Source organism: Leifsonia sp. RCC_180 (assembly GCF_058138205.1).
In genome coordinates this window covers 503,419-558,383 of the sequence record NZ_CP200340.1, presented here as the reverse complement: position 1 = coordinate 558,383, position 54,965 = coordinate 503,419, and the positions used below count along the sequence as shown (strand labels likewise).

Sequence of the window (54,965 nt, the reverse complement as noted above, 5' to 3'; positions counted from 1 at the left end):
CGTGACCGAGCCCTTGGCTTCTCTCCTGACCGCGCTCGATCTGACCGACACCGGCGCCCGCACCAGTGAAGACATTTTCACCGGTCCGTCCCAGTGGATGCCGCTGGGCCGCGTCTTCGGCGGACAGGTGCTCGCACAGTCCATCGTGGCCGCGACACGCACGGTCGAGGCGGACCGCAACATCCACTCGATGCACGGCTATTTCCTGCGGCCGGGCGACGTGAACTTCCCGATCACGTTCTCGGTGGACCGCATCCACGACGGCCGTTCCTTCTCGACGCGGCGCACGCAGGCGTACCAGAACGGGCTGCCGATCCTGTCGATGATCGCCTCCTTCCAGACCGAGGACACGGGATTCGAGCACCAGGACGCGATGCCGGAGGGACTTCCGGACCCCGAGAGCCTGCCCTCGACCGCGTCCTCGCTGGAGGATGTGCGGCATCCCGTCGCCCAGTATTGGGCCAGTCAGCGGCCATTCGACATGCGTCATGTCACCTCCCCGATCTACGTCTCGGTCGAGGGCGAGCACGCGGCGCAGCAGGCCGTGTGGTTCCGGACGATCGGCGACATGCCGGACGACCCCGGCCTCCACCGGGCAGCGCTCGCCTACGCCAGCGACTACACGATCATGGAGTCGGTGATGCGCCGACACGGCATCGCCTGGGCGACCCCAGGGCTGAAGGCCGCGAGCCTCGACCACGCGATGTGGTGGCACCGCCCGGCACGGGTGGACGAATGGCTGCTCTACGTGCAGGAATCACCCACCGCGGGCGGCGGGCGCGGCCTCTCGCACGGGCGCATCTTCAGCCGCGACGGCCGGCTGGTGGCGAGCGTCGCACAGGAGGCGACCATCCGCCTGCCGCAGGCGGAGGACTGAGCCCGCCCGCCGCGCGGCGGACGCTACTCGAAGGTGCTGCGCAGCAGGACGGTGCCGTCACCTGCGGACCGGATGTCCACTGAGGCGATATCGGACAGCGGGATGCTCGTCGTCGCGACCGGCGTCGCCGTGGTGCCCTCGTCCGCGGTCCAGGTCGAGATCTCGTGCTGCTTTCCCGCACGGTCGGTGATGACCATGGCGTACGTCCAGGTGTGGCCGCCGTCCGCGGCGCCGACGCGGGCGTAGCGGCACTTCGAGTCGATGCGGGTGCCCCACGGCTCCTCGGTCAGCCGCAGGTCGGCGGTGAGAGCGCTCGGCTCGACCTGGTGCATCACGACGCTGGCCACGGGCGTGCTGTCGGGATGCAGTGCCGCAGGGAGCAGGAAAGCGCCGATACCGACCACCACGGCGGCCGCTGCGGCGGAGAGGGCGGCGACGAGCCAGCGGGAGCGCACTCGGCGACGCTGCACCCGGTGCAGCAGGGACGGCAGGACGTCAGGACCAGGACCCTGCTCGACCGCTCCTTCCGCGTCCGCCGCCATCGCGGCATCCTCGCCGAGCAACGCCATCGCCTGCTCGCGCGGCACACGGCTCAGGATGCCGGGCATGCCGGCGAGCTCGCCGACCGCTTCGGCACAGCGTTCGCACTCGCGCAGGTGCGCCTCGTACTCGCGGCGCTCGGTGGGCGAGAGCGCGCCGAGAATGTAGGCCGCATCCCACGTGGCGAAGTCGTCGTGGCTCGTCATCGCTCGGTCACCCCTCTCTCCTGCAGCGCGAGCCGAAGGGCACGCAGACCGTAGTGGAGGCGGGATTTCACGGTGCCCTCCGGGATGTCGAGCTCTCGGGCGATCTCGGCGACGGACCGGCCGCCGTAGTACGCGTGGACGATGACGGACCGGTGCTCGGCGCTGAGTTCCGCCAGCGCGTCGGAGACCAGCCAGGAGTCGAGGACCGCGTCGGCTTCGCTGTCCGGCGACGGGCGCTCAGGAAGGGTGTCTGTGCCGAACTCATGGCGGTAGTGGGCGCTGCGCCGTGAGTCGATGACGATGTTCCGCGCGACGGTGAAGAGCCATGTGCGGGCGGACTGCTGCGACTGGTCCAGCACGGACGGCTTGCGCCAGGCGCGCAGGAGCGTCTCCTGCACCACATCGTCGGCCATCGCACGGTCGCCGGTGAGGTGCACGACGTATCGCCAGACGGCCTGCGCGTGCTGATCGTGCAGCTCGCGCAGCAGTCGGGCGTCCTCCTCCGGCATGTTCACCTCCATCACTTACACGATGCAGCCCGCGGAAAGGTTCACACGCCATCGTGTGAACCGACCGCAGGACTGTCTCGTGAATACCGTAGAAGACGCATCCACCGATCGGGAGGAATCCGAATGAACGACCACGCACCGCTCACCCGCCGCACTCTCATGTCGATCGGCGGGGCCTCCGCCGGCGCGTTGCTCCTCGCCGCCTGTACGCCGGGCGGGGCGAACGACGCGAACGGCTCATCCTCCGGCGGCGGGGGCGGGGCGACCGAGGTGTCGCTCGCGTCCATCCCGGTGGGCGGTGCGGTGTCGGCGACGCTCGGAGGCAAGCCCATCGTCGTCTCGCAGCCCTCCGCCGGTCAGGTGGTCGCGTTCAGCGCCGTCTGCACGCACCAGGGATGCACGGTGGCGCCGCAGGGCAAGGAGTTCGACTGCCCATGCCACGGCTCGCGCTTCGACGCCTCGACCGGGGATGTGCTGAACGGGCCCGCGCGCGACCCGCTGCCCAAGCTGTCGGCGAAGGTCTCCGGCGACTCGGTCACGGTCACCGAGTAGGTCTCGCCAACTCGTTCAGCCCGATGCCGTTGCCGACGACGCCGGCTGCCGACGACGCCGGCACCGACGCCCTGATGCGCGTCAGGCCCTCTTGGTGAACTGCACCGGCTCGTCGAGGTAGGGCGTCCAGGCGTCCCGTTCCCGCTCGTTGATGCGCCGGGGCCGCTGGCTGTTCGCGTCGACGAGCACGATGGTGGTCGCCGCGCGGGTGAACAGCGTCCGCGGTTCCGTGCCGTCGGGCGACCACACCTCGTAGCAGACCTCGAGGCTCGCTCCACCGAGCCGCCCGAGCCACAATTGCACGTCCAGCGGCTGCCGGAGGTACGGGATGGGCGCGAGGTATTCGATCTCCTGCCGCGCGATCAGCGTCAGCGTGTCCGCTCCCGGGCGGCCGTCGAGCACCGCCGTGGAGCCGCCGACGGCCTCTCCGCTGCCTTCGCCTGTGTCATCGGTCGCCCAGAACGCCTCGATGCGCGCCTCTTCGAGGAGGCGCAGCATCTCGGCGTTGTTGACGTGCCCGTAGGCGTCGAGGTCGCTCCAGCGGAGCTTTATCGGAACGTGGAGTCGCATCGGCCGCGGCTTCAGTCGCGGGTGAGCTTGCGGTACGCCGAACGGTGCGGCTTGGCGGCGTCCGGCCCGAGACGCTCGACCTTGTTCTCCTCGTACGCCTCGAAGTTGCCCTCGAACCAATACCAGTCGGCCGGGTTCTCCTCCGTGCCTTCGTACGCCAGGATGTGCGTCGCGATCCGGTCGAGGAACCACCGGTCGTGGGTGATGACCACTGCGCACCCGGGGAACTCGAGGAGCGCATTCTCGAGGCTGGAGAGCGTCTCGACGTCGAGGTCGTTGGTCGGCTCGTCGAGGAGCAGCAGGTTGCCGCCCTGCTTGAGCGTCAGCGCGAGGTTGAGGCGGTTGCGCTCACCACCGGAGAGGACGCCTGCCCTCTTCTGCTGGTCCGGTCCCTTGAACCCGAAGGTGGAGACGTACGCGCGCGACGGCACCTCGGTCTTGCCGACCTGGATGTAGTCGAGCCCGTCGGAGACGACCTCCCACACGTTCTTCTTCGGGTCGATGCCGCCGCGAGACTGGTCGACGTACGAGATCTGGACGGTCTCGCCGACCTTCAGGTCTCCGCCGTCGAGCGGCTCCAGGCCGACGATCGTCTTGAACAGGGTCGTCTTGCCGACGCCGTTCGGGCCGATGACGCCGACGATGCCGTTACGCGGAAGGGTGAACGTGAGGCCGTCGATGAGCTTGCGATCCGCGAAGCCCTTCTCGAGGTTCTTCGCGTCGATGACGATCTGTCCGAGGCGCGGACCCGGCGGGATCTGGATCTCCTCGAAGTCGAGCTTCCTGGTGCGCTCCGCCTCGGCAGCCATCTCCTCGTAGCGGGCGAGGCGCGCCTTGGACTTCGCCTGACGGCCCTTCGAGTTGCTGCGCACCCAGTCGAGCTCCTCGGTGAGGCGCTTGGCGAGCTTGGCGTCCTTCTTGCCCTGGACCTCCAGGCGCTCGCGCTTCTTCTCGAGGTACGTCGAGTAGTTGCCCTCGTACGGGTACAGGTGACCGCGGTCGACCTCGGCGATCCACTCGGCAACGTGGTCGAGGAAGTACCGGTCGTGGGTCACGGCGAGCACGGCACCGTGGTACTTGGCCAGGTGCTGCTCGAGCCAGAGCACGCTCTCGGCGTCGAGGTGGTTGGTGGGCTCGTCGAGGAGCAGGAGGTCCGGCTTCTGCAGCAGGAGACGGCACAGGGCGACACGGCGCTTCTCGCCACCGGAGAGCGTGTTGACCGGCCAGTCGGCCGGCGGGCAGCGGAGCGCATCCATCGCCTGCTCGAGCTGGGAGTCGAGGTCCCAGGCGTCGGCGGCGTCGATCTGCTCCTGCAGGGTGCCCATCTCGGCGAGCAGGGTGTCGAAGTCGGCGTCGGGGTCTGCGAGGAGACCGGAGATCTCGTTGAAACGGTCGACCTTCTCCTTGATCTCGCCCACGCCCTCCTGCACGTTCTCGAGCACCGTCTTGCTCTCGTCGAGCTGGGGCTCCTGCATGAGGATGCCGACGCTGAAGCCCGGGCTCAGCTTGGCCTCGCCGTTGGAGGGCGTGTCCAGACCGGCCATGATCTTCAGGATGGTGGACTTACCGGCGCCGTTCGGTCCCACCACGCCGATCTTCGCTCCGGGCAGGAACGCCATCGTGACGTCGTCGAGGATCACCTTGTCGCCGACCGCCTTGCGGGCGCGCACCATCGAGTAAATGTATTCGGCCATGACATCCATTCTAATTGGGCCGAAAGGCCGCAATGTTCAGGGATCGCGCCGGGGCGGTCCGTGATCTACCAGTCGATCGGGCGGGTGTCTCCGATGAGGCACGCCCCGGTGGACAGTGCAGGTGCGACCAGGCTGGAGTAGCCGCTGGCGTCGGCTCCGTTCTGGCCGATCAGGCAGGTGTCGCCCATTCGCACCGAGAACTGGATGGAGTTCGCCTTCAGCCCGATCGTCGTCGTATCGACGGTCACCTGCATGTCGGCCTTCGTGAAACCGGCCGCTACCAGGGCGTCGATGAAATCGCGGCCCTGCGCATTGGGATTCGCAGCCAATGTCGCCTGATTGACCTTGTCGAAGAACGGCAGGTTCTCCTGGGCGGTGCCGCCGGGCACCAGCGCGATGGGTGCGGGGGTCGGCGCCGTCGGAGTCGCCGTCGCCGTCGCGACGGTCGGCGCCGCTGTCTGGGATGCCGTCGGGGCCGGTCCACCCGTGCATCCCGTCAGCGCCAGCGCCACGGTCAGACCCGCCACCGACGCCAGCGCGGACACGGCGAACGGTCTGGCCCGGCGGCCCACGGAGAACGGCATGCCCCGAATCCTACGGGGCGGCCGCTGGGATTCCCTCGGGAGGGGTGGCCGCATTCTCGTTCCCTTCGGCCGCCGGCTCGGCCGCTCCCTCTCCAGCCGCCGCCCGGGTGAACTCCGACCGCCCCCAGGTCAGGTCGTGCCCGATCGACTCGGCCTCGATCTCCACCGTCATGCCCTGCTTGTCGCCTGTCCATTCCCTCAAGCAGAGCCGACCGGACACGAGGACGGGGTCGCCCTTCGCGATGCAGTCCGCGGCGCTCACCGCCAGCCGGCGGAACGCGCTCACGGTGTACCAGTTGCTGCCGCCGTCCTCCCAGGACGACGCTTGGCGGTTGTAGCGGCGATGCGTGGTCTCGAGCCGGAAGCTCGTGATCGGCAGGCCGCCCTCGGTCACGAGGTGGCGCGGATCGGTGGCGACGAAGCCGCGAACGGCGACGGTGTCGGACATTGGTCTCCCCTTCCGGACCCACCGCTGTGGTGGGCCCGCAACCACTTTCGCGGCCGCCGGAGGAGCGGACCCGGCAGCAAGCGCACTCTGTGGAGAATCAGCCCAGGAGCAGGAAGGGGGACGGAATCACGCCGCCACATAGTCGGCGTACGAGGCGCGGATCTTGTTCACCTTGGGGAGCGCCACCGCGAGGCAGTAGCCCTGCCCAGGGTTCTTGGCGAAGAAGTCCTGGTGGTACTCCTCGGCGCGGTAGAACGGGCCGAGCGGCTCGATCGTGGTGACGATGCCTCCATCCCAGTACTCGGAGGCACGTTCGCGTGCAGCCTCGAACAGCTCACGCTGGTGCTCGCTGTCGTAGAACATCGCCGAGCGGTACTGGGTGCCGACGTCGTTGCCCTGCCGGTTCAGCTGCCGCGGGTCGTGCAGCGTGAAGAACACGTCGAGGATGACCTCCGGCGGGATCACCTCGGGGTCGAACGTCACCGCAACCGCCTCCGCGTGCCCGGTGCGGCCGGTGCACACGTCCTCGTAGCTCGGCTCCACGGTGATTCCGCCGGTGTAGCCGGACACCACATCCTGCACGCCTCGCAGGACGCGGTACACCGCATCCAGGCACCAGAAGCATCCGCCGGCCACCACGAAGGTCTGCATGAGTCGTCCTCTCGATCCGCTGACACCATTCTTGCGCGAACGTTTTCGGCCCGCACGATGCCCGGCTTGGCGACACGACGCCCGCGGTCCCCGGTCGACCGCTGGATGGCCGTTACCATCACGGCATGCAGTGGTGGAATGACTTCGTCGATTGGCTCACGTCGCCGGCCGCACGGCCGGCCCTCTTCAACGCGGCGGTCCTCGCGGTCGCCGTGATCCTCTCCGGCCTGATCGCCGCGTGGATCGCCCGGGGCGCCCTGAAGGGCCTGCTCTCCCGTACCGACCGCGCCCAGAAGGCGTCCGCGATCGCCGCGCTCGTCGACGCGGCGACCGAGGCCTCCGTGTGGAACTCGCTCACCCCGGGCGAGCAGGTGCTCTCCGACCGCGCGGTCGGGCAGGCCGACATCATGGTCCGCCTCCTGCCGATCAAGAGCGCGGGGCTCGCCGCCAACTGGGCGGGCCACCAGCTCGCCGAGATGAAGCGCGCCTCGGCGACCTTCGGCTACCAGCTGGACCCGGCCATCGCCGAGTTCCGCGACCGCCTGCTCGAGTGGCAGAACAGCCCGCGGCGCGCCCGCAAGATCTTCCAGAACGACCTGGAGCGGTGGCGGTTCGAGAGCAACGAGCCCGACCGCACGCTGATCGACCAGCAGGATGCGTGGGTCGCGCAGCAGCACCACGAGCAGTACACGGCGCCCGCCGGTGCAGCGACAGCAGCGGCAGCCGCGACGCCCACGGCCGACCAGCCTGCCGATCCGAACCCGTTCGTTGCGACCGCAGCGGCCGGTACTCAGAACCAGGACACGTCCCCCACGACGCGTCTGGGCCAGCCCGTCTGACCCTCGCCGCGCACGCGGCACACACTCCACCCGAAACGAAGGGCGCCGGCCTCACGCCGGCGCCCTTCGTCGTTCACAGACTGTAGTTGCCTTCACCCCACCAGGTGTCGAACATGCTCGCCGGGGGCTGCCGCTTGTGCTCGGTCGACCGGTACCGCGCCTCGAGAGCCTCGGCCACCTCGTCCGACACGTCCTTGCCCTCCAGGAAGTCGTCGATGTCCTCGTAGGAGAGCCCGAGGTTGTCCTCGTCGGTCTGGCCCGGGTTCAGGTCGAGCAGGTCGGCGGTCGGCGCCTTCTCGTACAGCCGCGCCGGCGCATCCAGGAAGCGGAGCAGCTGCTTGCCCTGACGCTTGGTGAGACCGCTCAGCGGGAGGATGTCCGTCCCGCCGTCGCCGTATTTGGTGAAGAACCCTGTGACCGCCTCCGCTGCATGGTCCGTGCCGATCACGAGAAGTCCGCGCTGACCCGCGATGCCGTACTGCGCCACCATGCGGATGCGCGCCTTGACGTTGCCCTTGACGAAGTCGGTCATCGGTTCGCCGACGGCGTCCGCGTACTCGTCCTCGACGCCGTCGGTGCCGCGCTGGATGTTGAACACGACCGAGCTCTTGGGCCGGATGAACGAGAGCGCGAGCTGCGCGTCCTCCTCGTCGCGCTGCACTCCGTACGGGAGGCGGACGGCCACGAAATCGACGTCCGTTCCGTCGGCGGCGAGCCGCTCGACTGCTAGCTGTGTCAGGCGCCCAGCGAGGGTGGAGTCCTGTCCACCGCTGATGCCGAGGATGAACCCGGCGGCCCCGGTCGAGCGGAGGTAGTCGACGAGGAACCCGACCCGCCGCTCCACCTCGGCGGCCGGATCGACCTCCGGACGGACGTTCAGCTCTTCGATGATCTGTGCCTGCAGTTCGCGCATGACGCCACCATATCCCCGCCGGATTTCGGACGTGTGAACACCTCGTGCGAGCACCTCGCGCGACAGAGGTCTGCCGCCGGTGCGCTGCTCCTCGCTACCATGCGGCGCATGGACGCCCACGTCTCCACCATCGTGCTCGTGCCTTTGCTGGCCGTGGGCGCTGCGCTCCTCACGACCGCGGTGGGGCGCTTCGCGAAGATCCCGCTGGTCGTCTTCGAGATCGTCCTCGGGCTGCTGCTCGGTCCGAGCGTGCTCGGCTGGATACCGGAGACCGACGCGCTGGATATGGTCGCCAACTTCGGCCTCGCCTTCCTCTTCTTCATGGCGGGCAACGAGATCGACTTCGCGGCGATCGGAGCCCGCCACCTGCGTCGGGCATCCCTCAGCTGGGTGCTGTCCCTGGTTCTCGCCGTCGTGCTCGCGACGCTCATCGCCGGCGAGCTGATCAGGGGTGTCTACATCGGCATCGCGCTCACCTCGACCGCGCTCGGGACTCTGATGCCGGTGCTGCGCGACGCCGGCGAGCTCCGCACGCCGTTCGGCCGGGCTCTCACGGCGGTCGGCGCGGTGGGCGAGTTCGGGCCGCTCCTCGCTATCTCGCTGTTTCTGAGCGGACGCAAGCCTCTCGCAGCGGCACTGGTGCTGATCGGCTTCGCAATAATCGCCGGAGGAGCGATCTGGTTCGCCTCCCGAGGAGTGCACCCGCGCTTCCACGCTCTCGTGCGGGCGACCTTGCACACCAGCGGGCAGTTCGCCGTGCGGTTCGTCGTGCTCGTCATCGCCGCCCTTGTCGGCTTGAGCATCGCCGTCGGCCTCGACATGCTGCTCGGCGCCTTCGCCGCGGGCGTGCTGTGCCGCATCCTGCTGGCCGGGGCGGAGCCGGCGGACGCCCACCACATCGAGAGCAAGCTGGAGGCCGTGGCGTTCGGCGTGCTCGTGCCGGTCTTCTTCATCAACACGGGGATCGGGTTCGACCTGCAGGCGCTCGTCACCGATCCGCGGGCCCTGATCCTGCTGCCGATCTTCCTCGTCCTTCTCATCCTGGTCCGAGGCATTCCCGCGTCCTCGTTCTCCGTTCCGCCGGGATCGACGTTCCGCGACCGAGCCTCGTTCACCCTGTTCAGCGCCACGGGTCTGCCCATCATCGTCGCGGTGACGGCGATCGGAGTGCGGGAGCATGACCTCCCCGTCGGCACGGCGACGGCACTGGTCGGCGCCGGGATGCTGTCGGTGCTGTTGTACCCGCTGATCGCGCTGACGCTGCGACGCCGCTCATCCGACGGCGGAGTGCGCCCGGCCGACCCGGATGCGGTGCCGATCGAGGGCTAGCCGCTAGCGCGTCAGGCGGCCCGGCCCGAGCCGGTCCGGCTCACGCCACCCGGCTCACGCCACCCGGCTCACCGCCCGCGCCAGGATCGCCGTGGTGAGCGCATCCACCGGCTCCCGTGCCGCCGACGGGTTCGAGAGCAGCGTGAAGTCGACGTGGCCGAGGTCCGGAAGCCCGAAGCGGTTCGTCACCTTGATCAGGTCCGTCGGGATGAGCGAGCGGGGGAACACCGCGACGCCGATGCCCGCGCGCACTGCCGCCAGCACGCCGTTCACCTCGCGGGTGTTGCAGGTGATCCGCCAGGTGCGGCCCGCGTCCTCCAAGGCATCGATCGCCACTTGACGGCTGAGGCTCGGCCCCTGATAGGAGATGAGCGGCACTGGTCCGTCGGGATCCAGGATGGTCTTCTCCTGCCCCATCCAGACGAGCTCGTCGGTGGCGACGACCGCGCCCTCGGTGGTGCCCGGCGTCTGCTTGATGAAGATCAGGTCGAGCTGGCCGGCCTTCAGCTTCCGGTGGAGCGGAGCGGACTGATCGACGGTCAGCTCGAGGTTGATCTGCGGATTCTGCTGCCGGAAGTGGCGCAGGACGCGCGGGAGCGTCGTGATGGCGAGGTCGTCCGCCGCGCCGAACCGCAGCCGCCCGCGCATCGCCGAACCGCTGAAGTAGCTCTCTGCTTCGGCGTGCGCCGCGAGGATCGTGCGGGCGAAGCCGGCCATCGCATCCCCGTTGTCGGTCAGCCGCACCTCACGGGTGTCGCGCGCGATCAGCTGCCGCTTCGCCGCCTGTTCGAGCTTCCGGATGTGCTGACTCACCGTCGGCTGGCTGATGCCGAGCCGGCCGGCCGCCTTGGTGAAGCTCCGGGTGTCGGCGACCGCGAGGAAGGTCTGCAGCAGGACAGGATCGAACATTCGCGCATCCATTCGAAAAGCCAATGGGACTTATAGCCGTGATCGGCTCCAACAATAGCGCCGGTTGCGTAGGGTCGATAACGAGACTTCATACGGAACCAGCGACGACATCGAGGTAACACGCACGTGGCGCACTCCCCCGCAGCGGCCCCGCCCACCGGACCCATGCCGGTCCTCTCCGCCCGACCGCCGTGGCGCGAGACCTTCGCCTCCTTGCGAGTGCCGAACTACCGCCGGTTCGCCGCCAGCAACCTGGTCGCCAACACAGCCGTGTGGATGCAGCGGATCGCGATGGACTGGCTGGTGCTCCAGCTCTCCGGGAGCGTCGCCGCCGTCGGCGTGACCGTCTTCATGCAGTTCACGCCTATGCTGCTCTTCGGCCTCTGGGGCGGCGTGATCGCTGACCGGTACTCCAAGCAGCGCCTGCTCGTCATAACGCAATCGTGCGCGGCTGGGCTCGCCGGCCTGCTCGCGGTGCTCACCCTCACCGGCGTGATCGAGGTGTGGCACGTGTACGCGATCTCGTTCATGCTCGGGCTCGTCACCGTCGTCGACAACCCTGCCCGGCAGGTGTTCGTCAACGAGCTGGTCGGCCCGAAGTATCTGCGCAACGCGATCAGCCTCAACTCCTCCATCTTCCAGCTGGGTGGACTGATCGGGCCCGCCCTCGGCGGCATCCTGATCACCGCGGTCGGCGGCGGCTGGTCGTTCGCGATCAACGCCGTCGCCTGTCTCGCCGTGGTCTTTGCGGTCGCCACCTTGAAGCGCTCGGAGCTGCACGCCTCCCCGGCGGCCCCGCGCGGCAAAGGCCAGCTGAAGGAGGGGATGCGCTACGTGCGGCGCAAGCCCGTCATCTTCTGGACGGTCGTGATGGTCGCCGTGATCGCCGTCTTCGCCTTCAACATGCCGGTGTTCCTGGCGGCGTACGCGAACAACGTCTACCACGTGGGCGCGCAGGGCTACGGGATGTTCAACGCCCTCGTCGCGGCCGGTGCACTCACCGGGGCGCTCGCATCGACCCGCCGGACCAGCGTGCGGCTCTCGATGGTGGTCGGCACGGCTGCGGCCCTCGGTGTGGTGCAGGCGGTGGCCGGGTTCGCGCCCGGTGAGCTGACTTTCGGGCTCCTGCTGGTGTGCGTCGGGATCGGCAACCTGCTGTTCATCACGGCGGCGAACTCCCTCGTGCAGATGTCGTCGAACGTGCAGATCCGCGGACGGGTCATCTCCCTCTACATCCTGGTGCTGCTCGGTGGGCAGGCGCTCGGCGGACCCCTCATGGGCTGGATCGTCGAGCAGGTCGGGCCGCACATCGCCATGGCGATCTCGGGGCTGGTGCCCGCAGCGGCGGCCGCCGTCGTCGCCGTGCTGATCGCCCGCCAGGCGAGCCTCCGGCTGCAGTTCGGGCTGCGCGGCCGCCGGCCCGTCATCGCGATCGTCACCCGCGCGGGCAAAAGCGGCGCAACGCTCTGACGGGGCGCCCTGCGCGCCTCCGGTATCGTGGATGTGCCGCCCCCGTAGCTCAGCGGATAGAGCAGGAGCCTTCTAATCTCTTGGTCGCAGGTTCGATTCCTGCCGGGGGCACCGGGAGCAGCTCTCGCGGTGCTTCTCATCTCTTGGTCGCAGGTTCGATTCCTGCCGGGGGCACTGGGAGCAGCTCTCGCGGTGCTTCTCATCTCTTGGTCGCAGGTTCGATTCCTGCCGGGGGCACTCTCAATGCGCTCGCTCCCCCGTCATCGAGTCCGCGAACTTTGCACGCCCGGAGCGCCAAAACGTGCAAAGTTCGCGGACTCGACGGTGGGGGCTGGCGGGGATGCAGAAAGGGCCGGACTCGAGAAGTCCGGCCCTTTCTGGAGTGGGGTGAGTAACGGGGCTTGAACCCGCTGTCCTACCTCTGTTGGGTGAGGAACTGTTCGCGTTCTTCAAGGTGTTGCCTGGTCATGGCGGTGAGGTCTTCGTCGAGGCGTCCGATGGCCTGAGTTCCGCCGTGGATGTTCTGGTTGATGTCGTCGGACACTCTCTCCAGCACGATTCGGAAGTCGGGGTGGTTGGCGATGCCCTGTTGGGTGGCGAGTTGGTATGCGGTCTCTTGGATCCGAAATAGTTCCGCGCGGTAGTAGTGGAGGTACTGTTCCGCTTCCTCGATGCGGCGTCTCGCTGCTGCGGTGGCGTCCTGTTGTGCCTCTTCGAGTGCGCCGAGAGAGGTGTGGCTCATCGGGTGATGCTCGCGATTCCCTGGGTGTAATCGTTGTGGGTGGTCAGCTCGGCGATGCCTTCCTTCACTTTCTCGCCGACCGCCCCGGCGAGGATGCCGTCGATCTTCGCCTCGGTCAGAGTGAGATGGATGTACAGGGATGCCTTCTCGACCGCCGCAAGCTGACTCCTCTCTGATAGCGGCATAGCGGCTGTGGACATCCAGGGGCAGGGCCCCGTTGAGAGCGTTGAGGGTGGTGCGTCGGATTTCGGCGTTGATCGCGGCCAGCGCCATGTCCGGGTCGGAGTGTTCGGTCAGGATGTCGTCGAGGGGCTTGCTGAGGCTCATTGTCGCTACTTTCTGGGCTGCTGCCCGGTGAAACCGGCGGCCGCCCGTCCGTCTTGGACCAGGGCGTTGACCACGGTGTTGTGGATGCCGTCGTGCAGGGCGCTTACTAACGTGAGGTGCCGGTCCACGAGTGTGTTGACTTCGGCGACCTTGTGCCGATCGAGGTTCTCGTGTACGTGCAGCCGATGCGTGGCCACGCAGGTTTCGATATCAGTGCCCATGACTGAGCTGTGAAGAAGGATGTAGAGGTTCTTCGCGCTGCGCAGTTGCGCTTCCATCTCATCCTCCACCGCATTGTTCGCGGACTTGATGGCGCGCAGCTCCTCGGCCAGCCCGCCGATCGTGTTCGCCAGCGCGGTCGCCGGCTCCATCGCGACCAGCACCTTCCCGTACCGGGAATTGCCCTCAGCAGCCCAGTACGCGTGCGCGGCACCCGTCTGACCCAGGTTGTACAGGATCACTCCGTAGTCGACCGAGCCGACACCCGCGCCGATGATCTCGCCCTTGGCATCGAACCCGTAGGCATTGCCCCTGCCCAGGTTGTGGTAGTCCACCAAGTCCCTGCCCGGCTCATCCGCCACAGGAATACGGGCGTTCATCCCATCGGGCTTGAGATTACCGACGGTATCCAACTCGTTCACGAAGTTCCGCAACGGCTTGTCCGCCCCGGCCTGGTTCTTCTTCACCCAAGCCTTCGCCTCCGGCGAAAGCACGTCTGACGCGTCCGGGGCGTTGAACGCGGTCGCACGCAGCCGATTCTCCGCCGCCACGTACAACGCCAGAAACCCTCCAAGGGAATGCCCGGCCGTCTCGAACGACGCCCCCGGGGTATCCGCCGCTACCTTCGCAGCGAACGTCATCGCATCGACAGCCTGCGACCCGGCCCGCGTGTTCCCGAAGCCGACCAACGACAAATCCGCGCCGACATCATTCAGGTCATCGAAATTCGTCCCCGCATACGCAATACAGATGTGGGAATAGTCCGGCTTTCCGTGAACAAAGGGGACCACCGCCATCCCCTGAAAGCCATTCTGAGCATTCGCGGCAACATCGATCACCTTCCACTCCTGCTTGGATCCATCGTCCCCGGTGTGGAACGTGTCGTCTCTTTGGATGTGAGCCTGCGGCCAAAGCGGGTCAACCCTGTATACCCATTTGGCAATCGATTCGTAGTCCTCAGCGGTGGTCATCGCAGCACCTCAGACGTTCCATCGCTGTAGTTCACTGTCACTGGACCAGGGGAATACGAAGGCGGAGTGTCGGGCAACTCCTCGCCACCAAAACCGCCAGTACCAATGCTTTGTCGGTATTGCTTGCCGCCAATTGTCACGAATGCGCCCGTAGCCCACTCACCTGATCCGAGTCTGCCGCCCGCGCTGGTGTAGGTGATGATCTCCACATTCGGCTGGTATTTGATGAAACGCAGCGCTTCATCCCTCTGGTACTTCAAACTCTGTTGTGGTGTGACGTGTTGCTGTTCCACGATGTCTCCAATGAACGAGCATCCGGCAGTGGCGGTGAGGAGCGCTGCCACAAGACCCAGCGCCGCCATGACGCGATTCCCTCTTCGGCCTCGTGACAGTGTGCGCTTCGCCTTCGTTCTCCCATTGGTAGTCATCCGCTTCCTCCCTCAGTCCAGATGCGACGAATAACCCACGCTATTGAATCTGGACGTCATCGCCCGGACGGGTGTCCGCAATCCCCGAGCAACATCGAACCGACGCCTGAGATATGCGACGGGGCGTGAAGCCTGGGCAATGTCCAGCAAGGAACGTCGGCAGAAGCCCCGAGTTCACTTAGCGGACACCGATTTCGGGATCAAGCCCACTCAGGGACGGTGGGCGAAGGCCGAAATGCGCGCCAGTCGCGGACCGTGCCAGGGATGATGTCGGGCCTCAGAGCGCCTTGGCGGCGGCGGCCAGCACCTGGGCGAGGGTCGGAACGCCCTCGGCGCGGAAGACCTCGCTGCCGTCGGCGCCGTGCACGATGACGGTGGGCGTTACGCGGATGCGGTCCTGCTCGGCGCGCTCGCTGTTGCGTGCCACATCCAACTCGGTCACCGCGACCCGCGGGGCGAGCCGGGCGGCCTCCGAAAGCACTGCGCGCGTCTGCATGCAGGGCTCGCAGAAGGCCGATGTGTACAGCGTCAGTTGCGCGTTCCCGGTGGCCTCCGGGACAACGGCCGGTGTCGAATCCACCTCGCCAGTGTACGTCGGGAGAAATCGCGGCGACCATCCAGCGCTGCGGGCCCTGCGGCGGGGCGGTTCGCCTGTGGTGCGCACACAATCGAGACGTGAGCCGAACGACCTTCACGCGATACGTCGCCCTCGGAGACTCGCTCACCGAGGGCCTGTGCGACCACGCGCCCGGACAGCCGGAGGCGTTCCTCGGCTGGGCCGACCGCCTGGCCGGCATCCTCGACGGCGACGCGCGGCTCGCCGGCGCGACCGTCGAGTTCGCGAACCTCGCCGTGCGCGGGCGCCGCATCGCCGACGTCGTGGATGCGCAGATCCCGCATGCCCTGGAACTGCGTCCGGACCTCGTCTCCGTGATGATCGGCGGAAACGACCTGATGAGCCCGGCCGCCGATCCGGACGCGCTTGCCGCGCGGCTCGAGGACGGCATCCGTTCTCTGCGGGTGTCGGGCGCGACGGTGCTGCTCGCGAACATCTTCGACCCTCAGTTCGCCTTCTTCCTCAAGCCCTTCCGCGGCCGGGCCGCCGTGTTCAACGCGAACATCTGGAGCATCGCGCGCGACCAGCGCGCCGTGGTGCTCGATGTGTGGGGTGTTCGGGAGTTCCGCGACCCGGCGATGTGGGCGTCCGACCGTGTGCACCTCAGCACGCGTGGGCACCGGTTGCTGGCAACGCATGCGGCGCACGCGCTCGGGGTTCCGTACGCCGAGATCGGCGGCCCGGAGACGGCCGCATCTCACGAGCCGCCGACCCCTCCGGACTCCGTCCCGCTGCGCACGTGGCTGCGCGTGTACGCCATCCCGTGGATCGGCCGGCGGCTCCGCCACGTCTCCGCCGGCGACGGGATGGGGCCCAAGCTCCCGGTGCCGCAGCGCGTGACCGGCCCTGTCGGAGGCCCCTACTAGACTCGCGGGTATGGCTAATTCCTCGGATCGACTGGTCTGGATCGACTGCGAGATGACCGGCCTCGACCTCGAGGTCGACGAGCTGGTCGAGATCGCGGTCGTGATCACGGACTTCGAGTTGAACGTGCTCGACCCCGGCCTCAGCATCGTCATCAAGCCCGACGCGTCGGCGCTGGAGAACATGGGTGAGTTCGTGCGCCAGATGCACACCACCTCGGGCCTCATCGAGGAGATCCCGAACGGCAAGAGCCTGGCCGAGGCCGAGTACGAGGTGCTGGAGTACGTGCTGAAGTTCGCGCCGACCGCACGCACCGCTCCGCTCGCCGGCAACACGATCGGCACCGACCGCATGTTCATCGCCAAGTACATGCCGCGCCTCGACAACCACCTGCACTACCGCAACGTCGACGTCTCTTCGATCAAGGAGCTCGCCCGACGCTGGTTCCCACGCATCTACTTCAACGCACCGGAGAAGAACGGCGGCCATCGCGCGCTCGCCGACATCCTCGAGTCGATCCGCGAGCTTGAGTACTACCGGTCCGCCGCGTTCGTCGCCCCGCCCGGCCCCACCACCGAAGACACCCAGGCGCTGGCCGCGGGTGTGGTGGAAAAATGGGCTCCCTTGATGGGCTAGAATCGATGAGTTGCTTCGAGGGCCGACAGGCTCGCGGGGCGCCATGGTGGGTATAGCTCAGTTGGTAGAGCGCCTGGTTGTGGTCCAGGAGGTCGCGGGTTCAAGCCCCGTTACTCACCCCACCGAAGACCCGGGATCGGATGATCCCGGGTCTTTTCCCTTCGCAGCGCGGTGCATCAGGAAGATCCCGCCGTGCGCCGGCAGGTGCGACCGCTCACGATCGGTCTCGACGTACTCGTCGATGACGGCGACGATGCGGCGATCGAGCTCCGCGATGTCCTCCGGCGACAGGTGCAGGGAGAACCGCGCGTAGGTGGCGATCGATTCGGGCCCGGCCTCGGCCAGCTCCTGCTGGAACGCATCCACCGGGGCGAGGCCCTGGCTGAGGTCGAGGTCGTCGAGGGATACGGACAGCCACCAGGTGCGACCGGTGGACCGGTAGGGCTTCTCGAGCGCGCCGCTCTCGCCCGTCCGCACGTCGGCGGGCTCGAGAAAGCCCGCATCGACGAGCTGGCGCACGTGGTAGTAGACGGTCCCCGGGTCGACGCCGAGCCGGTCGGCCAGCTGCTTGTTGGTGAGCACGTTGTCGCCGCAGAGTCGCAGGATGCGGACGCGCAGCGGGTGGGACATCGCTTTCAACTCCTGCGGTGTCGCCGGGCGCCGCTTGGCGTCCGGGTCGGCGCGGCGATCGTCGGTCATGGGCCCACTGTAGTCGCCCAATTGGGATTCCTCACATCGATTGAGTTTTCTCAATCTCCGTGTCAGGCTGGGCGCATGACAGCAGGACTCGGGAGTGCGTACGCGAAGCTGTGGACGTCCGCAGGGCTCTCCAACCTCGCCGACGGCGTGATGAAGGTCGCGCTGCCGCTGGTCGCCGTGCGCTACACCGACTCCCCCGCGCTGATCGCCGGACTGGGCTTCGCCTTCACCCTCCCCTGGTTGCTCTTCGCCCTCACCGCGGGCGCCCTGGCCGACCGCCTGGACCGCCGCCGACTCATGCTGGTCGCCAACGGCGCCCGCGCCCTGTTCCTCGCCTGCCTGACCATCGTGTCCCTCACCGGCGCCGGCTCTATCTGGCTGCTGTACGCGGCGGCCCTCTGCATCGGCGTGGCCGAGACGATCTACGACACGTCGGCGCAATCGATCCTTCCGCAGCTGGTGCCGCGCGACCGCCTCTCCCGAGCCAACGGCCGCCTGTACGCTGCCGAGCTCACGGCCAACCAGTTCATCGGGCCGCCGCTGGGCGGGTTCCTCGTGGCGGCGGGCGTCGCGCTCGCCTTCGGCACACCCGTGCTGCTGTGGGTCGCGGCGATCGGCGTCCTGCTGCTCCTCCGTGGCCGATTCCGCGCCGAGCGGAGCGGACCGACCACCATCCGCGCAGATATCGCCGAGGGTCTCCGGTTCCTGCGCGGGAGCACACTGCTCCGGACGCTCGCGATCATGGTCGGCGTCTTCAACTTCGCCAGCTCCGCCGTCTTCACCGTCTTCGTGCTCTACGCCGTCGGCCCGCAGTCGGCGATGCAGCTGACCGACCCGGCCTACGGCCTGCTGCTGACCGCATCCGCCATCGGAAGCGTGCTGGGCACCTTCCTCGCCGAACCGGCGGAGCGGCTTCTCGGCCGATCGCGCGCGCTGGTCATCGCCATCCTTGGCTCGCTCCTCACCGTGGCGACGCCCGGGTTCACCGACAACCCGTTCATCATCGGCGCGGGCCTGCTGCTCGGCGGCGTGACCGTGTCCATCTGGAACGTCATCACCGTCTCGCTCCGTCAGCGGATCACGCCGACCCGGCTGCTGGGCCGCCTGAACAGCGCATACCGACTGCTCGCCTGGGGCACGATGCCCCTGGGCGCTGCGGCCGGCGGCATCATCGGGCAGCTCCTCGGCGTACGCTTGGTGTTCCTCATCATGGGCGGTCTCGTCGTCCTCCAGCTCATCCCGATGATGTGGGTGACGAACCGCCGGATGGACGAAGCGGAGGCCGCCGTCGAGGTGGAGGAGACCGTCGCCGGTCGGTGACGCGTACACGACTTTGCCAGGCTCTATGCCCGAACCGTCCAGAAACAGCGCCTAGGGTTCATTTCCGACGGCATCGACAGCCGTCCGTGCCGCGCAGGCGCGCATCCAGCCCTCAACCCCCGGGCGTTCCCCGACGCCCACCCCTGGATGCCCGCCATGGTCGCCCGGCACACCCGCGCTTCGCGTCGCGCCCTTCCGGACCTCGGGTCCCCGAGCGCTTCCGCACGTGCCGCGCGGTTGTCAGCCCGCAGAGCCCCTCCCGAAACGGGGCCCGGGCGCGTTCGCTCCCACGGTGCCGAAACGCGTCAGGCGGGGAAGCCTTACCCAGGAAAAGCATGCTGAACTCCCTTCGCACGTCCCTCCGTACCTCCGTCAAGAACAGTCCCGTCCCGTTCGGGCGCATCGTCTCCGGTGCCGCCGCCGTCATCATGGGCGCAAGCCTTCTCGCCCCCGCGATCGCCCAGCAGCAGGAGAGCGAGCGCCAGACCCGCGAGCTCTCCCAGGCGACCGGGATGCACCACGACCAGCTCTCGGTTTACGACTCCATCGTGCGCGACCGCCTCGAGCGCGAGGCGAAGGCGACCCTGACCGGCGCCCAGGCGACGGTCGCCGCCAACCAGGCAAAGGCCGACGCCTCCGCCGCCAAGACCGCGATCGCCGGCCTGACCGACTTCACCAAGCTCGGCGACACCAAGCTGCGCAACAGCATCGACACCGCCAAGACCGCCTCGGACGCCCTGGCCGCCGCCGGAGCCGAGGCCGACCGCCGTGCAGCCGCCGCCGCCGCCAAGGCCGCCGCCGATGCAGCAGCCGCCCTCGCCGCGGCCAACACCCCCGCCGGCGCGAAGAGCGTCGCGGCCAGCCTCGCCGCCAGCCAGTACGGCTGGGGCGACGACCAGTTCCAGTGCCTCGACAAGCTGTGGCAGCGCGAGTCCGGCTGGAACTACCAGGCGTCCAACTCCGGCAGCGGCGCCACGGGCATCCCGCAGGCCCTGCCCGGCAACAAGATGGCGACGTTCGGCAGCGACTGGGCCACCAACGCCACCACCCAGATCAAGTGGGGCCTCGACTACATCTCCCGCGGCTACGGCACCCCGTGCAGCGCGTGGGGTCATTCGGAGTCCGTCAACTGGTATTGATCGGCGGCCGGGGAGGCCGCGGGATGCGCCGGTAGACTCGCGCGAGTGAGCACGAGCACTCCCAGCGACCCCGCCTCCCCTGCCTCCCCTGCCTCCCCCGTCATCCGCGGAGCCCACCTCGTCGGCAGCGTCAACCTGCCCGACTCGGAGAGCGTCTTCCGTACCGTGAGCGCCCACCTCGGCGACCGGATGCTCCGCATTCCGGACGGCGAGGTGGGCGAACGCTTCTACTGGGTGCAGTTCCAGACAAAGCGGCTGGATGCGATGGACGGGATCTCCCGTATCCCCGTCGACCCGTTCTACCTGCGCGAGGTCTTCGACGGCCGGCCCTTCCGTCTCGACGAGGCGGTCTCCGCCGACGAGCTGGTATTCCCGGACCTCGGCTACGCGGAGGCCGCACTCGACTCCTACGACGTCTTCCGCCGCCTTCGCGACGAGGGGGTGATCACCCCAGGGACGCGCTTCCAGGTGTCGCTGCCCACCCCGGCCGGCGTGGTCGGCCCGTTCATCGTGGCGGAGGACCGCGCCGCCTTCGAACCCGCCTACGAAAAGGCTCTGTTCGGCGAGCTTCAGCGGATCCTCGACGGCATCCCGCACGAGGACCTCGCGATCCAATGGGATACCGCGGTCGAATTCGCGTTGCTGGAAGGACGGATGCCGTCCTGGTTCGGCGACGACGTGCTCGCCGGCGTCCTCGAGCGCGCCGCCCGCCAGGCGGCGGCCGTGCCCGCGGACGTCGAGGTGGGCTACCACCTCTGCTACGGCGACGTCGAGGAGCAGCACTTCGTGCAGCCCGCCGACGCCGGCCACCTCGCCGAGGTGCTCGGCGGCATCCTGGCCGACGCTCCCCGCCCGGTCAGCTGGGTGCACCTCCCTGTGCCGATCGAGCGCGACGATGCCGCCTACTTCGCACCGCTGGCTGCGGTCGAGGTCCCGGCGGAGACGGAGCTGTACCTGGGCCTCATCCACCACGAGGACGGCGTGGACGGCGCCCGGCGCCGGGCCCAGGCGGCCGCGACGGCGGTGCAGCGCTTCGGTGTCGGCACCGAGTGCGGGTTCGGTCGGGGTCCGAGCGAGCGGACGCCATCCCTGCTCGACCTGCACGCCGCTGTCGCCGGGGCGTGGTGACGCGCCGGTGACCCTCGACATCGGTGCAGACGCGTTCGAGAGGATCGTCACCGACGAGCTCGACCTGCTGCCGGACGAGATGGTCGACGGTCTCGACAATGTCGTCTTCGTGGTCGAGGACCGCCCGGAGGACGGCTCCCTCGACCTGCTCGGACTCTACGAGGGCGTGGCGCTCACGGAACGCGACACCTATGGGTTCGGTGAGATGCCGGACCGCATCGTGCTCTACCGCGAACCGCTCCTGGCGATCAGCGCGGACGAGGAGGAGCTACGGGACGAGATCCACGTCACTCTCGTGCACGAGATCGCGCACTACTACGGCATCGACGACGAACGCCTGCACGACCTCGGCTGGGCGTAGCCGCCGAGGTTCGCACCGCGCCCCACGGAGCGCTCAGGCGCCGTAGCCGAAGATCGACTCGTCCTCCTGGTCGGACTCCACCGGGTCGGAGTCCGGCGCGTCGAAGCGGTAGGACGCCAGGCGCTGCCCTTCCACATCGCGCTCCTCGGCCAGGATGTACCAGAACGTCGATTCGAGGCCCTCGACAGCGGCGATCACGCCGATGCGCTCATCCACTTTGCCGTCCACCAGGAAACGGCGGTCGGTCTGGCCGGCCAGCGGCCCGTCCGTGTACTCGACGGTGTATTCGGGGTCCTGTCGTGCTTCGGTCATGACTCCACCGTAGTCCCCGTTGGGGCGTCGGTCGCGCCGCTCGTCAGATCGAGCGCGGACACGTCGAGGACCAGGTCAGCCTGCTCGACCGGATGCTCGCGAGCGACGAATCGCTCGAACTCGGCCTGCCAGCGGTCCCACTGGAGCGCGAACGTCTCTCCGTCGCGAGCGAGTGCGCGATTCTTCCGCAGGATGTCGTCGGCCTCCAGCCACACGGTCAGGTCGGCGTTCGCAGCGTTCGTACGGGACAGCGTGCCGCATCCCTCCACGATCAGTGGCTCACGGCCGGTGACGACGACGCGGCCGGCCGGTCGGCCGGCCGCCCAGTCCCAGCGCTCCCAACTCCCGATTCCGGATGCGCGCAGCGGCTCGAGCAGGTCGCGGCCGAGCGCGACGCTACCGGCGTCGAGGCCGTCCCATCCGGGATACAGGTCGTCCATCCTGACCAGCCGCGGCCGGCCTGCAGCGGGCCATTTGGCGAGCAGGCGGTCGGCGAGCGAGCTCTTGCCCGCGCCGCTCGGACCGTCGATCAGGATCACCGGGGTGCGATCGAGCGCGCGTGCGGTGTCAACGGCCGCGGTCACGGCGGTATCCAGCGCATCCAGCCCAGCCAGCGCATCCGGCTCGTTCAGCTCGCACACCTCAGGACAGCGGCGCATTCCAGCTCCCCGTCGCCACAGCCGCACCGATCGCGGCCGCCGCGACCAGCACCGCCACCACCAGCGTCACCCAGTCCCTCGGCCGGAAGACGGACGGACGAGCCCAGGTGCGGACCCCGGGGGCGCCGAAACCTCGGGCCTCCATCGCCGTCGCCAGCTTCGTGCCGCGGCGAAGCGACAGCACGAACAGGGCGAACGACTGTCCCAGGAACCGCCGCACTGCGCCCGACTCGGCGACCCCGCGCGCGCGCCGGGCGAGCGTGAGCGCGCGCCAGTCCTCGGCGAACAGGCCCACGAGGCGGAGGCCGGCGAGGCCACCTATGACGAACCGTGCCGGGAGGCGCAGCAACTGCGCCAACCCGTCGGCCAGGTCGGTCGGGTCGATGGTCACGAACAGGAGCACCGCGGGCAGGCCGATGGCGAGCACGCGGAGCGTCGTCGCGACCCCCAACGCCAGAGATCCGTCGCTGATCTCGACGGCCCACCACTGCACGTACACGGTGCCGGAGCTCTGGCCGTACAGGACGGTGGTGAGCCCGGCGAGCGGGGCGGCGATCCACACCGGAGCCGTGCGGGCCAGGATGACGCGGAGCGGCAGCCGTGCGAACGCGAGCAGCACCAGTTCCAGCGCCAACGCGACACCGGCCGAGACGGGATCGATCGACAGCAGCAGCGCGACGGTCACGATCATCGCGGCGCCGAGCTTCGCGACGGGGTTCAGCGTGGCGAGCGGACCGGTCCGCACGGGCTGGACGAGCGTCATGCGTCCACCTCCGCCGCGTCCAGCCGGAGCTCTGCGGCCCCCACCGCCCGGACGAACTCGGCATCGTGCGTCGCCGCCACGACCGCGTGACCCTCCTGCCGGAGCGACGCGATCATCCGCACCAGGCCGTCCCAGGTGCGGGCATCCTGTCCGAAGGTCGGTTCGTCCAGCACCAGGACGCGCGGCCGGGTGGCGAGGGCGGTACCGACGGAGAGCCGTCGTTTCTGGCCGCCCGAGAGGGTGAACGGGTTCGCCTCAGCGAACCGGGCAAGCGTCAGACGATCGAGCAGCTCCTCCACCCGCTCCTGAACCTGGTCCTCGGGTAGACGCAGGGCGCGCGGCCCGGCGGCGAGCTCTTCACGGACGGTGGAGGCGATGAACTGGTGCTCCGGATTCTGGAAGACGCTGCCGATGCGGGTCAGCAGCTCGCGCGAGCGCCAGGCCGCAGGATCGGGCGACGCACCGTCGGCGAGCATCGGCTCGGCCGTGAGACGGCCGCCGAGCGCGGGAAGCAGGCCGCCGAGCGTCAGCGCGAGCGTCGACTTCCCGGCACCATTGCGGCCGGTGAGCGCGAGCGCCGCGCCCTCCAACACCTCCACGTCGACGGGCAGGCCGACAGGCGTCCCGGCGACCGTCCGGTCGCGGCGCCGACGACGAGTGACCGCGGGGCCGCGCCCGAACACGAGCGAGCGGCCGGTCAACAGCGGCTCCCCCTCGCGCACGACGGGTGCCTCCGGAACGGCGGTGTCCGGCAGCCACACGCCGGCGCGCCGAAGCTCGCCGGCGTGGTCGGCCAGGACCGCATCCGGCGCACCGTCGGCCAGCACGCCGCCGTCGGCGCCGAGAACGACCACCCGGGTCACGAGGTCGCGCCAGACCGAGACGCGGTGCTCGACCACCACGAGGGTGGCGCCTGACGCGTCGAGCGCCCCGCGCACCGCATCCCGAACCTCCAGCACCCGCTCCGGGTCGAGGTTCGCCGTCGGCTCGTCGAGCAGCAGCAGGCCTGGCCGCATGGCGAGGATCCCCGCCAGGGCGAGCCGCTGCTTCTGTCCGCCGGAGAGCTGTGCGGTCGAGCGGTCGAGCGGGACGTCGAGTCCCACCGCCGTCAACGCCGCCCGCACCCGGTGCCAGATCTCCGCCCGCGGCACACCGAGGTTCTCGCAGCCGAAGGCCACGTCGTCGCCGACGCGGGCCAGGATGACCTGGGCGTCCGGATCCTGCAGCAGCAGCCCTGTACTCCCCCGCGCCTCGGCCGGCGGACGCCCCGCGACGGTGAGCGACCCCTCCGCGTCGCCGTCGTCCTCGCCGCCGAGCACGCCGGCCAGGCCGGCCAGCAGTGTGCTCTTGCCCGCGCCAGAGGCGCCGAGCAGCAGCACACGCTCCCCCGGCTCGATGCGCAGATCGACGCCCCGTGCCGCCCACGCGCTGCGGCCGGAGTAACGCCAGCCCCAGCCGTCCACGCGCACGGCGGCAGCGGCAGGCACCGGAAGTCCGAGCGACACGGTCGTCAGACCCGCGAGGCCCTCTGCGCCTCGCGGCCCGCTGCGAATCGGCTCAGCGCTCCGGTCCGCGCCAGTGCGCGCACCAGCAGCCAGGAGCCGAGGCCCGCCACGACGGCGCCCGACACGGTCGTCGTGATGGCGTAGGTGATGGCGAACTCCGGCTTCGAACCGGGGTACCAGTAGAGGAGGTCGAGGATGGACTCTGCCAGCCCGGCGCCCGCACCAGCGAGGATCGCAGGCACGAGCCGCCAGTTCGCGTACAAGAACAGGGCGAAGACGATCTCCGCCCCCAGCCCCTGCACGACACCGGAGAGCAGCGTGGCGAAGCCCCACTGCGTCCCGATCAGAGCGGAGACGATCGCGGCGACGAGCTCTCCGAACAGGGCAGCACCGGGCTTGCGCACGATGAGCGCGACGAGCACCCCCGCGAACAACCACGGACCGTTCAGGATGCCCTGGAAGCCCGGCAGAAGCGCCCCGACCGGGCCGGAGATCGGGTTCTGGACGACACCCCAGACCCAGAAGACGACGCCGGACGCGACGGCGACGACACTGGCGACGACGATGTCGACGACCCGCCAGCGGAGGACGCGCGTACGCGCGCCCGTGGAGAGAAGAGTTGCATGCACTGGACGTGCCCTTTCATTCTGCGAAACAGGGCACGGGATGTGAGAAGGCCTCCCTGCGCTGGCATGACCCAGATCAGGTTCGACGGTCGAGACTTGGAGAAGTCTCCTCTCAGCCCGGCTCACCGGACTCCCGTGTTCGCCTCCAGTGTAGTCCGGAGCGGCGGCGGCGCTACTTCTTCAGCGCGCGGATCACGCGGGCCCAGGCATGGCCCGCGACCCAGACGAAGGGGATGCCGACCGCGAGCAGCGTGATCAGGTTCGGCCGGAACCGCACGCCCGTCTCGTCCGAGATGTAGGCGCCGAACGGAACCGCCCAGCCACCGCCGCCTCCGCCGCCGGGCGCGTCCTCGCCGCCCTCGCCGACAGAGCCCGCGCCGAAGCCGAACTGCACCGCGGCCACCGGTACGACCGTGGTGCCGTCCACGACGACGGGCTCGCCGTAGACCGACTTGATGCCGGAGCCGCTGAGGGTCTCCGCGAGCTTGAGCGAGATGTTCGTCATGCAAGCCACCGTAGCGCGCGGTTCTCGGCCTGACCAGGCTCGATCAATCGCTCACGTACTTCGGGTTGCGTCCGTCCTGCTCCTCCTCGTCGGCGTCGCGCGAGCGCCGGACCAGTGAGGCCGGCCCGATCATGCCGCGGCCGAAGCGCGCGCTCACCGCGTCCAGGGTGCGCTCGGTCTCGCGCCACTCCTCGTCCGGGTCCCACAGCGCCAGCGCATCGCCGCCCGCGTCCAGCAGCTGCTCGGCACGAACGCCGATGAGCCGGATGGGCGTCTGCCGCACGTCGAGGCCCAGCGCGCCGAACACATCCCACGCCTCCTCGAAGAGCCGCCTGCCGACGTTGGTCGGCTCGGCCAGCGTCCGCGACCGCGTGATGGTGCGGAAGTCGGAGAAGCGCACCTTGATCGACACCGTCCGCGCGACCATCGCGTGCTTCCGGAGCCGCTCCCCGACACGTCCGGAGAGCCGGAGGAGCTCGCGGCGGAGTGTGTCCGGATCGCCGACGTCGGTGCCGAAGGTGTTCTCGTGCCCGATGCTCTTCTCGCGCGACTCGGTGACGATGCGACGCGCATCCCGCCCGTTGGCCAGCTCGTGCAGCTTGCGGCCGCTCGCGTCGCCGACGGCCTTCTGCAGGACGTGGAGCGGGGCGTCGGCCAGGTCGGCGACGGTGAGCAGGCCCATCCGCTCGAGCGCCGCCTGCGTGCTCGCGCCGACCCCCCAGAGGGCGCCGACCGGCAGCGGGCGGAGGAACGCGAGCGTCTCCGACCGCGGGATCACCAGCAAGCCGTCCGGCTTCGCACGGCCGGAGGCGAGCTTGGCCATGAACTTCGTCGCCGCCGCCCCCACCGAGCAGGTCAGGCCGGTCTCCTCCTGCACGCGCGAGCGGATCAGCTCGGCGATCCGGCGCGGCGAGCCGAGCAGCCGGCGGGCGCCCCGCACGTCGAGGAACGCCTCGTCGATGCTCAGCGGCTCCACCAGCGGGGTGACCTCGCGGAAGATGTCCATCACCTTCGCGGAGTACTCGGTGTAGCGCTCGTAGTGCGGCGGAAGGATGATCGCGTTCGGGCACAACCGGAGTGCCTGCGACATCGGCATCGCGCTGCGGACGCCGTACCGGCGCGCCTCGTACGTGGCGCTCGTCACCACACCGCGGCCGCCCGCGTGCCCGACGATGGCCGGCTTCCCGCGGGCATCCGGCCGCTCCAGCAGCTCGACGGAGGCGAAGAACGCATCCATGTCGACGTGCAGGATGCCCGCCTCCGAGTCGTCGACATCGGATGCGCTGACCTGCCGCTCGCTGCCATCCGCTCGTCCCACCCCTCCAGCTTCTCACCTACTCCCGACACCGGCCGCTCCTGTGCGGTGAGGTGCTCGTAGATGCTGCCGACACGCCGGGCGTAGGCACAACAACGAGCACCTCGGCGGATGGCGGGCGAACGGCGGGCCGGACGGGGATACGTTGGAGCCATGGAATTCAGGTACCTCGGCAACAGCGGACTCAAGATCTCCGAGATCATCTACGGCAACTGGCTCACCCACGGCTCCCAGGTCGAGAACGACATCGCCACGAAGAGCGTGCATGCCGCCCTCGACGCGGGCATCACCACCTTCGACACTGCGGACGCCTACGCGAACACGGCAGCAGAGCAGGTCCTCGGCGATGCGCTCAAGGGTCAGCGCCGCCAGTCGCTCGAGATCTTCACGAAGGTGTATTGGCCGACCGGCCCCAAGGGCCACAACGACACCGGCCTCTCGCGCAAGCACATCCTCGAGTCCATCGACGGCTCGCTGCAGCGTCTCGGCACCGACTACGTCGACCTCTACCAGGCGCACCGCTACGACAGCGAGACGCCGCTCGAGGAGACCATGCAGGCCTTCGCGGACGTGGTCCGGCAGGGCAAAGCGCTCTATATCGGCGTCAGCGAGTGGACGGCCGACCAGCTGCGGGCGGGACACGCGCTCGCCACGGAGCTCGGCATCCAGCTCATCTCGAACCAGCCGCAGTACTCGATGCTGTGGCGGGTCATCGAAAAGCAGGTCATCCCGACCTCGGGCGAGCTCGGGATCTCGCAGATCGTCTGGTCGCCAGTTGCCCAGGGCGTGCTGACCGGCAAGTACAAGCCGGGTCAGCAGGCGCCAGAGGGCAGCCGCGCGGCCGACGACAAGGGCGGGGCGGACGCCATCCGCAGCTTCATGCGGGAGGACGTGCTCACCGCCGTCCAGGGGCTGCAGCCGATCGCGGACGAGCTCGGCATCACCATGGCGCAGCTCGCCGTGGCGTGGGTGCTGCAGAACCAGAACGTGTCTGGCGCGATCGTGGGCGCGTCGCGCCCGGAGCAGGTGCGCTCGAACGCCGCCGCGGCGGGCGTCAAGCTCACCGGCGACGTGATGGCGCGCATCGACGAGGCCGTCGGGGATGTGGCGCAGACCGACCCGGCGCTCACCACATCCCCCTCCAAGCGCCCCGCGTGACGCGCTAGACGCGCTCGGGTCGCCTTCGGCGCCCGTGAGTGGTGAGTCGTTGTCGTAATCCTCGTCGAGTGGTGACATATTGTCGCCACTCGACGAGGGCTCGAGCGGGACGCGCGAGTGCGGGATGCGCGCGGGGCGCGCGTCAGACGAGGGCCGCGACGAGCGGGCGGAGCCAGTCGCGGAACGCGGCGGAGTCGTCGCGCAGGGTCGCACTGATCGCCACCGTGTGCGGTCCGACGATCCACGCGCCCTTCTCGGCCAGCGGCAGCACGTCGATGTCGAGCCGGAAGTATCCGGCCTGCCGCCGCAGCTCGTGCTCGCGCTCTCGCACTACGTCGACGATGTCGGCGGCGCGGCGGGCGTGGGAGTCCGTCGTGGCGGCGATGTAGTCCGCGTGGCGTTCGGCCGTCCAGCCGGCGGCCGCGTCGTAGTGGGCGATGACCGCATCCTGCAGTTCGATCGCCCGGTCGAAGGCCTCGAAGTGCGGCGGTCGCAGCAGCGGGGCGTTCTGCCTCCTGTGGCGATCGGCCGCGACATCGAACCACGCCTGCCACTGGCGCGCCAGCGCGTCCTTCCGGCCGTCGTCGGCGCCCTCGCCGCGCTCACGGGGGTGGGCCGGCCGCGAGCCGCCGAGCTGGGCCGGGCGCATCCGCATCGATCCCCCGGACGGCTCGGCGGGGTGTGTCTGGAACGCCGGGGAGACCGCCGGTTCGAGCGGCGGCAGGATCGGCTGCACCCGTCCGCTCAAGCCTGCGAGGTCGCGGACGGCGAGGGCCATCAGCAGGTCCCACGGGCAGTCTTCCGTGACCTGCCATCGAAGGGTGCCCTCGACGAACATGCCGTCATTGTAGGTTCGCGCGCCGTGCGGAGGTAGTGGGTGCCGAACCGGTTCAGTCGGGTATGGCTCGTCGGCACCTCGTCAGCCGGGGAACGGCTCCTCGGCGACCAGCAGCGACGCCGGCACGATCGCGGTCTCGTACGGCCCGCGACCGTCGCGACGGTACTGCGGCTCCGAGAAGGCGACGGTCCACGTCGTCAGACCGTCGGCGGGACCGTAGACGTTCCGCAGGCTACGGTCGCCCGGGGCGATGATCACGCCCGTCGGCTCGTCGACCCAGTCGTCGCTTCCGACGGGGATGCGCTCCCGCACGTACACCTGCACGCCGACGCCCAGCCCGGGCCCGCTGCGCCGGGTCGCGTCCGCGTCGTCTGCCGGCCGATCCTGCTGCGTGCGTCTCCACATGCCTCTCATCGTGCCATTCCCACGTGTGGATGCGCTCAGTGCGAGGTGGTGGGCCGCGCGCTCTCCCCCGTGCCGCGCGCCGGATCGAGCAGCCGGCGGAGCGTCCAGCGCTCGGCGACGGTCCACGCGGTCGAGGTGAGGATGTAGACGGCAGCCGCAAGCGGGACGAATGCAGCGAACACAACCGTCACGTATGGCAGGAACGATAGCGCCCGCAGCATCCCGGCCGGCGTCGAGGCGCCCTCCGGCTGCGGCAGCGTCAGCACGCGACGGGACACGGTCGTCACCACGGCGATCAGCGCGAGTACGCCCAGGTAGACGAGCATCGCGGGCCAGACGCCGGCCCCGGCGCCGGTCAGGCCGACGAAGCTGGTGCCGAGCGGCGCTCCGAACGCGTGCTCCGTGAGCAGCGTGTTGGCGTGCCCGGCGATAGTCGGATGCGTGAACACCGCGTAGAGGAGCGTGATGACGGGAATCTGCGCGAGCAGCGGCAGCATCCCGGCGAAGGGCGAGACCTGCTCGCTCTGATACAGCTCCATCGTCTTGCGGGCGAGCGTTTCGCGGTCGCCCGCGTGGCGGCGCTGCAGCTCGGCGAGCTGCGGCGCGATCCGGCGGCGGTGGAACTCGGCCCGAACCTGGCTGACGCCGACCGGGATGAGCAGGATGCGGACGAGCATCGTCAGGACGACGACGGCTACGAGTCCCGCTGCTGTGCCGGCGAACGGCTCGACGGCAGTGGAGAGGGCGGTGACGAGGCCGTAGGCGCCGTCGAGGATGGCCGCGATGGGCGGCCAGGAGAAGAAGTCCATGAGTGAGTGATTCCCTGCGATGAGGACGAGTGAGGACACGTCTGGTCGCGAGGGGCGTCGCCCGCCAAGGCGGGATGCGACGCGCGGCTACGCGACCGGCAGGGGGGCGCCGGGCGCCCTGGGTCGCGGACGACCGTCCGCATCTGGGTCGGACTGGCTCTCGGCGAGCCACCCGGCGACCGGTTCGATCGGCCGCGACCACACCGAGCGGAGGCGGAGCGACGCCGCGAGCGCCGCCACCGACCGCAGCGCAGCAGCCGCCACTACGGCGACGAGACCCAGCGCGCCGGCCACGCCGGCGAGGGCGACGACACCGGCGGGGCTGCCGCCGTGCGCTCCGAGCCCGGGCATGCCGAGCGCCGACGCGAGGGCGCGTCCGAGGAGCTCGAGCAGGGCGGTCATGGTCACGACCGTAACAGAACGTGCCGCGGCAGCCCAGAGCGTTCGCGCGAGGCGGACGCGTGTCGCACGTCCCGCCCCTCGGTGGAAGGATGGGGATATGACTCGAGTCGCGATCATCGGTGCCCAGGGAAAAGTCGCCCAGCAGCTGATGCGGGTGCTCTACGACCGCGGTGACGAGTTCGTCGGTGTGGTCCGCAACGAGGAGCACGCCGACGATGTCTACCGCCTGGGCGGAGAGGGCGCCCTCGTCGACATCGAGAAGGCCGAGGCATCGGAACTCGCCGCGGCGATCTCGGGCTGCGACGCCGTGGTGTTCACCGCCGGCGCAGGCGCGGGCTCGGGTATCGAGCGCAAGCGGACCGTCGACTACGGCGGCTCTGTCAAGGCTCAGGAGGCGGCCGCGCAGGCCGGCATCCGCCGTTTCGTGCAGGTCTCCGCCTGGGGCGTGGATGCGCCGGTCGATGACGCGGACCCGGTGTGGAAGGCGTACGTCGAGGCCAAGCGGGACGCCGACGTGGCGCTGCGCGAATCCACCCTCGACTGGACCATTCTGCGACCGGGCGGCCTCACCACAGAGGAGGGCACCGGCCGGGTGACCCTCGGCGAGAGCGTTCCGCGCGGCAGCATCGCGCGAGAGGACGTCGCGACCCTGATCGCCGTCGCGCTCGCAGAGCCGGGGAGCATCGGCAAGCAGTGGGAGGTCATCGGCGGCGACACCCCCATCGAGGAGGCCGTGCGGGCGCTGTCCGCGCCCGCGTAGGCTTGCGCCCGTGACAACGGACAGCGCCACGAGCGACAGCCACGAGCACCCTCCCTACGACGCGAAGCCCTGGGTGGCCCACTACGCGCCCGACGTGCCCGCTGAGGTGGAGGTGCCCGACGGCTCCCTCGCCCACTTGATCGACGAATCGGTGACGACCTACGGCCGTCATGTCGCGCTGGAGTTCTTCGGTGCCACGACGACCTATGCCGAGCTGGGCGACCAGATCGTCCGGGCGGCCGAGGGGCTCCGCAAGCTGGGCGTGAAGAAGGGCGACCGGGTCGCTCTGGTGCTGCCGAACTGCCCGCAGCACGTCGCTGCGTTCTACGCGGTACTGCGCCTGGGCGCGGTCGTGGTCGAGCACAACCCGCTCTACACCCCGCGCGAGCTCCGCCATCAGTTCGAGGACCACGGCGCCGCTGTCGCGATCGTCTGGGACAAGGTCGCTGCCACGGTCCAGGCCCTTCCGGCCGACCTCGGCGTCACCACCGTCATCTCCGTCGACCTGACGCGGGCGATGCCCGCGTCCAAGCGCTTCGCCCTGCGCCTGCCGGTGCGCGCCGCCCGCACGGCGCGCGAGCAGCTGACCGCGAAGGTCTCCGGCACGATCAGCTGGGATTCGCTGGTCGCCTCCCGCCGGCTGAAAGCCTCGTACCCGCGGCCGGAGCGCGACGACCTAGCGCTCATCCAGTACACCTCCGGCACCACCGCGCTGCCGAAGGGCGCGATGCTCAGCCACGGCAACCTGACCGTCAACGCCGCGCAGGCCCGCGCCTGGGTGCCCACGATCGAACGCGGAAGCTCGGTCGTCTACGCGGTCCTCCCCCTCTTCCACGCGTATGGGCTCACGCTCTGCCTGACCTTCGCGATGAGCATGGGCGCGCGACTCGTCCTCTTCCCGAAATTCGACCCGGAACTCGTGCTCGACGTGATGAAGAACCGGCCGGCCACCTTCCTCCCGGCCGTCCCGCCGATCTACGAGCGCCTGGTGCAGGCGGCCCAGGAGCGGAAGGTGTCGCTCTCCGGCATCCAGATCGCGATCTCCGGTGCGATGAGCCTCCCGCAGGGCATCGTCGACCTCTGGGAGGACAAGACCGGCGGATACCTGGTCGAAGGCTACGGCCTGTCCGAGTGCTCGCCGGTGCTCATGGCCAACCCCGTCGGCGCGACCCGCCGGCCCGGCACCGTCGGTCTCCCCCTGCCGAGCACCGAGCTGCGGGTCGCCGACCCGGAGGACCCGTCGTTCGACCGCCCCTTCGGCGAGGAGGGCGAGCTGCTCGCCCGCGGGCCGCAGGTGTTCTCGGGATACTGGCGCAAGCCCGACGAGTCGGCGAAGGTCTTCTCCGACGACGGCTGGTTCCGCACCGGCGACATCGTGACGATGGATGAGGACGGCTTCGTCCGCATCGTCGACCGCATCAAGGAGCTCATCGTCACCGGCGGGTTCAACGTGTCGCCGAGCGAGGTCGAGGACGCGCTTCGCTCGTACCCCGGCGTCGCCGATGTCGCGGTGGTCGGGCTTCCGCACCGACGCGGCGGCGAGGAGGTGGTCGCCGCCGTCGTGATGGAGGCGGGCGCATCCTTCGACGAAGAGGCGATCCGCGCGTTCGGCCGGGACTGCCTCACGCCGTACAAGGTGCCCAAGCACGTCTACCAGCTGGACGAGCTGCCGCGGTCGATCGTCGGCAAGGTCATCCGGCGGAAAGTCCGGGAGAAGCTGCTCGCGGACCTGGGGAAGTAGCCTCCACGCGAAACCGGTCAGGCGATCGGGAAGACCAGGAGCGATCCGGTCGCGGTGGCGACCGTTTTCCCCGATCCGTCCGTGATGACTCCGTCGGCGAAAGCGACCCGGTTGCCGGGCTTGCTGACCGTCGCGGTGCAGGTCAGGGCACCCGTGTGCGCGAAGACCGGCCGAAGATAGTTCACCTTGATCTCGATGGACGTGTAGCCCTGCCCCTGCGGCAGCGTGGTCTGGACGGCGCAGCCGAGCGCCGAGTCGAGGGCCGTGCACAGGTAGCCGCCGTGCACCGAACCGATCGGGTTGTAGTGCGACTCGTCGGGCTCGCAGACGAAGGTCGCGGTGCCGAGGTCGGCAGAGACGAGCGTCATCCGCATCAGGGCCGTGATCGGAGGCGGCGGGAGTTCGCCGCGGAGCATCGTGCGGAGGTACTCCAGGCCGGTCATCGTCGGCATGAGGGCCACGCCAGGCGCCGGGTCCTCCCAGGTGACGGTCCGGATGCGTTCGGTGGTGTGCTGGTCCGTGCGGGCGTCATCCATGCCGTCATCCATGCCGTCATCCTCGCACGCGGCGCGGTTCAGGCGGAGGCGAGCCTGTCGAGCCGACGACGCGCGGCCAGCTCCGCCTGCGGCTCCGGGCCGAGCAGTGTCCGCGCACCGCTGAGCACCGCCGCTGTGGCGCCGTGGAGGGGCAGCATCCGCTCCGCCGGTCCTGGCGGTAGCCCGAGCAGCGCCCGGTGGCGCGGTTCCAGCGTCGACACGGCTGCGCGGAAGACGATCCGGTACGACGGCCGCAGCATCCTGCGCAGCGGAGCGCGGCGGATGAACCGCACGATCTCCTCCACCTCCGGGCCTCCGCGCAGTTCGCCCGCATCGGTGACCGCATCGATCTCGGCCCGGAGCGCCGCCGCGGTGCGCGGCGGGCTCGGGACACCCATCAGCTCTGCGGCTATCGCCCACTCGTCGACGTACCCGTCCGACCCACCGGGGATGACGCCGCCCCACTGCTCATGGGCGGTGAGGAAGGCGTCGGTGAACGCGAGGTGCACCCAGCGCGCCAGCTCCGGATCGTTGGCGGAGTAGGGCCGCTCCACACCGTGGCCATCGACGAAGGTTCCCTGCACCCGGCGGTGCAGGGAACGCACCATCTCCGACCCGGCGACGGCCTGATCGCGGCTGCCGAAGGTCACCGTGTGGATCCACTGGATGGTGCCGGCCAAGCGGCCCAGCGGGTCCTCGCGGTATCGGGAGAAGTCGCGCACCCCGGCGAGTGCCCCCGGGTGCAGCGCCTGCAGCAGCAGAGCGCGGACCCCCGCGACGAGCGTCGGCATGCCACCGTGCACCGCCCACGCGGCGCTGTCCGGCCCGAAGAAACCTTCGTCCTCGCCGAATTCGAGGCGCAGGATCCAGGCGGGGACCTCGTCGGACCGGCCGGCGAGGGTCTCGATCAGGCGGGTGCGAACCGGCGCGAGGATGCGGTCAGCCGTTCCGGTCATGACGACACGCTCACGACGCCGGTGCCTCCAGCCCTAAGCCCTCGATGACCTGGGCGTTCGGCAGCTCGCCGAGCAGCCGGCCGGGCAGGAGGATCTTGGAGCGACGCACGCCGGAGCCGATGATCACGACGCCGGCATCCAGCACCCGTGTGTCGACCAGCACCGGCCAACCATCGGGCAGGCCGATCGGCGTGATCCCGCCGTACTCCATGCCGGTCAGCTCGACGGCGCGGTCCATCGGCAGGAACGACGCTTTGCGCACATCCAGCAGGCGCTTGACGGTGCTGTTGACGTCCGCGCGGGTCGTCGAGAGCACGACGCAGGCGGCGATCCGCTCGACACCCTCCCGCTTGCCCGCGACGACCACGCAGTTAGCGAGGTTCGACGCATCCAGCCCGAACTCGTCACGGGTGGCCGCGGTGTCGGAGATGTCGGGGTCGATCTCCACCGCGCCGACCTCATCCAGCCAGCCGAGCGCATCCAGCGCCGCCAGGGTGGGCGGCGCGAGCAGCTCGGTGTGCGACGAAGCGGGAGCGGTGGTCAGGCCACCGAGAGTGAAGACGCCCATGCGACTACTCTGCACGCGTCGGCTGGGAGTCAGCAAATGCGAGAGCTCCTGAGCTTTTCGATCCCCGCGTAGCGTGTCGAGGCGAAAGACTCAGGAGCTCCCAGCTGCGCTACTCCGCGGACGTCGCGCGCTCCAGGACCAGCTCACGGACGCGTGCGGCGTCGGCCTGGCCGCGCATCGCCTTCATGACGGCTCCGATGACCGCGCCTGCGGCCTGTACCTTGCCATCGCGGATCTTCGCCAGCACATCCGGCTGGGCCGCGAGGGCCTCGTCGATCGCGGCGATCAGCGCGCCGTCGTCGGAGACGACCGCGAGGCCACGCGCGTCGACGACCTCCTGCGGACGTCCCTCACCCGCGATGACGCCCTCGAGCACCTGGCGGGCGAGGCGGTCGGTCAGCGTGCCGGCGTCGATGAGCCCGGCGAGCTCCGCCACGTTCTGCGGGCTGACCAGGGTGCCGGCCGGCACGTTCTGCGCGTTCGCGAGGCGGGCGATCTCGCCCGTCCACCACTTGCGCGCGGCCGCGGGGCTCGCGCCTGCGGCGATCGTGGCCTCGACCTCGTCCAGCAGGTCGGCGTTGGCGACGTCCTGGAACTCGAGAGGAGTGAAGCCCCACTCGGCCGTCAGACGCTTGCGACGGACGGACGGCTCCTCGGGAAGCGTCGCACGTAGCTCCTCGACCCACTCACGGCTCGGCGCGACCGGCACGAGGTCCGGCTCCGGAAAGTAGCGGTAGTCGTCCGCGTCCGACTTCGGTCGTCCCGCGCTCGTCGTGCCGGAGTCCTCGTGCCAGTGACGCGTCTCCTGGATGATCGTTCCGCCCGCCTCCAGGATCGCCGCCTGGCGCTGGATCTCGTAGCGCACCGCGCGCTCGATCGAACGCAGCGAGTTGACGTTCTTAGTCTCGGTGCGGGTGCCGAGCTCGGTGCTGCCGCGACGGCGGAGGGAGATGTTGGCGTCGCAGCGCACGTTGCCCTCCTCCATCCGGGCGTTGGAGACGCCGAGTCCCTTGACGATGTCGCGGATCGCACGGACATATGCCCGTCCGACCTCCGGAGCGTCCGCCTCGGTTCCCTCGATGATCTTCGTGACGATCTCGACCAGCGGGACGCCGCCGCGGTTGAAGTCCACCAGCGAGTAGTCGGCGCCCTGGATGCGGCCGGTCGCGCCGCCGACGTGCGTCAGCTTGCCGGCGTCCTCCTCCATGTGGGCGCGCTCGATCGCGATCGTGATCTCGCGACCGCTCTCCAGCTCGATGGTGATGGTGCCGTCGTGGGCGATCGGCTCGTCGTACTGCGAGGTCTGGAAGTCCTTCGCGAGGTCCGGGTAGAAGTAGTTCTTCCGGGCGAAGCGGCTCGACTCGGCGATCTCGCAGCCGAGGGCGAGGCCCAGCCGGATGCTCGACTCGATCGCCTTCTCGTTGACCTGCGGCATGCCGCCGGGGAGGCCGAGACACGTCGGGCAGGTGTTCGTGTTGGCGCCGGAGCCGAACTCGTTGGCGCAGCCGCAGAACATCTTGGTCTTAGTGTTCAGCTCGACGTGCACCTCGAACCCGAGCACCGGCTCGAACAGTTCCAGGGCTCGGTCGTAGTCCATCAGCTGGACTTTCTGGGCGGTGGCGTTCGCCATCAGACGGCTCCCTCTTCGCTCGCGAACATCTCGGTGGCGCTCAGGTCAGGCGCCTGGCTGAGCAGCGGCGCCCCCCACTGCTCCTCGAGCAGCTGCTCGAGCGCCGCGCCGTAGGTGTAGAGGCGGGCGTCCGCGCGGGCGGGCGCCATCAGCTGCATCCCGACGGGGAGGCCGTCCTCCGGCGCCAGCCCGATGGGCAGGCCCATGCCGGGCACGCCGGCGAGGTTGGCCGGGATGGTGGTGATGTCGTTGAGGTACATCGCCATCGGGTCGTCGATCTTCTCGCCCAGCTTGAAAGCGGTCGTCGGCGCGCTCGGGCTCACCAGCACATCCACCTTCTCGAACGCCGACTGGAAGTCGCGCTGGATGAGCGTGCGCACCTTCTGCGCGCTGCCGTAGTAGGCGTCGTAGTAGCCAGCGCTCAGGGCGTAGGTGCCGAGGATGATGCGTCGCTTGACCTCGGGGCCGAAGCCCGCGTCACGAGTCGCGGCCATGACGCGCTCGACCGTGACCGGAGCGTCGGCCGGGTCTACCCGCAGACCGAACCGCACCGAGTCGAAGCGGGCCAGGTTGCTGGAGGCCTCCGCCGGGAGGATCAGGTAGTACGCCGAGACGGCGTACTCGAAGCTCGGCGCGCTCACCTCCACGATCTCGGCGCCCGCGGACTCCAGCAGGGCCAGCGACTCGCCGAAGCGCTGCTTCACGCCCGCCTGGAAGCCGTCACCCGCGATCTCGCGGATGACGCCGACGCGCACGCCCTTCAGCGCGCCGTCGCGGCGACCCGCCCGGGCGGCATCGGCCATCGACGGCCAGGTGTCGGTCAGCGAGGTGGAGTCGAACGTGTCGTGGCCGCCGATGACGTCGTGCAGGAGGCCCGCATCCAGGACCGAACGCGACACCGGGCCGACCTGGTCGAGCGAGCTCGCCAGGGCGATCGCTCCGTACCGGCTGACGCCGCCGTAGGTCGGCTTCACGCCGACCGATCCGGTCACGGCTGCCGGCTGACGGATCGACCCGCCGGTGTCGGAGCCGAGCGCGAGCGGCGCCTCGAACGCCGACACGGCCGCGGCGGAGCCACCACCCGAACCGCCCGGGATGCGCTCGAGATCCCACGGGTTGCGGGTCGGGCCGTAGGCGGAGTGCTCGGTGGAGGAGCCCATCGCGAACTCGTCCATGTTGGTCTTGCCGAGGGGCACGAGGTCGGCCTCTCGGAGCTTCCGGACGACGGTCGCGTCGTAGGGCGGAATCCAGCCCTCGAGGATCTTCGATCCGGAGGTGGAGGGCATGTCCTGGGTGGCGAGCACATCCTTGATCGCGATCGGGACGCCCGCGAGGGCGCCGAGCCGCTCGCCCGCGGCGCGCCGGCTGTCGATCTCGCCTGCGGTGCGGAGTGCGTTGTCGCTCGCGACGTGGAGGAACGCGTGCACGTCGGCGTCGACGGCCTCGATGCGGTCGAGGTGGGCGCGGACGGCCTCGACGGAAGAGACCTCGCCCGCGGCGAGCTTCCCGGCGAGGTCGGAGGCGGAGAGCCTGGTCAGGTCGGTCATGCGCTTACTCCTCGTCCAGGATGGTGGCCACCTTGAAGCGGTCGCCCTCGCGCGCCGGAGCGCCGGACAGCGCCTGCTCGACCGTCAGCGACGGACGGACCTCGTCCGCCCGGAACACGTTGGTGAGCGGCAGCGGGTGGCTCGTCGCCGGCACATCGGGCCCGGCGACCTCCTGGACCTTGGCGACGGACTCGACGATCTGGCCGAGCTCCTTCGTGAGGCTCTCGAGTTCTTCCGGGCTGAGGTCGATCCGGGCGAGGTTCGCCAGGTGTGCGACCTGCTCCGCGCTGATGTCGCCTGCGCTTGATTCAGACAAGGGTGCGTCTCCGTGGGATTCGGTGGTGGGGTGGCCGCGCTCGGAACGCGAGCGGCGCCACTTCGATTCTAGAGCGACCCGAACAGCCCGCGCCCCAGACCGGTGACCGCTTGGTAGGCCTCCTTGTAGGTGCGCGGCACCTTCGCGCCCGGAGCGCCGTACCGGGCCATCAGCAGTCCGACGAGTCCGACGCCGGGCGGGCTGAGCGGGCGGTCCTCGTCCTCGGGGGCGGGCGCGTCGGCCTCGGGATTGGCCGGAAGGTATTGCGGGTGGGTGTCCGGCCAGGTGCCCGGCTGGCGCGGGCTCGTCCGGTTGATCGCGTTGTCGATCGTTCGCGCACCGCGATCGCGCTCGGTCAGGTGCTTCATCCGGAACTTCTTGCACAGTGTCGCGATCACTGCGGCGTGGTGCATCTCGTCGTGGATGATCGTGTTGCGCTCGGTGTAGGCGGAGATCGCGATGGCGGGCACGCGGACGCCGAGGCGGTCGAAACCGAACCCGTTCTCCCCCGGTCCGCCGTCATCGGGCGGCGTCGCCGGGCCCGGCGGGACGTGATCGTAGGTCCCGCCGTGCTCGTCGAAGGTCACCAGCAGCATGGTGTTCAGCGCGTTCGAGCCACGGGCGCTGCGGGAGGAGCGGATCGCGGCGTAGATCTGATGCAGCAGGAGGTCGCCGGCGCGCACGTCGGAGATCGCGCCCCCCACGACGACGTCGCCCGCGATCTCCTCCTCTGTCATCGGGCCGCCCGGCGGGTGCATGTCGTTGTGGTCGTAGAGCAGGCGCGGCTCGACGAAGGCGTAGTCGGGCAGGGTGCCCTCGGCCACGTCCGCGTAGAACTGCGACATGGTGCGGAACCGCGTCTTCCAGAACGGCTGCAGAGCCGGCGCGTGGATGAAGCCGGTCAGCGAGATCAGTTGCCGATCGTCGAAGTACACGCGCCAGCTGCGGCCCGCCTCCTCGAGCCGGTTGAAGATGGTCGGTGCGTCGTTTTTCGGATCGAACCACTTGCGCAATCCCTCCGCGCCGCCGTTATCGACGTAGCCGTGCGAGGTGGACGCGTGGAAGAAGGAGCGGTTGCAGAAGGTCTGCGACGGGACGGCGCTGTGCCAGTCGTCGTACACCGCGAACTGGCGCGCGAGCGTGGAGAACACGGGGAGCATGTCGGGCGTGAAGCCGCCCATGACCCGGCGGTATTCATCCACCACAGGTTCACGGCCGGTGTCCTTGCGCAGCACGCCGATGTAGTCGCGCACGAACCCGCGCATCGTCGGCTTGGCGCCCGGCGCGGGTGCGTTGTACGGCGGAAGCAGCTCCCGGAGCCGGGCGTCCGCGTTCGCGGGAGGATCGACCACCTCGTACAGCTGCGTGTTGACGTGCGGGTAGACCTCGCCGGGATCGGGCGAAGGCTGGCGCATGACGAAGTCGGTCGTGCCCTCGTAGACGTGAGCCGGGATGTCCGGGCCGCCGGCCGGATCGGGGTTGCTGTACTCGCCGAACGCGAGCCCCTCGAACCGGGCGCCGCGCGGGAGGTTGTGCTCGTCGTACAGGTGTCCGAGGAGGTTGTCGAAGGAGCGGTTCTCGTACATCAGCACGACCAGGTGGTCGAAGCCCGGACCGCCGCTCCTCGGGGGCAGGGGCGGGTATTCCTCGCCCGACTCGTCCGCCGTCACCGAGGTCTGCCCGGCGGATGCGCCCAGAGCAGCGCCCGCAGCGCCTCCGGCCGCTCCGCCCGCGACCGCACCGGCGGCGACGAGACCCGCACCTTTCAGGAACGCCCGGCGGCTCGCCCCAGCCTGTCGCTCGGGGGGAAGCTCGTCGCCTGCTCGCATCCCCTCATTATGGGCGTCACCGCCGACCAAACCGGGCTCGGTCGCCCGGTTGTGGAGAACTGGCCCTCAGCGGCCCATGACGAGCTCACCGCGGTCGATGCCGATCATCGCGAGGTTGCGCATGCACTCGGTTCCCGCCGTGAAGTACTCGTTGTGCCCGGACGAACCGGCGAGAGTGGCGTGGGTGATCGGGTCGACGGCGCCGCCGACGCCCATCGGCTTCGCGCCGTACCCGGGCGAGCCGGGGTCGCTGCCGAAAAAGGCGCTGTTCACGATCGGGTCGAGCGCGGCCTCCCCCACGAACACGTTGCCGCCCGTGACCGACAACCCGGCGACCGACTGAGCTTCGCTTCCCGGCGACCCCATCAGGGCCAGCGCATCCACCGTCACCGTGTGGCGCTGGAGGGCCATCAGGGCGGCAGTGGAGCCGTACGAGTGGGCGAATACGCTCAGGTACGGCTGGTTCGCGGTGCGGAGGCTGCGGATGCCCTCCAAAGTGCGCTCCAGGCCGTCGGCGCCCTGCGTCGCCAGTGCCGTGCCGCCGATGTTGGTCAGCACGGGCGTCTGGTAGCCGATCCAGGCGACCACGGCGACGCCGGGAGCGCCGGTCCCCCCGCGCGTGCCGAGGATGCGGCGTAGATACCCGGTCTGCAGGTCGTACTGTTCCTGCGCGACCTTCGCCCACGACTCGATCTGCTCGCCGACCGACATGTACATGCCCGGCACGAGGACGCTGACGTAGGTCGCGGTGCGGAGGTCGCCGACGACGATCGAGGCTTTCGCGTCGGCGGCGGGATCCAGGGCGACCAGCGTGCGCTTCACCCCGTCGTGCTTCGACAGGGCCTTCAGGACGTTCCCGAGCGTCACCAGCTGGCGCTGCAGGGCGACGCGCTCGGCGCGGCCGTGCTGCGACTTCAGCGTCTTCGTGACCGTTGCGATCGTGCGCTTGAGGTCGAGGGAGTTTGCCCGGCCGCGCACCTCGTACGGCACGCCCTCGAGGTTGCCGACGACGTGCGGCGCGGCCTTGATAAGTGTCGCCTGCTTGTCCGGATCGATCAGGTTCCATAGGCGGCTGACATCGCGGGCGGTCGGCGGGTTCACCAACATGGCGTCGAGCTTGGCGCGGTTGGCATCGAGGAACGACGGGAGGGCCGAGGTATTGAGGGCAGCGACTGCACCGAGGAGGGCGGCCGAGGCCGAGCGACCGGCGGCGCCGGCGGGCACGTCCGAGACGGGGCCGGCGACGGAGGCGCCACGACCTGCCGACACGGAGATGGATGCGGGCGAGACGGATGCGGGCGAGACGGATGCGGAAGCCTGGGCGTACCCCGGCTCGGCGGAGGCCGCCGTGTACCCCGTCTGCACCGAGGAGGCGGATACCGTCGCGGCCGCCGGGGACGGCACGTCGGCAGGCAGCACGAAAGCCCCGGTGAGTCCGGAGACTACCGAGGTTACGGTTACGACAGCTGCAAAGCCGACCAGCACTCCGTCCGGGTCCCTCCGAGAGTGAGCGAGCTAAGCCCTTGCAAAAGTGCGCCCGGGGGAGCGCACTCCTCGACTCTACCCATGAATGGGTGGCCGACGGCAAGTCGTTCTACCCCCGATTCAGGGGGAGAATTCGCATCCTGTCCGCGGTAAGGAGGACCAAAACGTTACAAATCGAGCGCTGCGGGCCCCTGTTCGACCAGGACCTTGAACTGGGCGGCATCGAGGATGCGCAGGCCCAGCTCTTCCGCCTTCGCGAGTTTCGAGCCCGCACCGGGACCCGCCGCGACGAAGTCGGTCTTCTTGGACACGCTGGACGCCGCCTTACCGCCCGCGGCGATGATCGCCTCTTGTGCGCCTTCCCTCGTGTACCCCTCCAGCGATCCGGTCGCGACCACCGTGATCCCGGCGAGCACTCCCCCGGCCTCGTCCGCTTTGCCCGGACCCGGGTGCCCCGGAGTGGCGAACTGGACGCCATCCGCCGCCCAGCGCTCAACGATCTCGCGGTGCCAGTCGATGTCGAACCAGGCGAGCACCGCGTCCGCGATGATGCCGCCGACGCCATCCACCGCGGCCAACTCGTCGCGGGAGGCGGAGCGGATGGCGTCCAGCGAACCGAAGTGGTTGGCGAGGGCGCGTGCGGCAACCGGGCCGACGTGCCGGATGTTCAGGGCGACGAGGATGCGCCACAACGGCTTCTCGCGCGCTACCCCCAAGTTGGTCAGCAGCTCGATCGCGTTCTTCGACGGGACGTACAGTTCGTCGCCGTCGAAGTCCGCGGCGGGGTCGAACGGGCCGTCCTTCTTCTGGCGCCGACGGCGGAACGGAGTGTCTACCTTTTCTTCGCCCGCGTCGGTCAGCTTGGGGAGTCCGGTCTCGGAATCCCGCACCACGACCTCGATCGGGAACAGGTCGGCCAACCGCAACCCGAAGAGTCCGGCCTCGGTCGGCAGCGGCGGCGCCTCCGGGAACCGCGGCTGGGTGAGCGCCGCAGCGGCCACCTCGCCGAGCGCCTCGATGTCGAGGGCTCCGCGGGAGCCGATGTGCTCGACGCGCCCGCGCACCTGCGCCGGGCAGAACTCGGCGTTCGGGCAGCGGAGGTCGATGTCGCCCTCCTTGGCGGGGGCCAGCCGGGTGCCGCACTCCGGGCAGTTCTCGGGCATGACGAACTCGCGCTCGGTGCCGTCGCGCAACTCCACCACCGGACCGAGCACCTCGGGGATCACGTCGCCGGCCTTCCGCAGCACCACGGTGTCGCCGATGAGCACGCCCTTCGCCTTCACGACCTCCTGGTTGTGCAGGGTCGCCTGCCGTACCTCGGAACCGGCGACGCGCACCTTCTCCATGACGGCGAAGGGCGTCGCGCGCCCGGTGCGGCCGACGCTGACGACGATGTCGAGCAGCTTCGTGTTCACCTGCTCGGGCGGGTACTTGTAGGCGATTGCCCAGCGGGGGGCACGGCTCGTCGCTCCCAGTTCGTCGTGCAGGGCGAGCTCATCCACCTTGATGACGATGCCGTCGATCTCGTGCTCGACCGCGCCGCGGTGGGCGCCGTAGTACTCGATGAACTCGTCGACCTTCTTGACGTCGTCGACGACCCGGTAGTGAGTAGAGGTGGGGAGTCCCCACTCCTTCAGGAGGTCGTAGACCTTCGACTGCGCATCCACGGGCGGGTTGTGCCAGGCGCCGATGCCGTGGACGAGCATGTGGAGGCGGCGGAGCCGGTTGCGCATCAGCTCCAGCTGCGCGCGGTTCTTGCCCTCGGCCTTCTGGCGCAGCGACCCGCTGGCGGCGTTGCGGGCGTTCGCGAAGACACGCTCTCCCGCATCCTGCTGGTGCGCGTTGAGCTCCTCGAACTCGGTGACCGGGAAGAACACTTCACCGCGCACCTCGACGAGCGCCGGCGGGTGATCAGTGGATAGCCGGGTCGGGATGGCGGGGATCCAGCGGATGTTCTCCGTCACGTCCTCCCCGACGACGCCGTCGCCGCGAGTCGCCGCGGAGACCAGCACGCCCTTCTCGTAGCGCAGGTTGATCGCGAGGCCGTCGATCTTGAGCTCGCACAGGTAGTCGACCCGGCGCCCGGCGTCACGCTCGACACGGGTCGCCCACGCCTCGAACTCCTCGATCGAGAACACGTTGTCGAGGCTGAGCATCCGCTCGGCGTGCTCCACCGGCGCGAAGAGGGTCGTCTGCGCCCGCCCGCCGACGGTCTGGGTCGGGCTGTCCTGCGACTGCAGTTCCGGATAGAGCCGCTCGAGCTCCTCCAGCCGCCGCATCATGCGGTCGTACTCCTCGTCGCTGACGAGCACGGTGTCGCGCTCGTAGTACGCGTCGCGCAACTCCAGGATGCGCGTTGTCAGCTGCTGCGCCTCGCCCCGCGCATCAGCGAGCTGGTCGTCGGTCGTCGTCTCGATCGCCACGCACCCAGCTTATTCGCGACCCCCGACGTCCGAGTTGCGCCGGCTAGGACTGGCGGGCCGGTCGGCGGGCGAGAATCGTCGCGGCGCCGGCGACGAGGAGGGCAAGACCCAGGAGCAACGGGAACGTGGAGTCGCTTCCGGTGTCTGCCAGCCCTCCGTTCAAGGCAACCGGTGAGGTGGCGGCCGGCGTCGGCGATGCCGGGCCGGCGGGGATGCTGGCCGCTGGAACGGTGATGCTCGCGATGTTGGAGGGCACGCTTGCGCCCGCAGCGGTGAGAGCGGAAACGCGGTACGCGTACGAGTGACCGGCGGCTATGGTGGCGTCGGCGGAGGTCACAGCGGTGGTTGCGGTGTCGCCGACCAGGGCGGCGAAGGGCGACCCGTCCGTGCTGCGCTCGATCCGGTACCCGGTGATCGGTGCTCCCCCATCGAAAGCGGGTGCGGTCCACGCCAGCGCGGCCGTGGCGTTGACATAGCTTGCAGTCAGCCCGATCGGTGCGTCCGCCGGCACCGCAGCGACGACGAGCGTGTAGGCCTGGTCCGCCGTCGCGGGGATGCCGCTGACGCTGCTGCTGGCGGTGACCGTGAAGGTGTAGGTGCCGACGGCGCTGGGGGTGCCGGTCAGTGTCGTACCGGTGAGCGTCACGCCGGGCGGAAGGCTCCCGGCGGTGACCGAGAGCGTCGGCGTGGGAGTGCCGGTCACGGCGATGGAGGTCGAATAGGGCGCGTCGATGGTGCCGGCCGGCACGGTCGCGGTGGTGATGGCGGGGAACGTGTCGATGGCGATGACCGACACGGTGTTCGAAGCCGTGTTCGCCACATAGGCGAACGCACCGTCGGGAGAGATGCGGATGGTGCGGGGCGTGCTCCCCACCGCCAGAGTGGAGACGATCGCGTTGGTGGCCGTGTCGAACACGGAGACGGTATTCGCGACGGCGTTGGTCACGTAGAGGCGGGTGCCGTCCGGCGTGAGTGCCAACCCGTAGGCGCCGTTGCCGACACCGGCCGAGAGCGTCGCCGTGATCGTGTTCGTCGCCGTGTCGATCACGCGGACGGTGTCGGCGTTGTTACTGGCGGCGTACAGCGTGTGCCCGTCAGCGGAGATCGCGAAGCCGGTGACCGCATTCGCAAACACACCGACCGGGATGGTGGCGATCACGGCGTTCGTGGCCGTGTCCACCACCGAGATGTCATGGCTGGCGGGAGTCGAGTGCGCGAGGTAGAGCCGCGAGCCGTCCGGCGACTCGATGATCGACCGGGGACCGATCGCGGCGGAGATCGTTGCCACCACCGTGTTGGTCGCCGTGTCGATCACGGAGGTCGTCGAGGTGACCGCGCCGTTCACATTCGTGACATAGACCCGCGACCCGTCTGGAGACACCGCGACACCGAACGGCGAAGAACCGACGGGCACCGAGGTCAGAACAGTACGAGTCGCCGTGTCGACCACGGCGAGCGAGTTGGAGCCGGGCGTGACCACGTAGAGCCGCGACCCGTCCGGAGAGACAGCCAACCCGAAGGGGCCCGTCACCGGCACGCTGCCGACGACGGTGTCGGTTGCCGTGTCGATAATCGAGACGACACCGGCAGCAGAGTCGGACACATAGAGACGGCTGCCGTCGGGCGAAAGCACGGTCGCGGACGACGAGGCAACTGCCGTGCCGACCGGCACGGCGGCGACCACTGTGTCCGCTGTCGCCATCGCCGGCGCGGCGAACGCCAGAGCAACGCCCACCACCACCGCGACCGACCCGAGGCGCAGGCGCCTGTGCATAGCGGTAGCCCCGACACTTCGTGAGCGCATCGCTCGTCCTCCCTGGGGAGGGACCGACAGCCCCTCCCGTCTCAATCACTCGACGGAAAGCGGACCGTCGAGTCCGTGAGACCAACCGGACGGCGCTACTCGAATACTGGCAGTCGCACCGAGGAATTGCGAGCGCTCACGCGGCGCGTATCCTCACCGGCACCGACCTGCGGCTGAGCACCGCCGCCACGAAGAAGCACGCGGCGCCGAGAAGCGTGCCGACGTTGGCCCAGAACAGGCTGACGAGGTCACCGGAGGCCGGAAGCGTGTACGCCCCGATCGCCGAGATGCCGAACAGGACCGAGCCGACCAGGTTCAGCCACGCACCGTGCCAGGTGCGCGCTCGCGGGTCCCAGAGCCGCTCCCGGTCGACGGTCGCGCGCACGGCGAGCCCACTCGCCACCAGGAAACAGACCGAACCGAGGGCGTCCGGGCGCCAGCCGTCCCCGACCGGCGCGTCGGTATCGGCCGCGGAGATCAACGCCACCGTGGTGCTGACGTTGAAGAGGAGGGTACCGGCGAACTGCACGGCGGCCGCCCACCAGTCGTAGAGCTCGGCACGATCGGCCCCGCGACGAGGCGGGTGCCGACCGCTGAGCGCGAGTTGGATGAAGGCGGCTGCCGTGAAGAACAGCGCACCGACGAAGAACGTCAGGTTCGTGACGACATCCCCGACCGCGCGCTGGTAGAAGGGCACAGCGCCCACGACGAAGAACAGCGAGCCGATCGCGAACCCCCAGGCCTCGCGCCGGAGGCGGATCGCTCGCTCTGCGGTCATGCCCGGAGCATAGAGCTTCGAGCGGGTCGCCGCACAGGCGGAGTCAGACCGGGATGTCAGGCCGGGATGCGCTCAGGCCGGAACGGCGGAGACGGTCCGGTCGATCGTGGTCTGGCCGAGCACGCGGGTGCCGACGTAAAGGACGGCGGTCTGTCCGGGCGCGACCCCGTTGAGCGGCACGTCCGGACGCACCACCAGCTCACCGCCGGTCACCGACGCCACCGCGGGCACAGGGTCGGCGTGCGCGCGGATCTGGACCTCGCATGCGAACGGCGTGGCGGGATCCTCCGGCGGCAGCCCCGCCCAGGTGAACCGCGAGCCCGCGATCTCGGCGATGTCGAGCGCCTCCCGAGGACCGACGACGACCGTGTTCTCCTTCGGCCGCACCTCCAGGACGAACCGCGGGCGGCCGTCCGGCGAGGGATAGCCGACGTTGAGCCCCTTGCGCTGGCCGACGGTGTACGCGTGAGCGCCCTCGTGCGAGCCGAGACGGTTGCCCTCACGGTCGACGATGTCGCCCGTCGCGGTTCCGACCCGCTCGGCCAGCCAGCCGCGGGTGTCCCCGTCCGGGATGAAGCAGATGTCGTGAGAGTCCGGCTTGTTCGCGACGCTCAGCCCGCGAGCGGCGGCCTCCGCGCGCACCTCCGCCTTCGACGGCGTCGCGCCGAGCGGGAACATCGCGTGCGCCAGCTGCTCGGTCGTCAGCACGCCGAGGACGTACGACTGGTCCTTCGCCCACGCGCTTGCGCGGTGCAGTTCACGGTTGCCCTCGGCATCGGTGACGATGGCCGCATAGTGACCGGTGCAGACGGCATCGAACCCGAGATCGAGCGCCTTCTCCAGCAGCGCGGCGAACTTGATCCGCTCGTTGCAGCGCATGCACGGGTTGGGGGTGCGCCCGGCGCTGTACTCGGCGATGAAGTCGTCCACCACATCCAGCTTGAAACGCTCCGAGAAGTCCCACACGTAGTAGGGGATGCCGATGATGTTCGCCGCGCGCTGCGCATCCATCGAGTCCTCGATCGTGCAGCAGCCGCGGCTGCCCGTGCGGAGCGTCCCGGGCATACGCGACAGCGCCAGATGCACACCCACGACGTCGTGCCCCGCTTCGACGGCACGCGCCGCCGCTACGGCGGAATCGACACCGCCACTCATCGCCGCAAGAACTTTCACCCGGCGATTCTACCCGCGCTCGCCCGCGCAACCGCCCTGAGCCCGCTCAGCCGAGCCGGGGGGCCCGCTCCGCGAGGCCCGCCCGCGCCGCCTGCGCGTACGCGTCGGGCAGAGCCGCGAGCAGCGTATCCACGTCGGCCTCGGTCGAGGTGCGGCCCAGCGTGAACCGCAGAGCGCTCCGCGCCTCCTGCTCGCCGCGTCCCATCGCCAGCAGCACGTGCGACGGCTCGGGGATGCCCGCCTGGCACGCCGATCCCGTGGAGACCGACACGCCCGCCATGTCGAGCAGGAACAGCAGGGAGTCGCCCTGCGCGCCCGGGAAGGTGAAGTGCGCGTTCGAGGCCACACGCTCCCCCGACGTCGGCTCCGGCCCGCTCAGCACCGCCGCGGGGACGGCCTGGCGCACGCCCCGGATCAGCCGGTCTCGCAGTGCGGAGAGCCGCGCGGACTCCGCCTCGCGCTCCGCCTCCGCCAGTCGCGCGGCGGTCGCGAACGAGACGGCGGCCGCCACATCCTGAGTCCCGCTCCGCACCTGCCGCTGCTGACCCCCGCCGTGGATGAGCGGCACCACGGTGGAGGCACGGCTCAGCACGAGGGCGCCGATGCCGACCGGTCCGCCGATCTTGTGCGCGGAGACGCTGAGCGCATCCACCCCGAGCCCGGCGAAATCGATCGGCAGATGCCCGTACGCCGCGACCGCATCCACGTGCACGGGGATTCCGGCGCCGCGCGCCGCCTCGGCGAGCGCCCGCACGGGCTGGATCGTTCCGACCTCGTTGTTGACCGCGAGGAAGGTGAGCAGCGCCACGTCATCGCCCGAGAGCGAGTCGGGCACGTCGATGCGTCCCTCGGCGTCGAGAGGGAGCCACGACGCCTGAGCCCCTTCCGCCCGCTCCAGCCACTCGACCGTGTCCATCGTGGCGTGGTGCTCCCCGCCCGGGACCATGATGCGCGGCCGGTGCACTCCGGCGTTCCGTGCCCAGAACATCCCCTTGATGGCCAGATTGATGGCCTCGGTCCCACCCGAGGTGAAGACGACCTCGATGGGGTCGGCGCCGAGCGTCGCGGCCACCGTCTCGCGGGCCTCCTCCAGCATCCGCCGGGCCTGCTGCCCCTGGCTGTGGATGCTGGAGGGGTTGCCGACGACGCCCATGGCCTCGGTGTAGGCGGCGATCGCCTCCGGGCGAATCGGCGTGGTGGCGGCGTGGTCGAGGTAGACCGGCACGGTGCCCTCCGAGCTGTGTCCAGGCGTGTGTCACTACTCTAGAACGCATGACCTCGACCGATCCCCTGCGCCACCTGGGTGTGCGCGTCGGGCCGCAGGCGGGCGAGCTGAGGGTCTTCTCCGCGAATGCGGACGACATGGAGCTGTGCCTGTTCGACGAGCACGACCCGAACTGGCTGGTGAAGACCGTGCCCATGACCCGGGATGCGAACGGTGTCTGGGTGGGCCGGTCGCGGTCCCTCGGCGTCGGCACCCGGTACTCGGTGCGTGCCTCCGGCCAGACGGCTCCCGGCAACATGTTCGACCCGGAGGCGCTGCTGCTCGACCCCTACGCACGAGGACTCGTGCGTGTGGCGAGCGACGGCTGGCGCTCGGTCGTCGTCTCCGACGACTTCGACTGGGGCCATGCGGCCAAACCGAACACCCCGCTCGATCACACCGTGATCTACGAGGCGCATGTCCGGGGCGTCAGCCACCAGAACCCGGGCGTGCCGGAGGAGTTGCGCGGCAGCTACGCGGGGCTCGCCCACGAGTCGACGATCGGGTACCTGAAAGACCTGGGCGTCACCGCCGTCGAGCTGCTCCCGGTGCAGGCGTTCGTCTCCGAGCAGCGCCTGCTGCAGGAGGGGCTCACCAACTACTGGGGCTACAACACCCTCAACTTCTTCAGCCCGCACACGCCGTACGCCTCGCGTGCCGCGCAGGCGGCCGGTCCGCAGGCTGTGCTGGCGGAGTTCAAGGGCATGGTGAAGCTGCTCCACTTGGCCGGGATCGAGGTCATCCTCGACGTCGTCTACAACCACACCGCCGAGGAGGGCATCGGCGGTCCGCGCAGCAGCTTCCGCGGGATCGACAACGCCACCTACTACCGCCACGACGAGACCGGCGCGTACATCGATGTGACGGGATGCGGCAACACCGTCGACTTCGGCAACCCCGTCCCGCAGCGCCTCGTGCTCGACTCGCTGCGGTACTGGGCCAACGAGATGCAGATCGACGGGTTCCGGTTCGACCTCGCAGCGACCCTGGGGCGTGGGGCGGACGCGTCCTTCCACCGCGACCACCCACTCCTGGTTGCCGCGCAGGCCGATCCGGCGTTGCAGGGCGTCAAGCTGATCGCCGAGCCGTGGGATGTGGGCCTCGGCGGCTGGCAGACCGGCAACTTCCCCGGCCCGGTGGATGGCCACGACGGCTGGTCGGAGTGGAACGACCGTTACCGCGACCGGGTCCGCAACTTCTGGCTGGCCGACATCGCCGACGCCCGCCGCAACGGCCAGGCGCCGGTCGGTATCGGCGGCTTCGCCACGCGACTCGCCGGATCCTCCAACACGTTCTCGCCCGAGCGCGGGCCGCTCGCCTCCGTGAACTTCGTCACCGCCCATGACGGCTTCACCATGGCCGACCTCACCGCCTACGACGTCAAGCACAACCTCGGCAACGGCGAGAACAACCGCGACGGCACAGACAACAACCGGTCATTCAACCACGGTGTGGAGGGACCGACGGTGGACGAGGCCGTGCTGATGACGCGCGCCAAGGCCATCCGGAACCTGATGGGCACGCTGCTGCTCTCGGCCGGCGTCCCGATGATCACCGCGGGCGACGAGTACGGCCGCAGCCAGCGCGGCAACAACAACGCCTACTGCCACGACAGCGAGCTCACCTGGCTCAACTGGCTGCGCAACCGCGAGCAGCGGGAGCTGTACGACACGACCAAGCGCCTCCTCCAGCTGCGACGAGAGAACCCGGCCCTCCGCCCCAGCCGCTACGCCGTCGACGGGCAGACCACGCCGAACGCCAGCCACATGGACTGGTACGACGCCAACGGCCAGCGGATGGACGACGAGGACTGGAACTCGCCAGAGAACCGGACGCTGCAGTACCTGGCTGCGTCGACTCCCGACAAGGAGGAGTTCAACCGCATCCTGCTCGTCGTGCACGGCGTCGAGGACGACGTGGAGGTGTTCCTCCCGGTCGCGCCCGGCGTCACCTCGTACCAGCTGTTGTGGGACTCGGCGACCGAGGTCCCCATCCCGGAGGACGCGACGGAGTTGGCCCCGGGGACCCAGCGACTCATCGGCGGCACCTCGATGCAGCTGTACCGGGCGAACGGGCCCCGCGTGGAGCACGCGACGCCGGCAGAAGCGGCGGAACAGACAGCGGCGCCGGAGGCGCACGGCTGATGGCGAGCCGGAAAGCCGCTGCGGGCACGCCCGCGACGGTCGCTCTGACGACCGCCGGCATCCCGTTCGCAATGCATCCGTACGAGCACGACCCGGCGGCGCCGTCGTACGGCCTGGAGGCGGCGGAGGCCCTCGGTGTCGAGCCGGACCGTGTGTTCAAGACGCTGCTGGCCGACACCGACCTCGGGCTGGTCGTCGGTGTCGTCCCGGTGACGGGGATGCTGGACCTCAAGGCGCTCGCCGCGGCCGTCGGCGCCAAGCGCGCGACGATGGCCGACCCCGCCGTCGCGGAGCGTCGCACGGGCTTTGTGGTCGGCGGGATCAGTCCCATCGGCCAGAAGACCCGGCACGTCACCGTGGTCGACGAGACGGCGCAACTCTTCGACACGGTCTTCGTCTCGGGAGGAAAGCGCGGCTTCGACATCGAGCTCTCCCCCGCCGACCTCCTCACCGCCACCGCCGCGACCTTCGCCCCCATCGCCAAATGACTGTGCCGCGGGGGTGGAAAGCACCGGATCATGGCCGCGACGACGGCGCGTCGCGACCCATGAATGAGGTGAGCCCGATCACGGTGAGGCGCGCGACAGCCGCTGACGCGCACGGCATCGCGGCGGTTCACGTCGCAGCTTGGCGCGAGACCTACGCCGGGCGGATGCCCGCAGCCTTCATGGCGTCTCTCGACGTGGAGCGGCGCGCCGTCGGCTGGAGGCACATCGTCGAAGATGGCGAGACGGCCGTGTTCGTGGCGGAGCGCGGCGGCGAGATCGTCGGCTGGGCAACAGCCGGATCCGGGCGCGACGACGACGCACCACGAGACCGCGAGCTGGAGGGCCTCTACGTCCTCGCACGCGTCTACGGTTCGGGTGCCGGGCAGCGACTGTTGGACTGCGCGATCGGCTCGGCTCCCGCGTACCTGTGGGTCATGGACGGCAACGGTCGCGCCGAGGCGTTCTACCGTCGCAACGGCTTCACCCGCGACGGCGCGACCATGACGCATCCCGCCGGCGACGCCACCATCCTCGCCGTCCGCATGGTTCGCTAACCCCCATCCCCAGCCAACAGTTCCTCAGTTTCTCCGGGCGACACGCCGGTGGCGGGCCGAAAAACTCAGGAGCTGTTGGCTTCCGGGGCGGAGGGTGGGGGCGGAAGGGGTCGGGGTCAGGAGGCGGTCGTGACCAGGCCCAGCTCGGCGGGGGTGAGCAGGAGGTCGTTGATCGGGACGACGCGGACCGTGTAGCCGAACGATCCCGCCCAGGCCAGACGGACGGTGCCGACGAACTCGTGCGCGACCGAGGCGTCGTGGCCGCCAGGGACGCCCGAGTCGACGGTGAGCGCCTGACGGTGCACGTCGGTGAGCTCGTCGCCCTCGGGGCTGCGACCGTAGACGACCTGCACCTCCACATCCTGCGGCGACAGCCCGTTCAGCTGGACGAGCGCCCGCACGTGCAGCTCGTCGCCGACCTGCGGGACGTCGTCCACCCCACCGGCGTCGACGTGGGTCACCGCGACGCCGGGCCACGCGGCCTTCACGCGCTGTTTCCACGTGGCGAGGCCACGCGCGGCGGCGTAGTCGTCCGCGCTCAGCCGGTTCTCGGAGGCGGCCGCCGGCAGGTACAGGCGCTCGACGTACTCCCGGACCATCCGCTCGGCGGACAGCGGGGAGGACAGCGTGGCGAGCGTGTGCCGGATGCGCGCGACCCAGGCGCCGGGCACGTTGTCGCCGTCGCGGTCGTAGAAGCGCGGGGCGATCTGGTGCTCGATGAGGTCGTACATCGCCTCGGCCTCGAGGGCGTCGCGTTCGGCGCCGTCACCGGCGGCGTCGGCGGACGGGATCGCCCAGCCGTTCTCGCCGTCGTAGAACTCGTTCCACCATCCGTCGAGGATGGAGAGGTTGAGCCCGCCGTTCAGGGCCGCCTTCATGCCGGAGGTACCGCACGCCTCGAGCGGCCGCAGCGGGTTGTTCAGCCACACGTCGGTGCCCGGGTACAGCAGCTGCGCCATCCCGATGTCGTAGTCGGGCAGGAACACCATCCGTCGCCGGATGTCGGCCTCCGACGCGAACTGCACGAGCTTCTGGATGAGCCGCTTGCCCTCGTCGTCGGCGGGATGCGACTTGCCCGCGATGACGAACTGCACCGGGCGCTCCGCGTGCAGCAGGATGCGGCGCAGGCGGTCGGGGTCGTGCAGCATCAGCGTCAGGCGCTTGTAGGTGGGCACGCGGCGGGCGAAGCCGATGGTGAGGACGCCGGGGTCGAGCAGGTCGTCCATCCACGGCGGCGCGATCCCGCCCGGGTTCTGCTCCTCCCACGCGGTCGCGAGGCGCCGACGGGCGTCGTGGACGAGCTGCTCGCGCATCCGGTTGCGCACGTCCCACAGGTCGGCGTCGCCGACCGCTGCGGAGTTCCCCCAGTCGGCGTGCGTGGTGTCGTCGGTGCCGAACCGCTCGAGGGCCAGGGCGCGCAGCATGGGGTCGGTCCAGGTCGGTGCGTGGACGCCGTTGGTGACGGAGTCGATCGGCACCTCCTGCGGGTCGAATCCCGGGTAGAGGCCGTTGAACATGTGCCGGGATACGTCGCCGTGCAGCTGCGACACGCCGTTCGCGTGCTGACCGAGCCGGAGGCCCATGACCGCCATGTTGAAGACGTCCGCCGAGCCGCCCGGGTAGTCCTCCGCACCGAGCGGAAGCACCTGGTCGGCGGTGACTCCGGGGAGGAGCGAGGTAGAGAAGTACCGCTGGACCAGCGGCCGGTCGAACCGGTCGATACCGGCGGGCACAGGGGTGTGCGTGGTGAACACGGTTCCTGCACGCACCACCTGCAGCGCCTCGTCGAAGCTGAGACCCTCGCCGATCAGGTCGGAGATGCGCTCGAGGCCGAGGAAGCCGGCGTGCCCCTCGTTGGTGTGGAACACCTCCGCCTCGTGCGCCCCGGTCAGCTCGGTCCAGGCCTTGACCGCACGGACGCCCCCGATGCCGAGCAGCAGCTCCTGCAGCAGTCGGTGCTCGCCGCCGCCGCCGTACAGGCGGTCGGTGACCGAGCGCAGGCGCTCCTCGTTGTCCGGGATGTCGGTGTCGAGCAGGAGCAGCGTGACACGGCCGACAGCGGCCTGCCAGACCCGCGCGTGCAGCACGCCGTCCGGGAGCGCCAGCGAGATCTGCAGCGGCGACCCGTCGG

The 54,965-nt window shown here is 69.7% G+C and carries 57 protein-coding genes, 2 tRNA genes and 1 riboswitch (1 of these 60 running past the window's edge); of the genes, 19 read left to right on the top strand and 40 right to left on the bottom strand.

From position 1 onward, the window contains the following. Window position 1: 1 nt before the first annotated feature. Window positions 2-877, top strand: a complete 876-nt coding sequence (locus AB7E03_RS02800) for an acyl-CoA thioesterase (protein ID WP_489939113.1) — start codon at window positions 2-4, stop codon at window positions 875-877. Between the two features lie 23 nt (window positions 878-900). Here AB7E03_RS02800 and AB7E03_RS02795 read toward each other — a convergent pair whose 3' ends face one another. Together AB7E03_RS02795 and AB7E03_RS02790 are read right to left on the bottom strand one after the other, a co-directional pair. After that, window positions 901-1,623 carry an anti-sigma factor family protein gene (locus tag AB7E03_RS02795; RefSeq protein ID WP_489939111.1) on the bottom strand — a complete coding sequence of 241 codons (723 nt, stop codon included), beginning with the start codon at window positions 1,621-1,623 and terminating at the stop codon, window positions 901-903. Beyond that, window positions 1,620-2,132 (bottom strand): sigma-70 family RNA polymerase sigma factor, encoded by a 513-nt coding sequence (locus AB7E03_RS02790; protein WP_489939109.1) that lies wholly within the window; start codon window positions 2,130-2,132, stop codon window positions 1,620-1,622. Before AB7E03_RS02790 ends, AB7E03_RS02795 begins: the two co-directional genes overlap by 4 nt. Window positions 2,133-2,255: 123 nt before the next feature. Here AB7E03_RS02790 and AB7E03_RS02785 point away from each other — a divergent pair, with 123 nt between their 5' ends. After that, a complete protein-coding gene (locus AB7E03_RS02785; protein WP_489939107.1) occupies window positions 2,256-2,684 on the top strand; it encodes a QcrA and Rieske domain-containing protein in 429 nt (142 codons plus the stop codon). An 81-nt stretch (window positions 2,685-2,765) separates the two neighbouring features. On the opposite strand, the gene AB7E03_RS02780 is transcribed toward AB7E03_RS02785, so the two are convergent. From AB7E03_RS02780 to msrA, 5 genes are all read right to left on the bottom strand, one after another. Further along, window positions 2,766-3,254: an acyl-CoA thioesterase gene (locus AB7E03_RS02780; RefSeq protein ID WP_489939105.1), complete on the bottom strand. Its 489-nt coding sequence runs from the start codon at window positions 3,252-3,254 to the stop codon at window positions 2,766-2,768. Between the two features lie 11 nt (window positions 3,255-3,265). Continuing rightward, window positions 3,266-4,948, bottom strand: a complete 1,683-nt coding sequence (gene ettA / locus AB7E03_RS02775; RefSeq protein ID WP_489939103.1) for an energy-dependent translational throttle protein EttA — start codon at window positions 4,946-4,948, stop codon at window positions 3,266-3,268. A gap of 65 nt (window positions 4,949-5,013) precedes the next feature. Further along, a complete protein-coding gene (locus AB7E03_RS02770; protein WP_489939101.1) occupies window positions 5,014-5,532 on the bottom strand; it encodes a DUF6993 domain-containing protein in 519 nt (172 codons plus the stop codon). Window positions 5,533-5,542: 10 nt separating this feature from the next. Further along, window positions 5,543-5,980, bottom strand: a complete 438-nt coding sequence (locus AB7E03_RS02765; protein ID WP_489939099.1) for a single-stranded DNA-binding protein — start codon at window positions 5,978-5,980, stop codon at window positions 5,543-5,545. 126 nt (window positions 5,981-6,106) lie between these two features. After that, complete coding sequence (gene msrA / locus AB7E03_RS02760; RefSeq protein WP_489939097.1) at window positions 6,107-6,631, bottom strand: peptide-methionine (S)-S-oxide reductase MsrA; 525 nt, start codon at window positions 6,629-6,631, stop codon at window positions 6,107-6,109. 125 nt (window positions 6,632-6,756) lie between these two features. On the opposite strand from msrA, the gene AB7E03_RS02755 reads away from it, so the two are divergent. After that, window positions 6,757-7,470 (top strand): hypothetical protein, encoded by a 714-nt coding sequence (locus AB7E03_RS02755; RefSeq protein WP_489939095.1) that lies wholly within the window; start codon window positions 6,757-6,759, stop codon window positions 7,468-7,470. A gap of 73 nt (window positions 7,471-7,543) precedes the next feature. On the opposite strand, the gene nadE is transcribed toward AB7E03_RS02755, so the two are convergent. Next, the gene (gene nadE, locus AB7E03_RS02750) at window positions 7,544-8,383 is read right to left on the bottom strand and encodes an NAD(+) synthase (protein ID WP_489939093.1); all 840 of its coding nucleotides are present in this window, start codon (window positions 8,381-8,383) and stop codon (window positions 7,544-7,546) included. Window positions 8,384-8,491: 108 nt separating this feature from the next. On the opposite strand from nadE, the gene AB7E03_RS02745 reads away from it, so the two are divergent. Further along, the gene (locus AB7E03_RS02745; protein ID WP_489939091.1) at window positions 8,492-9,712 is read left to right on the top strand and encodes a cation:proton antiporter; all 1,221 of its coding nucleotides are present in this window, start codon (window positions 8,492-8,494) and stop codon (window positions 9,710-9,712) included. Window positions 9,713-9,766: 54 nt separating this feature from the next. On the opposite strand, the gene AB7E03_RS02740 is transcribed toward AB7E03_RS02745, so the two are convergent. After that, the gene (locus tag AB7E03_RS02740) at window positions 9,767-10,621 is read right to left on the bottom strand and encodes a LysR substrate-binding domain-containing protein (protein ID WP_441782445.1); all 855 of its coding nucleotides are present in this window, start codon (window positions 10,619-10,621) and stop codon (window positions 9,767-9,769) included. 165 nt (window positions 10,622-10,786) lie between these two features. Between AB7E03_RS02740 and AB7E03_RS02735 the strand changes: the two genes are divergently transcribed. Both AB7E03_RS02735 and AB7E03_RS02730 read left to right on the top strand, forming a co-directional pair. Next, on the top strand, window positions 10,787-12,091 hold the full coding sequence (locus tag AB7E03_RS02735) for an MFS transporter (RefSeq protein WP_489939089.1): 1,305 nt from the start codon (window positions 10,787-10,789) through the stop codon (window positions 12,089-12,091). 38 nt (window positions 12,092-12,129) lie between these two features. After that, a tRNA-Arg gene (locus AB7E03_RS02730) sits at window positions 12,130-12,202 on the top strand. A 304-nt stretch (window positions 12,203-12,506) separates the two neighbouring features. On the opposite strand, the gene AB7E03_RS02725 is transcribed toward AB7E03_RS02730, so the two are convergent. From AB7E03_RS02725 to AB7E03_RS02705, 5 genes are all read right to left on the bottom strand, one after another. Further along, window positions 12,507-12,833, bottom strand: a complete 327-nt coding sequence (locus AB7E03_RS02725) for a hypothetical protein (protein ID WP_489939087.1) — start codon at window positions 12,831-12,833, stop codon at window positions 12,507-12,509. Further along, on the bottom strand, window positions 12,830-13,018 hold the full coding sequence (locus AB7E03_RS02720; RefSeq protein WP_489939085.1) for a hypothetical protein: 189 nt from the start codon (window positions 13,016-13,018) through the stop codon (window positions 12,830-12,832). The genes AB7E03_RS02725 and AB7E03_RS02720 overlap by 4 nt, the downstream gene beginning before the upstream one ends. A 147-nt stretch (window positions 13,019-13,165) precedes the next feature. Then, the gene (locus AB7E03_RS02715) at window positions 13,166-14,350 is read right to left on the bottom strand and encodes a DUF6792 domain-containing protein (protein ID WP_489939083.1); all 1,185 of its coding nucleotides are present in this window, start codon (window positions 14,348-14,350) and stop codon (window positions 13,166-13,168) included. Further along, window positions 14,347-14,712 carry a hypothetical protein gene (locus AB7E03_RS02710; protein ID WP_489939081.1) on the bottom strand — a complete coding sequence of 122 codons (366 nt, stop codon included), beginning with the start codon at window positions 14,710-14,712 and terminating at the stop codon, window positions 14,347-14,349. Before AB7E03_RS02710 ends, AB7E03_RS02715 begins: the two co-directional genes overlap by 4 nt. 343 nt (window positions 14,713-15,055) lie before the next feature. Continuing rightward, complete coding sequence (locus AB7E03_RS02705) at window positions 15,056-15,358, bottom strand: thioredoxin domain-containing protein (protein WP_489939079.1); 303 nt, start codon at window positions 15,356-15,358, stop codon at window positions 15,056-15,058. 95 nt (window positions 15,359-15,453) lie between these two features. Here AB7E03_RS02705 and AB7E03_RS02700 point away from each other — a divergent pair, with 95 nt between their 5' ends. The 3 genes from AB7E03_RS02700 (at window position 15,454) to AB7E03_RS02690 (ending at window position 17,016) form a co-directional block, all read left to right on the top strand. Beyond that, window positions 15,454-16,260, top strand: coding sequence for an SGNH/GDSL hydrolase family protein (locus AB7E03_RS02700; RefSeq protein WP_489939077.1), 807 nt, complete (start codon window positions 15,454-15,456; stop codon window positions 16,258-16,260). Window positions 16,261-16,270: 10 nt separating this feature from the next. Beyond that, the gene (gene orn / locus AB7E03_RS02695) at window positions 16,271-16,894 is read left to right on the top strand and encodes an oligoribonuclease (protein ID WP_489939075.1); all 624 of its coding nucleotides are present in this window, start codon (window positions 16,271-16,273) and stop codon (window positions 16,892-16,894) included. A 46-nt stretch (window positions 16,895-16,940) separates the two neighbouring features. Further along, window positions 16,941-17,016 (top strand) — tRNA-His (locus AB7E03_RS02690). Here the strand turns inward: AB7E03_RS02690 and AB7E03_RS02685 are convergent. Then, complete coding sequence (locus AB7E03_RS02685) at window positions 17,009-17,593, bottom strand: ArsR/SmtB family transcription factor (RefSeq protein WP_489939073.1); 585 nt, start codon at window positions 17,591-17,593, stop codon at window positions 17,009-17,011. The genes AB7E03_RS02690 and AB7E03_RS02685 overlap by 8 nt on opposite strands. Window positions 17,594-17,668: 75 nt before the next feature. Between AB7E03_RS02685 and AB7E03_RS02680 the strand changes: the two genes are divergently transcribed. From AB7E03_RS02680 to AB7E03_RS02665, 4 genes are all read left to right on the top strand, one after another. Then, on the top strand, window positions 17,669-18,913 hold the full coding sequence (locus AB7E03_RS02680; protein ID WP_489939071.1) for an MFS transporter: 1,245 nt from the start codon (window positions 17,669-17,671) through the stop codon (window positions 18,911-18,913). Window positions 18,914-19,248: 335 nt separating this feature from the next. Then, window positions 19,249-20,052 carry an aggregation-promoting factor C-terminal-like domain-containing protein gene (locus tag AB7E03_RS02675; RefSeq protein ID WP_489939069.1) on the top strand — a complete coding sequence of 268 codons (804 nt, stop codon included), beginning with the start codon at window positions 19,249-19,251 and terminating at the stop codon, window positions 20,050-20,052. A gap of 45 nt (window positions 20,053-20,097) precedes the next feature. Then, the gene (locus AB7E03_RS02670) at window positions 20,098-21,180 is read left to right on the top strand and encodes a hypothetical protein (RefSeq protein ID WP_489939067.1); all 1,083 of its coding nucleotides are present in this window, start codon (window positions 20,098-20,100) and stop codon (window positions 21,178-21,180) included. A gap of 7 nt (window positions 21,181-21,187) precedes the next feature. Then, the gene (locus tag AB7E03_RS02665; RefSeq protein ID WP_489939065.1) at window positions 21,188-21,541 is read left to right on the top strand and encodes a metallopeptidase family protein; all 354 of its coding nucleotides are present in this window, start codon (window positions 21,188-21,190) and stop codon (window positions 21,539-21,541) included. A gap of 33 nt (window positions 21,542-21,574) precedes the next feature. Here AB7E03_RS02665 and AB7E03_RS02660 read toward each other — a convergent pair whose 3' ends face one another. The 7 genes from AB7E03_RS02660 to AB7E03_RS02630 form a co-directional block, all read right to left on the bottom strand. Beyond that, window positions 21,575-21,853, bottom strand: a complete 279-nt coding sequence (locus tag AB7E03_RS02660; RefSeq protein WP_489939063.1) for a hypothetical protein — start codon at window positions 21,851-21,853, stop codon at window positions 21,575-21,577. Beyond that, window positions 21,850-22,512, bottom strand: coding sequence for a nucleoside/nucleotide kinase family protein (locus AB7E03_RS02655; protein WP_489939061.1), 663 nt, complete (start codon window positions 22,510-22,512; stop codon window positions 21,850-21,852). Before AB7E03_RS02655 ends, AB7E03_RS02660 begins: the two co-directional genes overlap by 4 nt. Continuing rightward, a complete protein-coding gene (locus AB7E03_RS02650) occupies window positions 22,496-23,275 on the bottom strand; it encodes an energy-coupling factor transporter transmembrane component T family protein (RefSeq protein ID WP_489939059.1) in 780 nt (259 codons plus the stop codon). Before AB7E03_RS02650 ends, AB7E03_RS02655 begins: the two co-directional genes overlap by 17 nt. Continuing rightward, entirely contained in the window at window positions 23,272-24,780 is a 1,509-nt protein-coding gene (locus AB7E03_RS02645) for an ABC transporter ATP-binding protein (protein WP_489939057.1), read from the bottom strand. The genes AB7E03_RS02650 and AB7E03_RS02645 overlap by 4 nt, the downstream gene beginning before the upstream one ends. A 5-nt stretch (window positions 24,781-24,785) precedes the next feature. Continuing rightward, a complete protein-coding gene (locus AB7E03_RS02640; RefSeq protein WP_489939055.1) occupies window positions 24,786-25,409 on the bottom strand; it encodes an ECF transporter S component in 624 nt (207 codons plus the stop codon). A 33-nt stretch (window positions 25,410-25,442) separates the two neighbouring features. Next, a riboswitch (TPP riboswitch) is annotated at window positions 25,443-25,553 on the bottom strand. Between the two features lie 25 nt (window positions 25,554-25,578). Continuing rightward, window positions 25,579-25,911: a spore germination protein GerW family protein gene (locus AB7E03_RS02635; protein ID WP_441782459.1), complete on the bottom strand. Its 333-nt coding sequence runs from the start codon at window positions 25,909-25,911 to the stop codon at window positions 25,579-25,581. Between the two features lie 43 nt (window positions 25,912-25,954). Then, entirely contained in the window at window positions 25,955-27,229 is a 1,275-nt protein-coding gene (locus AB7E03_RS02630) for a DNA polymerase IV (protein ID WP_489939052.1), read from the bottom strand. Between the two features lie 150 nt (window positions 27,230-27,379). Here AB7E03_RS02630 and AB7E03_RS02625 point away from each other — a divergent pair, with 150 nt between their 5' ends. Beyond that, window positions 27,380-28,384, top strand: a complete 1,005-nt coding sequence (locus AB7E03_RS02625) for an aldo/keto reductase family protein (RefSeq protein WP_489939051.1) — start codon at window positions 27,380-27,382, stop codon at window positions 28,382-28,384. A gap of 142 nt (window positions 28,385-28,526) precedes the next feature. Here AB7E03_RS02625 and AB7E03_RS02620 read toward each other — a convergent pair whose 3' ends face one another. From AB7E03_RS02620 to AB7E03_RS02605, 4 genes are all read right to left on the bottom strand, one after another. Continuing rightward, window positions 28,527-29,222: a hypothetical protein gene (locus AB7E03_RS02620; RefSeq protein ID WP_489939050.1), complete on the bottom strand. Its 696-nt coding sequence runs from the start codon at window positions 29,220-29,222 to the stop codon at window positions 28,527-28,529. Window positions 29,223-29,303: 81 nt separating this feature from the next. After that, window positions 29,304-29,627 carry a hypothetical protein gene (locus AB7E03_RS02615; RefSeq protein ID WP_489939049.1) on the bottom strand — a complete coding sequence of 108 codons (324 nt, stop codon included), beginning with the start codon at window positions 29,625-29,627 and terminating at the stop codon, window positions 29,304-29,306. Between the two features lie 35 nt (window positions 29,628-29,662). Then, window positions 29,663-30,436 (bottom strand): YidC/Oxa1 family membrane protein insertase, encoded by a 774-nt coding sequence (locus AB7E03_RS02610; RefSeq protein WP_489942847.1) that lies wholly within the window; start codon window positions 30,434-30,436, stop codon window positions 29,663-29,665. 87 nt (window positions 30,437-30,523) lie between these two features. Continuing rightward, a complete protein-coding gene (locus AB7E03_RS02605; RefSeq protein WP_441782464.1) occupies window positions 30,524-30,838 on the bottom strand; it encodes a DUF6412 domain-containing protein in 315 nt (104 codons plus the stop codon). A 97-nt stretch (window positions 30,839-30,935) separates the two neighbouring features. On the opposite strand from AB7E03_RS02605, the gene AB7E03_RS02600 reads away from it, so the two are divergent. Then, window positions 30,936-31,598, top strand: a complete 663-nt coding sequence (locus AB7E03_RS02600; RefSeq protein WP_489939047.1) for an SDR family oxidoreductase — start codon at window positions 30,936-30,938, stop codon at window positions 31,596-31,598. Between the two features lie 10 nt (window positions 31,599-31,608). Then, window positions 31,609-33,339 (top strand): long-chain-fatty-acid--CoA ligase, encoded by a 1,731-nt coding sequence (locus AB7E03_RS02595; RefSeq protein ID WP_489939045.1) that lies wholly within the window; start codon window positions 31,609-31,611, stop codon window positions 33,337-33,339. 17 nt (window positions 33,340-33,356) lie between these two features. On the opposite strand, the gene AB7E03_RS02590 is transcribed toward AB7E03_RS02595, so the two are convergent. From AB7E03_RS02590 to AB7E03_RS02530, 13 genes are all read right to left on the bottom strand, one after another. Beyond that, on the bottom strand, window positions 33,357-33,887 hold the full coding sequence (locus tag AB7E03_RS02590) for a PaaI family thioesterase (RefSeq protein WP_489939043.1): 531 nt from the start codon (window positions 33,885-33,887) through the stop codon (window positions 33,357-33,359). A 26-nt stretch (window positions 33,888-33,913) separates the two neighbouring features. Then, on the bottom strand, window positions 33,914-34,831 hold the full coding sequence (locus AB7E03_RS02585; RefSeq protein ID WP_489939041.1) for an oxygenase MpaB family protein: 918 nt from the start codon (window positions 34,829-34,831) through the stop codon (window positions 33,914-33,916). Window positions 34,832-34,841: 10 nt separating this feature from the next. Beyond that, the gene (locus tag AB7E03_RS02580) at window positions 34,842-35,399 is read right to left on the bottom strand and encodes a YbaK/EbsC family protein (protein WP_489939039.1); all 558 of its coding nucleotides are present in this window, start codon (window positions 35,397-35,399) and stop codon (window positions 34,842-34,844) included. Between the two features lie 109 nt (window positions 35,400-35,508). After that, window positions 35,509-37,029: an Asp-tRNA(Asn)/Glu-tRNA(Gln) amidotransferase subunit GatB gene (gene gatB, locus AB7E03_RS02575; RefSeq protein ID WP_489939037.1), complete on the bottom strand. Its 1,521-nt coding sequence runs from the start codon at window positions 37,027-37,029 to the stop codon at window positions 35,509-35,511. Beyond that, on the bottom strand, window positions 37,029-38,576 hold the full coding sequence (gatA, locus tag AB7E03_RS02570; protein ID WP_489939035.1) for an Asp-tRNA(Asn)/Glu-tRNA(Gln) amidotransferase subunit GatA: 1,548 nt from the start codon (window positions 38,574-38,576) through the stop codon (window positions 37,029-37,031). Before gatA ends, gatB begins: the two co-directional genes overlap by 1 nt. A gap of 4 nt (window positions 38,577-38,580) precedes the next feature. Next, a complete protein-coding gene (gatC, locus tag AB7E03_RS02565; RefSeq protein WP_441782473.1) occupies window positions 38,581-38,892 on the bottom strand; it encodes an Asp-tRNA(Asn)/Glu-tRNA(Gln) amidotransferase subunit GatC in 312 nt (103 codons plus the stop codon). A 68-nt stretch (window positions 38,893-38,960) separates the two neighbouring features. Continuing rightward, window positions 38,961-40,721, bottom strand: coding sequence for an alkaline phosphatase family protein (locus tag AB7E03_RS02560; protein ID WP_489939033.1), 1,761 nt, complete (start codon window positions 40,719-40,721; stop codon window positions 38,961-38,963). Window positions 40,722-40,787: 66 nt separating this feature from the next. Further along, window positions 40,788-42,125: an alpha/beta hydrolase gene (locus tag AB7E03_RS02555; RefSeq protein WP_489939031.1), complete on the bottom strand. Its 1,338-nt coding sequence runs from the start codon at window positions 42,123-42,125 to the stop codon at window positions 40,788-40,790. Between the two features lie 248 nt (window positions 42,126-42,373). Further along, entirely contained in the window at window positions 42,374-44,629 is a 2,256-nt protein-coding gene (gene ligA, locus AB7E03_RS02550) for an NAD-dependent DNA ligase LigA (protein ID WP_489939029.1), read from the bottom strand. Window positions 44,630-44,672: 43 nt separating this feature from the next. Next, complete coding sequence (locus tag AB7E03_RS02545; protein WP_489939027.1) at window positions 44,673-46,403, bottom strand: YVTN family beta-propeller repeat protein; 1,731 nt, start codon at window positions 46,401-46,403, stop codon at window positions 44,673-44,675. Window positions 46,404-46,569: 166 nt separating this feature from the next. Then, window positions 46,570-47,211, bottom strand: coding sequence for a hypothetical protein (locus AB7E03_RS02540; protein ID WP_489939025.1), 642 nt, complete (start codon window positions 47,209-47,211; stop codon window positions 46,570-46,572). A 72-nt stretch (window positions 47,212-47,283) separates the two neighbouring features. Then, complete coding sequence (gene mnmA, locus AB7E03_RS02535; protein ID WP_489939023.1) at window positions 47,284-48,384, bottom strand: tRNA 2-thiouridine(34) synthase MnmA; 1,101 nt, start codon at window positions 48,382-48,384, stop codon at window positions 47,284-47,286. 46 nt (window positions 48,385-48,430) lie between these two features. After that, window positions 48,431-49,609 (bottom strand): cysteine desulfurase family protein, encoded by a 1,179-nt coding sequence (locus AB7E03_RS02530; RefSeq protein ID WP_489939021.1) that lies wholly within the window; start codon window positions 49,607-49,609, stop codon window positions 48,431-48,433. Window positions 49,610-49,656: 47 nt separating this feature from the next. Here AB7E03_RS02530 and glgX point away from each other — a divergent pair, with 47 nt between their 5' ends. From glgX to AB7E03_RS02515, 3 genes are all read left to right on the top strand, one after another. Continuing rightward, the gene (glgX, locus tag AB7E03_RS02525) at window positions 49,657-51,792 is read left to right on the top strand and encodes a glycogen debranching protein GlgX (protein ID WP_489939019.1); all 2,136 of its coding nucleotides are present in this window, start codon (window positions 49,657-49,659) and stop codon (window positions 51,790-51,792) included. Continuing rightward, entirely contained in the window at window positions 51,792-52,280 is a 489-nt protein-coding gene (gene ybaK, locus AB7E03_RS02520) for a Cys-tRNA(Pro) deacylase (RefSeq protein WP_489939017.1), read from the top strand. The genes glgX and ybaK overlap by 1 nt, the downstream gene beginning before the upstream one ends. A gap of 68 nt (window positions 52,281-52,348) precedes the next feature. Beyond that, window positions 52,349-52,834: a GNAT family N-acetyltransferase gene (locus AB7E03_RS02515; protein ID WP_489939015.1), complete on the top strand. Its 486-nt coding sequence runs from the start codon at window positions 52,349-52,351 to the stop codon at window positions 52,832-52,834. Window positions 52,835-52,950: 116 nt separating this feature from the next. Here AB7E03_RS02515 and glgP read toward each other — a convergent pair whose 3' ends face one another. Continuing rightward, a protein-coding gene (gene glgP / locus AB7E03_RS02510; protein ID WP_489939013.1) for an alpha-glucan family phosphorylase crosses the window boundary here: on the bottom strand, window positions 52,951-54,965 show its 3' portion. 559 nt of this gene lie beyond the right edge of the window; 2,015 of the gene's 2,574 nt are visible here — the last part of the coding sequence; its start codon lies beyond the right edge, outside the window; the stop codon is at window positions 52,951-52,953.

Bases quoted from the DNA above. Each gene is read 5' to 3' on its own strand.
- ybaK (WP_489939017.1), top strand. From the start codon at position 51,792: ATGGCGAGCCGGAAAGCCGCTGCGGGCACGCCCGCGACGGTCGCTCTG.
- AB7E03_RS02600 (WP_489939047.1), top strand. From the start codon at position 30,936: ATGACTCGAGTCGCGATCATCGGTGCCCAGGGAAAAGTCGCCCAGCAG.
- AB7E03_RS02635 (WP_441782459.1), bottom strand. From the start codon at position 25,911: ATGACGAACATCTCGCTCAAGCTCGCGGAGACCCTCAGCGGCTCCGGC.
- AB7E03_RS02680 (WP_489939071.1), top strand. From the start codon at position 17,669: ATGACAGCAGGACTCGGGAGTGCGTACGCGAAGCTGTGGACGTCCGCA.
- AB7E03_RS02650 (WP_489939059.1), bottom strand. From the start codon at position 23,275: ATGACGCTCGTCCAGCCCGTGCGGACCGGTCCGCTCGCCACGCTGAAC.
- AB7E03_RS02560 (WP_489939033.1), bottom strand. From the start codon at position 40,721: ATGCGAGCAGGCGACGAGCTTCCCCCCGAGCGACAGGCTGGGGCGAGC.
- msrA (WP_489939097.1), bottom strand. From the start codon at position 6,631: ATGCAGACCTTCGTGGTGGCCGGCGGATGCTTCTGGTGCCTGGATGCG.
- orn (WP_489939075.1), top strand. From the start codon at position 16,271: ATGGCTAATTCCTCGGATCGACTGGTCTGGATCGACTGCGAGATGACC.
- AB7E03_RS02790 (WP_489939109.1), bottom strand. From the start codon at position 2,132: ATGCCGGAGGAGGACGCCCGACTGCTGCGCGAGCTGCACGATCAGCAC.
- AB7E03_RS02585 (WP_489939041.1), bottom strand. From the start codon at position 34,831: ATGACCGGAACGGCTGACCGCATCCTCGCGCCGGTTCGCACCCGCCTG.
- AB7E03_RS02745 (WP_489939091.1), top strand. From the start codon at position 8,492: ATGGACGCCCACGTCTCCACCATCGTGCTCGTGCCTTTGCTGGCCGTG.
- AB7E03_RS02740 (WP_441782445.1), bottom strand. From the start codon at position 10,621: ATGTTCGATCCTGTCCTGCTGCAGACCTTCCTCGCGGTCGCCGACACC.
- AB7E03_RS02610 (WP_489942847.1), bottom strand. From the start codon at position 30,436: ATGGACTTCTTCTCCTGGCCGCCCATCGCGGCCATCCTCGACGGCGCC.
- AB7E03_RS02720 (WP_489939085.1), bottom strand. From the start codon at position 13,018: ATGCCGCTATCAGAGAGGAGTCAGCTTGCGGCGGTCGAGAAGGCATCC.
- AB7E03_RS02795 (WP_489939111.1), bottom strand. From the start codon at position 1,623: ATGACGAGCCACGACGACTTCGCCACGTGGGATGCGGCCTACATTCTC.
- AB7E03_RS02785 (WP_489939107.1), top strand. From the start codon at position 2,256: ATGAACGACCACGCACCGCTCACCCGCCGCACTCTCATGTCGATCGGC.
- AB7E03_RS02780 (WP_489939105.1), bottom strand. From the start codon at position 3,254: ATGCGACTCCACGTTCCGATAAAGCTCCGCTGGAGCGACCTCGACGCC.
- AB7E03_RS02580 (WP_489939039.1), bottom strand. From the start codon at position 35,399: ATGGGCGTCTTCACTCTCGGTGGCCTGACCACCGCTCCCGCTTCGTCG.
- AB7E03_RS02755 (WP_489939095.1), top strand. From the start codon at position 6,757: ATGCAGTGGTGGAATGACTTCGTCGATTGGCTCACGTCGCCGGCCGCA.
- AB7E03_RS02685 (WP_489939073.1), bottom strand. From the start codon at position 17,593: ATGACCGACGATCGCCGCGCCGACCCGGACGCCAAGCGGCGCCCGGCG.
- AB7E03_RS02620 (WP_489939050.1), bottom strand. From the start codon at position 29,222: ATGTTCGTCGAGGGCACCCTTCGATGGCAGGTCACGGAAGACTGCCCG.
- AB7E03_RS02605 (WP_441782464.1), bottom strand. From the start codon at position 30,838: ATGACCGCCCTGCTCGAGCTCCTCGGACGCGCCCTCGCGTCGGCGCTC.
- ettA (WP_489939103.1), bottom strand. From the start codon at position 4,948: ATGGCCGAATACATTTACTCGATGGTGCGCGCCCGCAAGGCGGTCGGC.
- AB7E03_RS02770 (WP_489939101.1), bottom strand. From the start codon at position 5,532: ATGCCGTTCTCCGTGGGCCGCCGGGCCAGACCGTTCGCCGTGTCCGCG.
- AB7E03_RS02675 (WP_489939069.1), top strand. From the start codon at position 19,249: ATGCTGAACTCCCTTCGCACGTCCCTCCGTACCTCCGTCAAGAACAGT.
- AB7E03_RS02660 (WP_489939063.1), bottom strand. From the start codon at position 21,853: ATGACCGAAGCACGACAGGACCCCGAATACACCGTCGAGTACACGGAC.
- gatB (WP_489939037.1), bottom strand. From the start codon at position 37,029: ATGGCGAACGCCACCGCCCAGAAAGTCCAGCTGATGGACTACGACCGA.
- AB7E03_RS02540 (WP_489939025.1), bottom strand. From the start codon at position 47,211: ATGACCGCAGAGCGAGCGATCCGCCTCCGGCGCGAGGCCTGGGGGTTC.
- AB7E03_RS02765 (WP_489939099.1), bottom strand. From the start codon at position 5,980: ATGTCCGACACCGTCGCCGTTCGCGGCTTCGTCGCCACCGATCCGCGC.
- glgX (WP_489939019.1), top strand. From the start codon at position 49,657: ATGACCTCGACCGATCCCCTGCGCCACCTGGGTGTGCGCGTCGGGCCG.
- AB7E03_RS02735 (WP_489939089.1), top strand. From the start codon at position 10,787: ATGCCGGTCCTCTCCGCCCGACCGCCGTGGCGCGAGACCTTCGCCTCC.
- gatA (WP_489939035.1), bottom strand. From the start codon at position 38,576: ATGACCGACCTGACCAGGCTCTCCGCCTCCGACCTCGCCGGGAAGCTC.
- nadE (WP_489939093.1), bottom strand. From the start codon at position 8,383: ATGCGCGAACTGCAGGCACAGATCATCGAAGAGCTGAACGTCCGTCCG.
- AB7E03_RS02655 (WP_489939061.1), bottom strand. From the start codon at position 22,512: ATGCGCCGCTGTCCTGAGGTGTGCGAGCTGAACGAGCCGGATGCGCTG.
- AB7E03_RS02715 (WP_489939083.1), bottom strand. From the start codon at position 14,350: ATGACCACCGCTGAGGACTACGAATCGATTGCCAAATGGGTATACAGG.
- AB7E03_RS02590 (WP_489939043.1), bottom strand. From the start codon at position 33,887: ATGGATGACGGCATGGATGACGCCCGCACGGACCAGCACACCACCGAA.
- AB7E03_RS02725 (WP_489939087.1), bottom strand. From the start codon at position 12,833: ATGAGCCACACCTCTCTCGGCGCACTCGAAGAGGCACAACAGGACGCC.
- AB7E03_RS02545 (WP_489939027.1), bottom strand. From the start codon at position 46,403: ATGCACAGGCGCCTGCGCCTCGGGTCGGTCGCGGTGGTGGTGGGCGTT.
- AB7E03_RS02615 (WP_489939049.1), bottom strand. From the start codon at position 29,627: ATGTGGAGACGCACGCAGCAGGATCGGCCGGCAGACGACGCGGACGCG.
- AB7E03_RS02625 (WP_489939051.1), top strand. From the start codon at position 27,380: ATGGAATTCAGGTACCTCGGCAACAGCGGACTCAAGATCTCCGAGATC.
- AB7E03_RS02710 (WP_489939081.1), bottom strand. From the start codon at position 14,712: ATGGCGGCGCTGGGTCTTGTGGCAGCGCTCCTCACCGCCACTGCCGGA.